This is a genomic window from Martinezella sp. CNPSo 3890, from assembly GCF_057784455.1.
Window position 1 is genome coordinate 171,552 of the sequence record NZ_JBXSOR010000012.1, and the last position, 40,671, is coordinate 212,222.

Here is a 40,671-nt window from a genome sequence, read left to right on the forward strand (position 1 = left end):
GACCTGGTAAGCGATGCCCTGTCGAAGGCGATCGCCAATACCGGTAAACAGAACTAAGGACGGAGTGTAGCAATGATCAGACTGCTTATCTTCGCCATTCTCGTTCTGGCTCTCGGCTATGGCTTTTCGTGGCTCGCGGATCGCCCCGGCGATCTCTCGCTGGTTTGGGAAGGGCAGCTTTACCAGACGAAACTGATCGTGGCCGCCGCGATCCTGATTGCGATCGTGGCCGCCGTCATGATCGTCTGGTGGTTCGTGCGGTTGATCTGGACTTCGCCCTATTCCGTTACTCGCTATTTCCGCGCCCGCAAGCGCGATCGCGGCTATCAAGCGTTGTCGACGGGCCTGATCGCCGCCGGTGCCGGCAATTCGCTGCTCGCCCGCAAGATGGCAGCCCGCAGCCGCGGCCTCATCCGCGCCGATCAGGAGCCGCTCATCAACCTGCTTGAAGCCCAGGCTGCCCTGATCGAAGGCAAGCATGACGAGGCTCGTCAGAAGTTCGAACAGATGGCCAATGATCCGGAAACGCGCGAGCTTGGCCTGCGCGGCCTCTATCTCGAGGCCAAGCGCCTCGGCGCCCATGAAGCGGCGCGGCAATATGCCGAAAAGGCCGCCGACCAGGCGCCCTACCTGCCATGGGCGGCGCAGGCGACGTTGGAATATCGCAGCCAGGCCGGCCGCTGGGATGATGCCATCAAGCTGCTGGACCAGCAGAAGGTCGCTCATGTCGTCGACAAGGCCACGGCCAACCGTCAACGCGCCGTGCTGCTGACGGCCCGCGCCAACGACAAGCTGGAGAGCGATCCGACAGGCGCGCGCGACGATGCTTTGGCGGCGTTGAAGCTTGTGGACGATTTCGTGCCCGCAGCGCTGATCGCGGCCAAGGCCTTGTTCCGTGAAGACAAGGTGCGCAAGGCTGCCTCCATCCTCGAGCAGGTCTGGAAGGCGCAGCCGCATCCCGAAGTCGGCAGGGCCTATGTGCGAGCTCGCAGTGGCGATTCCGTTCTTGACCGTTTGAAGCGCGCCGAGCGGCTGGAGGCGATCCGCCCGAACAATGTCGAAGCTCTGCTGTTGACCGCAAAGGCGGCGATGGATGCCGGCGATTTTGCCAAGGCTCGTGCCAAGGCAGAAGCAGCCGCAAGGATCGATGCGCGCGAAGGCGCTTTCCTGCTTCTTGCCGACATCGAAGAGGCCGAAACCGGTGATCAGGGCCGCATCCGCCACTGGATGGCGCAGGCGCTGCGCGCGCCACGCGATCCGGCCTGGGTTGCCGATGGCTTCGTCTCGGAAAAATGGCTGCCGCTGTCGCCGATCACGGGCCGTCTCGATGCCTTCGAATGGAAGGCGCCTTTCGGCCAGATCGATGGGCCGGTGGAAGAAGGCTCCACGGTGTCGGTCGATGCGGCGCTGAAATCGCTGCCGCCGGTGCGCGAGGCCGCCACCGCAACCACGGCGGCAAAGCCAAGTTCACCGAAAGTTGCATCGCCGGCCGCCGATACCTATGTCATGGAATTGGAACCTGCCGTGGCGAAACCCGCTTCAAGCCCCTCCGAGGCCGCGCCAAAGCCGGTGCAGCAGGGTGAGGAACCCCGGCCCTTCTTCGGTGGTGCGCCTGATGATCCGGGCGTGAAGGATCATAAGCTTGAACCGGAACCCAAGACGCGGCTCAAGCTGTTTTAGAGCAATTCCGGCAAAACTGCGCGGCGGTTTTACGTCCGGAATTGCGGGAAGATAAAAAAATAGAGCATGGTGCCCCAAGAACCCTGCTCGGCCCGTTTTGAGAATGGAGACGCATGTTCGAACGCTTTCAGGAATTCCTTCATAACCTGACCCAAGACCACCCCAGATCCGGCTTCGCACCCGACGACCCGCGTGTCGCGGTGGCGGCCCTGTGCATCCAGGTCATGGAGGCGGACGGCAAGATCGAGAACAGCGAAAAGAAACGGCTGCGCAAGCTCCTGAAGGACCAATATGGTCTCGATGGGCGCCAGCTCGACCAGCTGATCGCTGCCGGCGAGGAAGCGGAAAGCGAGGCGGTCGATTATTATCGTTTTACCTCGGATCTGAAGCGTCATCTCGACAGCACCCAGCGGCTCGAACTGCTCGGCATCCTCTGGGACATCGTCTATGCCGACGGCGAGCGCAGCGAGATGGAAGATCATGCAATCTGGCGGATCGCCGACCTCATGGGCATTTCCGATCGCGAGCGCATCATGAAGCGCCAGGAAGCAGCCGCACGCGCACCCGGCCCGAGGGTGGAGACAGGCAATGATGATTGAAGCGCCGAAGAGCGCCGGCCGCCCTATATTGATCGTCCTGCATCAGGAGCGCTCCAGCCCCGGCCGCGTCGGCCAGATGCTGCTGGAGAAAGGCTACGATCTCGATATCCGCCATCCGGTCCTCGGCGATCCCCTGCCCTCGACGCTCGAAGCACATGCTGGCGCCGTCATCTTCGGCGGCCCGATGAGCGCCAACGACCCGGATGACTTCATCAGGGCTGAGACCGACTGGCTGAAAGTACCGCTCAAGGAAAACCGCCCCTATCTCGGCATCTGCCTCGGGGCACAGCTGCTCGCCCGCCATCTCGGCGCCAAGGTGAAGCCGCGCGACGACGGCAAGACCGAAATAGGCTGGTATGCGCTGCAGCCGACGGAAAAAGGCCGGTTGCTGATGCGTTGGCCGCAAATGGTCTATCATTTCCATCGCGAAGGCTTCGAGCTGCCGCACGGCGCCGATCTGCTCGCGACAGCGGAGACCTATCCCAACCAGGCCTATCGCTATGGCGCCAATGCCTGGGGTCTGCAGTTTCATGCCGAGCTCACGCGCGCCATGATGCAGCGCTGGGTCGTGCATGGCGAGCATCGCTTCTGCATGCCGAACGCCCAGCAGGGCCGCGAGCATCTCGAAGGCCGCATGATCTTCGACGCCGCGCTGAAGGCCTGGCTATCGGAATTCCTCGATCTCGTCTTCGAGGGCAAGCAGGCAATGGTGGCCTAAAGGCCCTCGCCTGACGAAAGCACGCGATCGAATTCATCGATCGCGCTACGGATCGCAGACGCATATCGCTCCATCTTTTGTGCATCTTTCATGAGAATATCCCTGACGCCTCTCGGAATTTCGAGCTGGACGCCGGCCTGCCGCTTGCCGCGATTGCAGATATTGCCGGTGGAAGCTCCGGCAAGCGCCTCCCCTTTCACTCTCGCGGCCGCAGCAAAACCATTGAGCCCCAATGCTTCGACGATCCGGTCTCGAAGCGATGTGTCGAGACCGCCGATCCAGCTCGTCAGCGAATCATCCCGATCCGTTCGCCCATGAACGGCGACGACGATCGACGAACTGGCCACCAAGCCGTTTGCTATCGGTTCATCGAAATTTTCGGCGGTGATGTGCAGCTCATGATGAAGCCTCGCCGCATCGAGCCCTTCGAAACGATAAAGTGAGTACCTCTCATCGGCGATCGCCAGAGCGATCTCGGATGTGGCGGGCTCAATGAAACCGCCATGGGGAGCGATGACGGCGACATGCGATGATCGATCCTCGAGATGGATACGATAGCCGAAGCCCTCGATTTCATGCTCACGAAGCGCCGAAAACGAATTGTATCGATCCGGCTTCCTTGTCATCGCGCAATCCTCAAGCCGGCTGCGGCTCGCCGTCACGATCAGGCGCGTTCAGGCTGTCGATGCGGCGCAGCTGCGGGAAACCTGTGGCCCAAAGGATGGCGACGGTCAGCGTGCCAAGTCCTCCGATGACAACGGCGGGAATCGCACCGAAATAATGCGCCATGGTGCCGGCGCGGAATTCGCCGAGCTCGTTCGACGCACCGACGAAGACCATGTTGACGGCATTGACGCGGCCGCGCACGTGATCCGGAGTCCAGAGCGTAATCAGCGTTTCGCGGACATAGACGGAGATCAGGTCGGATGCGCCCATGATGGCCAGAGCTGTTATCGACAGCCACGGCGTATGCGAGATGCCGAAGATCAGGGTTCCCAAGCCGAACATGGCAACGCCGGCAAACATGCAGATACCGGCGCGATTGCGGATAGGATAGGTTGCCAGGAAGAGGCCCATGGCGATCGCGCCGAAGCTTGGCGCCGCGCGCAGCATGCCGAGACCCCAAGGCCCGAGCGTCAGGATATCGCGCGCATAGATGGGCATCAGCGCGACCGCGCCGCCGAGCAGCACGGCGAAAAGATCGAGCGAGACCGCACCGAGCACCACTTTTTCCGACCAGATGAAACGGAAACCGGCGAGCATTTCATTGAGGCTTCGCCGCTCATGCGCAACCCGCTGCTGCGGTTTCGGGATCAGAAAGGTCAGCACCGAGCCGGCCGCAAAGAAAAGCACGGCAACGGTATAGGCGACATTGGCACCGACGCCGTAAAGCAGGCCGCCGGCAACAGGACCGAGGATGGCGGCCGCATCCCACGACATCGAGTTCCAGGTGATCGCGTTCGTCAGGTCTTCGGGCGGGATCAGATTGGGCGCAAGCGACTGCATGGCAGGCGTCATGAAGGCGCGTTCTATGCCGAAGACCGTGAGGATCAGAAATACCGGCAGCGGCGCGAAGGTGCCAGATACGGTCAGGAACAGCAGGGCAGCCGCACAAAGGGTGCCGACGAAAATGCAGATCGCGGAAATCCGCCGCCTGTTGTAGCGGTCCGCAGCCGTGCCCGTCACCAGGATCAGCAGCAGCGACGGCAGGAACTGCACGAGGCCAATCAGACCGAGATAGATCGGTTGGCCGGTATGCTCATACATCTGCCAGCCGACGGAGACGCTGACGACCTGCGTGGCAAATGCTGTCAAAAACCGCGCGAAGAAGAAATAAATATAGGCAACGTGCCTGAAGGCGGCAAACCGGTCTCCGCTGACAGCGAACGACATGGAACGAGACTTTCCGACGTGGCCGCTAGCGCAAATGCCGGCCTTTTAAACATGATTCAACATGCTTCGGAGCATGGGACTTGCCCGTTTAGTCGCCAATGTCTACATGTCTGTCAACCGCGAATTGGAGACGGATATGCTCGCCTTATTTCAAACCATTGATCTGGCTTTGAATCTTTATACCTGGATCTTGATCGCCAGCGCCATCTTTTCCTGGCTCTATGCGTTCAACGTCATCAATTCGAGCAATCAATTCGTCAACTCCGTCGGCAACTTCCTTTATGCGGTTACCGAGCCGGCCCTACGCCCGATCCGCCGCATTCTGCCTGACCTCGGCGGCATCGATATCTCGCCGGTCATCCTGCTGCTCATCATCTTCTTCATCCGCTCGCTGATGTGGAATTCGATCGTCCCCATGTTCCTGCGGTGAGCAAAGCCTGGCAGACCTTTCCGGATCACGTCAGGCTTTCCGTGCGGCTCACGCCCAATGGCGGGCGTGATGCGATCGATGGGTTGGAAACGGGCGCCGACGGTGGATGCTATTTGAAGGCGCGCGTTTCGGCAGCACCCGAAAAAGGCAAGGCCAACAAGGCGCTGGTCGCCCTGCTTTCAAAAAGCCTCGGCATTCCCAAATCCACGCTTGCCCTTATCGGCGGCGACACCGCACGCAAAAAAATCCTCCGGATCGAGGGCGAACCGGAGGATTTAATAAAGAGGCTTTGCGCCGTAACCGAAGGCGGTTGATCAGATCAAGCCTTGGTGTTCTTGGCACGCTCGATGGCTTCGACGATGAGTTCGCCAGCTTCCTTCGAACCCTTCCAGCCGAAGATCTTGACCCATTTGCCGGGCTCCAGATCCTTGTAGTGCTCGAAGAAGTGCTCGATCTGCTTCAGCGTGATCTCGGGCAGGTCGGTATATTCCTTGACCTTGTCATAGCGCATAGTCAGCTTCGGCGCGGGAACGGCGATAATCTTCTCGTCCTTGCCGGAATTGTCTTCCATCATCAGCACGCCGATCGGGCGAACGTTGATGACGCAGCCCGGAACCAGCGGGCGGGTGTTGGCGATCAGCACGTCGATCGGGTCGCCGTCGTCGGAGAGCGTATGCGGAACGAAGCCGTAATTGCCCGGATAGGTCATCGGCGTGTAGAGGAAACGGTCGACGACCAGCGTGCCGGCCTCCTTGTCCATTTCATACTTGATCGGATGACCGCCGACCGGCACTTCAACAATGACGTTGACGTCTTCGGGCGGGTTCTTGCCAATGGAAATCGCGTCGATACGCATGCTTGTCCCCTAGATAAGGATGGTTGCCGCCAGCCAAATAATCGGTTTCATGCCGCAACGCAACAACGCATCGGGAAAGAGGCGGATTTACTGCATGATTCCTTAAATCGGGATCGATGCGCTACAGCGCCGCTCAAGGCCAGACGAAGCCGATCTTGCGCAGCTGCCTGTGATCGAAGGTTTCGATGCCCTCACAGAAATCCGCACCGCCCTGCCCGCGATAGAAGCGGTAGGCGTTCTCGTTTTCCTCGAGGCACCAGACGACCAGCCCCTTGCAGCCAAGCGACTTCAACAGCCTGCGCGCTTCGCCGAACAGCATGCGCCCGAGGCCGAGGCCCTGATATTGCGGACGCAGATAGAGTTCGTAGATCTCGCCTTCCTGGGGCAGTGCGCGGGCACGATTGAGGCCGAGCGTGGCATAGCCTGCGATCTCACCGGCGACATCCAGAACCAGCAGCGTCGCGGGGCCGCTGGTCGCCTTGCGCCACCAGGCTTCGCCACGACGCTCGATCATCTGGCCGAGGGCGCGATGCGGAATGATGCCGGCATAGGTGTACTGCCACGACTGGCGGTGCACCTCTGAAATGGCTCGGGCATCATGGGGTTCTGCCCGCCGAACATCAATCGACAACGTCTTCATAACGTCTACTCTGGTCTTACCGATGCGAATTAACCATCCTCATTCATAAAGATGGCAGACTTGCCCACAGGCTTTATCCGTGGATCGTCAACAAAAATTAACGGTTTTTTAACCTTTAGGACAAGGGCTCAAAAACCGAACATACAAATAAAAACCCCGGCATGAAGGCCGGGGTCGAATGCATTGCTCGGTTAGGATGATCAGGCCAGACGGGCCTTCTCGTAACGCTTGCGCTCGTTCGGATCGAGATACATCTTGCGGAGGCGGATCGACTTCGGCGTCACTTCCACCAGCTCATCGTCCTGGATCCAGGAAAGCGCGCGATCGAGCGTCATGCGGATCGGCGGCGTCAGCTTCACGGCTTCGTCCTTGCCGGCGGCGCGGATGTTGGTGAGCTTCTTGCCCTTCAGCACGTTGACTTCAAGGTCGTTGTCGCGCGAGTGGATGCCGATGATCATACCGGCATAGACCTTCTCGCCGGCGTCGATGATCATCGGGCCGCGGTCTTCCAGGTTGAACAAGGCGTAGGCCACGGCTTCGCCGGCTTCATTGGCGAGCAGCACGCCGTTCACGCGGCCGCCGATCTCACCCTTGTAAGGCTGGTAGTCGTGGAACAGGCGGTTCATGACGGCCGTGCCGCGCGTGTCGGTCAGGAGTTCCGACTGATAGCCGATGAGGCCGCGGGTCGGCGCCAGGAAGACGAGACGGACGCGATTGCCGCCAGAAGGACGCAGCTCGGACATTTCAGCCTTACGCTCGGACATCTTCTGCACGACGATGCCGGAATGCTCTTCATCGACGTCGATGACGACTTCTTCGATCGGCTCGAGCAGCTGGCCGTTTTCATCCTTATGCATGACGACGCGCGGGCGCGACACGGCAAGCTCGAAGCCTTCGCGGCGCATGGTTTCGATCAGAACTGCGAGCTGCAATTCGCCGCGGCCCGAAACGTAGAACGAATCCTTGCCTTCGGCTTCCTCAATCTTCAGCGCGACGTTGCCTTCTGCTTCCTTGAAGAGGCGATCGCGGATGACGCGCGAGGTGACCTTGTCGCCCTCGGTACCCGCATAGGGGCTATCGTTGACGATGAAGGACATGGTGACGGTCGGCGGGTCGATCGGCTGCGCGACCAGCGGCTCGCTGACCTGCGGGTCGCAGAAGGTGTCGGCAACCGTGCCCTTGGAAAGACCGGCGATGGCGACGATGTCGCCTGCCTGCGCTTCTTCGATCGGCTGACGCTCGATGCCACGGAAGGCGAGGATCTTGGAGATACGGCCGGTTTCGATGAGATTACCATCCGCACCCAGAACCTTGACAGCCTGGTTCGGCTTGATCGAGCCGGAGTGGATGCGGCCGGTGATGATGCGGCCGAGGAAGGGGTTGGCTTCCAGGATCGTGCCGATCATGCGGAACGGGCCTTCGCCGACGGTCGGCTCGGGAACGTGCTTGACAACGAGATCAAGAAGAGGGCCGAGGCCCTCTTCCTTCGGGCCATCAGGCGAATAGTTCATCCAGCCGTTACGGCCGGAACCGTAGAGGATCGGGAAATCGAGCTGTTCGTCGGTGGCGTCGAGATTGGCGAAGAGGTCGAAGACTTCGTTGATGACTTCGTCTGCCCGGGCATCCGGGCGGTCGATCTTGTTGATCGCAACGATCGGACGCAGGCCGACCTTGAGCGCCTTGCCGACGACGAACTTGGTCTGCGGCATCGGGCCTTCGGCAGCATCGACGAGAACGATCGCGCCGTCCACCATCGAGAGGATGCGCTCGACTTCACCGCCGAAGTCGGCGTGGCCGGGAGTGTCGACGATGTTGATGCGGGTATCCTTCCAGACGACTGAGGTCGCTTTGGCGAGAATGGTGATGCCGCGCTCCTTTTCCAGATCGTTCGAGTCCATGACGCGTTCGGCAACGCGCTGGTTCTCGCGGAACGAGCCGGATTGCTTCAGGAGCTCGTCGACGAGGGTGGTTTTCCCATGGTCAACGTGCGCGATGATCGCGATGTTGCGAAGTGCCATATGTCTTAATCTCTGAGGCTGGGGCGCAGTGTTTCAGTAACACGCCAATTGCATTTGGCGCGCTCATACCCTTTTTTTCGCGAATGCGAAAGGGGGGAGGCAAGAAAGGGGCTGAATGCCGGCTTTTCGTGCCTCACACATCAGTCTTACACGCTCAGACAGGCGCACTCTCTTCTACCACGTCGCCAGTTCAGATGCACGCAATCGCCTCGATCGGGATTTGCGCAATCCCGTCAGGCGGCATGTTTCAGTAAGAACGCATCATGATTGAGCAGGAAAGCCTTCAGGCGCTCGGGATAGTCGTGCGTCACTGCACCTCGCACGCTTTGCCGCGATGCCAGCTCTGTGCGCCATGCCTTGACACGCGGTAGGCCGTCAAAAACGCCAGTCGATGTGATGGTATCGAACACATCGAAGTAACGGAAGATCGGCGCAAAAACTGCATCGACGAGGCTGAATGCCTGTCCGGCAAAAAAGGGACCGTTTCCCAATTCCGCCTCGACACGAGCAAATTTATCGATCAGCGCCTTACGCTTGGCCTCATAGGTCCCTTCGTCCCTGGCTGTCTCGTACCCCCACAAATCTGAAAGAATGGAAGAACCGAATTCCATCCAGCCGCGATGGCGGGCACGCGCGAGCGGATCGGTCGGGTGAAGCCGAGCGCCGGGTTGGGTTTCCTCGAGATATTCGCAGATCACCGCGCTTTCGAATAAAGCCGTTTCCACTCCGTCCTCCTGCCGCACGATCAGCAACGGAACTTTGCCGAGCGGGGAAATAGCCAGAAACCAGTCGGGCTTTGCCGACAGGTCGACATAGCGGATCTCAAATGGCACGGCCTTTTCAGCAAGTGTGATGGCTGCTCGCTGGACGTAGGGGCAAAGGTAATGGCTGATAAGGACCAGTTTTGCGTCGGACACGATCAAATCTCCTGGGTCGAGTTCAAGATAGATGTAATTGCATCTATATCCAGGCTTGCCAGCCCGGTCAACATAGATGTAATTGCATCCATGTCCGATTGTTCAGATGTTACCCCTTTAAAGCCCTCCGCCGCAGTGATGCGAGCATGGGTACGCCTCATGCGCACCCAACAGATCGTCCTTGCGGCGATCGAGCAGGATTTGAAGTTAGCCGGCCTGCCGCCACTTGGCTGGTACGACGTTCTATGGGAGCTGACGCAGGCCACCGAAGGAAAGTTGCGCCCCTACGAGATCGAGGAGCGTACGCTCCTCGCCCAGCATAATCTCTCCCGCCTTCTCGACCGGATGGAAAAGGCCGGTCTTGTTCATCGCGAAATATTTTCCGAAGACGGCCGGGGCCGCTGGGTCGTTATCACCGAAGCAGGAAGCGCCATGCGCAGCCGCATGTGGGCAGTCTATGCCTCGGCACTTCAACGCCATGTGGGCAATAAGCTGGGCGATGCACAAGCCGGACAATTGGCTGAGCTGTTGGCTTTGCTTTCGGATAAATCCTGACCAACAGGCAAAACCGATCCAGACGAAACGCGGTCACATAAATCGGGGGTAAGCTGGCCTTCGGGCTACTGATATGCCAATTTCACTCCGCCCGAAAAACAACTGCCAGCTCGCCGAGGCACACATGTTTAAGATCCTGTATCAGGGCGATTTTTTTGCCGATTACTTCCAGATATATCTGCGCGACGAAGCCCATCCCGACCTACCGGATAATTACACGGATGAGTCGCTGGCGCGTCGCCTTACCGTCGCACCCTACGCAATCATCCTCCATACAGCGCGCAATATGACCGTGCCAGTCAGCGTCGAATGGCACGATCAACGCCCTGCTGCCGAGCTGGACGCTGAAAAGCATGTAGCCGAAGCCGAGTTCGACTGCCCCTCAGGCCAGCTCGTATTGGCCGGATTGACTGATTACGAACCAGACGCTCCCCGCCTTCCAGTAAAAGCGGGACCGCTCGGCGTGCGCGTTAGCATATTCGGCCTCGATACCCTTAGCGAAGACGGGCTCGACGGGGATGATTGCTATCTTGTGCGGCTTTGGCCCAAGGCTAATAACCGACGGCAGGGCTAGCTGGAGCATCCGGCATCCGAACGCTCGTGTCCGGCAGTTAAATCAGGCCGCCAGCCCCTTCTTCTTCAGCATCGCATCCGGGCTCGGCAGCTTGCCGCGGAAAGCCTTATAGGCATCTTCCGGATCGATCGAGCCACCGACGGAGTAGATGTTGCCTTTGAGTTTCGCAGCCATATCCGGATTGAAGGCATCGCCGGTTTCCTCGAAGGCGGCGAAGGCATCGGCATCGAGCACTTCCGACCACATGTAGGAATAGTAGCCGGCCGAATAGCCGTCGCCGGAAAACACATGCTGGAAATGGGGCGTCGCATGGCGCATGACGATGGATTTCGGCATGCCGATCTCCGCAAGCACCTGCGCTTGTACCGCCATCGGATCCTCAACGGCGCCGCGCGTGTGAAACGCCATATCGACCAGAGCCGAGGAGGTGAATTCCACCGTATTGAAACCGGCATTGAAAGTGCGGGCCGCCAGAACCTTGTCGAGCAGTGCCTGCGGGATCGGCGCGCCGGTCTCGTAGTGGACGGCATATTCCTTGAGGATGGCGGGCACAGTCAGCCAGTGTTCGTAGAGCTGCGATGGCAGTTCGACGAAATCGCGGGAAACCCCGGTGCCCGAAACGGAGGGATAGGTGACGTTGGACAGCATGCCGTGCAGGGCATGGCCGAACTCGTGGAACAGCGTGCGGGCATCGTCGAGCGACAGCAGCGCCGGCCGGCCTTCCGCCGGCTTGGCGAAGTTGCAGACATTATAGATGATCGGCAGCTCGCCGACATGGCCGTTCTTCAGCGGCAGATTATGCTGCGATTGAAATGAGCTCATCCAGGCGCCGGAGCGCTTCGAGCTGCGGGCGAAGTAATCGCCGAGAAAGAGGGCGACGAGCTTGTCGGAGCGGTCGCGGATCTCGAAGACGCGCACATCGGGGTGGTAGGCGGGAACGCCCTTCTGCTCGACAGCCTTGATGCCGAACAGGCGACCGGCAACATCGAAGCAGGCGGCAATGATCTTTTCGAGCTGCAGATAGGGCTTCAATTCGGTTTCGGAGAAATCGAACTTCCGGGTCCGGATCTTCTCGGCATAGTGCCGCCAATCCCAGGGCATGACCTCATGGTTGCGGCCTTCCTCAGCGATCAGCGCCGCAATATCCCTTTCTTCCTCTGCTGCGCGCGCGGCCGCCTTGCCCCAAACGGTCATCAGGAGATCGTTCACCGCATCAGGCGTCTTCGCCATGGTATTATCAAGCTTGAGTTCGGCGAAATTGGCATAGCCGAGCAGCTTCGCTTTCTCTGCTCTCAGTGCCAGAGTCTCGCGAATGATCTCACGATTGTCGGTTTTGCCGCCATTGGCGCCCCGCGCCACCCAGGCACTGAAGGCCTGCTCGCGCAGATCGCGGCGCTCGGAAGACGTCAGGAACGGCTCGATGATCGAGCGCGACAGGGTGACGGCATATTTGCCCTCCTCGCCGCGTTCGCGCGCAGCCGCTGCCATTGCCTCGCGCAGATAGTCGGGAAGACCGGCAAGATCGGCCTCTTCCGACAAAAGCAGCGCCCAGCTCTTTTCATCCGCCAGGACGTTCTGTCCGAATTGCGCGCCGAGGCCGGCAAGCTTCTCGTTGATGGCGGACAGGCGCTCCTGCTCAGGCTTCGGCAGCTTGGCACCGGCCTTGACGAAGCCCTTCCAGTGCCGCTCCAGCACGCGGGTTTCTTCCAGCGTCAGTCCGAGGGTTTCGCGGCTTTCCCAAAGCGCATCGAGACGGGCAAAAAGCGCCGCGTTCGTGCCGATCTTCGAATAATGCCGCGCCATCTTCGGCGCGATCTCACGCTCCAGCGCCTGGATGGTCTCGTTGGTATGAGCGCCGGCCTTGTTCCAGAACAGCGCGGAGATGCGCGAGAGCTCATCGCCGGCGATTTCGAGCGCGGTCACGGTATTGGTAAAGGTCGGCGCGTCGCTGTTGCCGGCGATCGCGTCGATCTCGGCCTCGTGCGACGCAAGCGCCGCATCGAAGGCGGGAGCAAAATCCGTATCCTTTACCGCATCGAAACGCGGCAGCCCCTGATGTCCGGTCCATTCGGTGAGCGCGGGATTGACGGCGGTAAGGGAAGACATGCGGGGCATCCTTTCGACAGACATCTGACCGAAGCACGATATAAGGCTAGCCCCGCCGAATTGGTATGGCGAGGGGCGAACAAATTGATGAGCGGGATCAGGCCTTGCGCCAGCCGAGCAGGCCGGGCGTGGCGTGCCACAGCGCCTGCACTGCAAAACCCATGAAAAGCACGCCGGAGCAGCGCACGATCAGCCGCTCATGCGCACGATAGAAACGCCGCACGGCACCCGCGCCGATGATGCTGATAAGAATGAGGTCGGCCGTTATGAAGCCGGCGAAGGAAACGATGAGTAGCAGCGGCAGCGCGCTGAAGGTCAATGCGCCGGCGGAGCCCGCGACAAGGGCCGTGAATGTCGCCAGCGCAACGGGATATCCCTTCGGATTGGTGACGCCGAAGATCAGGCCGCGACGGAACGGGCGGTCGACATTGACGAGCGCCTTGCCGTCACCTTTCGGCTTGGCGGTGACGGCACTCCAGCCGATCCAGGCGAGATAGAAGCCGCACAGCAAACCGAGCAGGTCGAAGACGAAGGTGCCGATGGTCTTGGCGCCGACGATGGCGACCAAGGCCAGCGTCGACCAGACGAGATCGCCGAGCAGATGGCCGCTGACGAAGAATGCACCCGCCTTGCGGCCCTGGCCGGCACCTATGCCGAGGAGTGCCAGAAAGGCAGGACCGGGAATAAGCACATAGAAAAGCGCGGCGAGGAAGGCGCCGACAACGAGCGATTGCGTCATGATGAGTGATCCCGCTGGTGATCGCGCGAGAGTAGCAATCTGTGGAAGCCGGTCAAGCAGCTGGCCGTTTTAAGTTCCAGGAAGCCGTTGTGTTCGTGGGATGAAATCAATAAGAACGTAGTGGGGCCCAAAAACAAAGAGCGTAGGTAGGGAAGCGCTTATGAACAGCAGGATTAATACGGATTCGCTCGCCTTTCTTGTGAGCGATTGCGCCCGACTGATCAGGGCGGCCTTCGAGCGACGCATTCTTGTCGCTGGGCTCGGGCTGACGGCGGGTGAAGCACGGACGCTGATGCAGGTCGCCGCCATCAATGGCAGCCGCCAACTCGACATCGCCTCCCGGATGGGGCTGGAGCCGATGACGGTCAGCGCCTTTTTGGACAAGCTGCAGGCACGCGGCTTGATCGAACGACAGCCGGACCCACTCGATCGCCGCGCCAAGCGGATCGTGCTTTCGGAATCTGCCGACGCGAAGCTTCGGCAGATCGACCGTGAAGTCTGCGAAGTCGAGCGCAATGCGACGCAGGGCTTCGGCGAGGATCTTCAAGTGCAACTGCATGATGCGCTCTGCGCTTTCCGCAGCAATCTTCAGAAGGCCGAAGCACCTGCAGAAGTCGAACGGGAATTGAGGCCGGTGGATTAATTCCAGGCCGCCATCCTGGAAAAAGGAAGCCCGCCTCCGGCGATCGGAAGCGGGCCATTTCTCATTTCATACCTTACTTCGACAGGTTGCGCTTGGCGAGCGTGCGCAGGCGCAGCGCGTTCAACTTGATGAAGCCGGCCGCATCCTTTTGGTCGTAGGCGCCCTGGTCGTCTTCGAAGGTGACCAGCTTGTCGGAATAAAGCGATTTCGGGCTTTCGCGGCCGATGACCATGACATTGCCCTTGTAGAGCTTCAGCGTCACTTCGCCTTCGACATGTTCCTGGCTCTTGTCGATGAGGGCCTGCAGCATCTCACGCTCCGGCGAGAACCAGAAGCCGTAATAGATCAGCTCGGCATAGCGCGGCATCAGCTCGTCCTTCAGGTGTGCGGCACCGCGATCGAGCGTGATGGATTCGATGGCGCGATGGGCCGCGAGCAGGATCGTGCCGCCGGGGGTCTCGTAGACGCCACGGGACTTCATGCCGACGAAACGGTTCTCGACGAGATCAAGACGGCCGATGCCGTTGTCGCGGCCATACTCGTTCAGCTTCGCAAGCAAGGTCGCCGGGCTCAGGCGCTCGCCATTGATCGAAACGGCATCACCCTTTTCGAAGCCGATCTTGATGATGGTGGCCTTGTCGGGAGCGGCTTCCGGCGAGATCGTGCGCATGTGCACATATTCCGGCGCTTCCTGCGCCGGGTTTTCCAGAACCTTGCCTTCGGACGAGGAGTGCAGAAGGTTGGCGTCGACGGAGAAAGGCGCTTCGCCCTTCTTGTCCTTGGCAACCGGAATCTGGTGCTTCTCGGCGAATTCGAGGAGGTCGGTACGGCTCTTGAACGACCAGTCGCGCCATGGCGCAATGATCTTGATATCCGGGTTCAGCGCATAGGCCGAAAGCTCGAAGCGAACCTGGTCATTGCCCTTGCCGGTCGCGCCGTGGGCGATGGCATCGGCGCCGGTCTTCCTGGCGATCTCGATCAGGTGCTTGGAGATCAGCGGACGGGCAATCGAGGTGCCGAGCAGGTAGACGCCTTCATAGACGGCATTGGCGCGGAACATCGGGAAGACGAAATCGCGCACGAATTCCTCGCGCACATCCTCGATATAGATTTCCTTGATGCCGAGCATTTCGGCCTTCTTGCGCGCCGGCTCCAGCTCTTCGCCCTGGCCGAGATCGGCGGTGAAGGTGACCACTTCGGCGCCGAGCTCCGTCTGCAGCCACTTCAGGATAATCGAGGTGTCGAGACCGCCGGAATAGGCGAGAACGACTTTCTTCACGTCTTTATGTGATGCCATGATGAGTTCCGTTTCGAGGCGGGCCAGGGGAAAGGCCCGCAAAGCTGTATCGCGGAACTTTTAGCGAGATTATCGTGCGGCGCAAGGGGAAGCGCGGCGGCGGGCATTGCCAATCGGCATGCGAGGACGACGGTTTCAGGATGTATGCTCTATTTCGTCTGGCATCGGCGTGAGCCCCGTTCTTATCGTCTCAGCCTGCCACCACATCGCGTCCTTCGGCATTCTCGCCCGGCGAAGAGGCTCCATTTCCGTAAAAATAAACCTTCTCCGATAAGCACTAGGGCTTTCCACCAAATAGACCGATTTCATTCTTTCCGAACCGAGAAACCACGGGCGCTTGAGAAAACGTAGGGGATTTTCCGTCCATTCCGGAGCTCGACCCAATTGCCATCTCCGGCAAAGATGCTCGGCGATGGCGCCCATGAGGGCATCGAACCTTTCGTCACCCGTCAACGGGACTTCGTCCTCAACACGCGCGCGTCGATCAGTAGCGGTACGATCACTATAGAAATCATCGAGAAAGCTTGCGAGATGAAAGCGAAACGCACTACCCGTCTCAAGGTGCGAGCGGACCGCCTCTGCCAGCGTTCCATGTCGGCTGCTCTCGGCTTGTGGCACTGTAATCATCCACCAGGCTCTGAATCTTGAGCTTCATTCGTGTCGAAACCACCGGTGTAACAATACCGGGAATATTAGGGTAACACTGCCTCATAAGATCGACAATCTTATCGAACGTGTCGATGCCGGTGATGGCCATCAGCGACAGCGCGTCGGAACTGTCGGTCAGTTTCTTCCCATCATCGTCGGCGCGATTGGCGAGGATCTTCATCGCAAGCAGATATTCCGGCGTCGGAGTAAAAATGCGCAGGCCGATAGCTGAGCTGTCTCGTGGGTAATCTCTAAACTGCAACAGGTTTGGCGCCGGATTGCCGCGCGGCGGCGCGAATTGTTTTGCGGCTTGGTTCAACCAGTCTGACGGAAGTTGCCTCCGCCGTGTGACAGCTTCGACGACGTCTCGCGCTTTGTCCTGGTGATTGAGATAAACGGCATCGACGTCTTCCGATGATTGTCGGATATCCGACGCCAGCACTAGGCAGGAGCCGCCATAGATAGCCATGTCGAGAATGATGCCTCGCTCTGCTGCCAGATTGCCGATGGCGTCGAACGCATCCTCTATCGTTGCCCTATCGAGCTGCTTATCACCGGCCATACCTGTCTCCATATCTACGTCAGTATAGATGCCGCCAATAGGCAATGAAAGCGTCGGTGCGCATGTCATTGCGTTGCAAGCAGGGGCTATGTGATGAATTGGCGATTTCGATTTGACACATCAAATTGAGGGATCATATCTGCCAGTATTCAAAAGACGCTCAAGGAGGGCGCCGCTCGTGACCGATATTCAAGACATTTTCAAGAAATCCAATGTTGCCGTCATCACCGGAGGTGCATCCGGCATCGGCTTTGCCGCAGCAAAACATTTCGCCTCGCTGGGCATGAGCGTCGTTATCGCCGACCTCGGGGGCGACCGACTGGCGGAGGCGAGCGCTGAACTCAAGATGAGTGCAGGCGAAGAGCATGTCATGGCCATCGAGACCGATGTCGCCAGCAAAGACGCGCTGGAAGCGCTGGAGCGCGCAGTCCTGCAGCGTTTCGGCCGCGTACATGTGTTGATGAACAATGCCGGCATCGGCCCGCAAACCTCTGTTTTCAGCGCCCAGGCAGAATGGGATGCGATTCTCGGCGTCAATCTGCTTGGCGTCATCAACGGCACGCGCGTCTTCGGGCCGGGCATGATCGCGCATGGGGAACCAGGCCTGATCATCAACACCGGCTCGAAACAGGGCATCACCACGCCACCCGGCAATCCCGCCTACAATGTCTCGAAGGCGGGCGTGAAGGTCTTTACCGAAGCGCTGCAGCACGAACTGCGCAATACGGAGGGCGCCAAGATTTCAGCCCATCTCCTTATTCCCGGCTTCGTCTTCACAGGCCTGACCAAAGGCGATCGCAGGGAAAAACCGGCAGGCGCCTGGACGCCGGAACAGACTGTCGAGTTCATGATGGAAAGCCTAAAACGCGGCGATTTCTATATTCTCTGCCCCGATAATGACGTCGCCCGGCCGGTCGATGAGCGCCGCATGCTTTGGGCCGCCGGCGATATCGTCGAGAACCGGCCGCCGCTGTCGCGCTGGCATCCGGACTATGCCGATCAATTCAGGGCCTTCCTCGAAAAGAAGGATTGATTTGCAATCCGCCGGAAGCCGGGTAAGAACAGACGGAACCCTACCCGGCTTTCGGAGCGCCCCGTGGACTTCATACCCAGCCTGCCGACCCTCCTCGCCTTTTCCGCAGCGAGCCTCCTGCTTGCCATGACGCCTGGTCCCGACATGACGCTGTCGATCAGCCGCGCTCTCGCACAGGGAAAGAAGGCGGCGCTGTTCGTCGTGCTCGGCACCACCCTCGGCGTCGTCGTCCATACCTGCTTGGTGGCTTTCGGCATTTCGGCGCTGATTACGGCTTCGCCCGTTGCCTTCACGGTGCTGAAGACTGGAGGCGCTGCCTATCTGCTGTGGCTGGCAATCCAGGCGATCCGTTTCGGTTCCAGCCTATCGGTCAAGAAGGTCGATACCATCGGCGGAACACCGCTTGCAAACATCTCCAACGGCTTTTGGGTCAACCTGCTGAACCCGAAGGTCATCATCTTCTTCATGACCTTTCTGCCGCAGTTCGTTACATCAGGCGATCCTGCCGTCACGCACAAGCTGCTCTTCCTCGGCTTCTTCTTCATCGTCATCGGCATGCCGGTGAATATGCTCGTCGTTCTTGCCGCGGACGGCCTGTCGTCCTGGCTGCAACGGAATCGCGGCGTAATGCGCGGCCTGGACTACACCTTCGCCAGCGTCTTCTCGATTTTCGCGGTGAAAATCTTCTTCACTCAGGCTCGTTGAGATCGGACCACTGCCCCGCAAACCGGCCGGCAATCCACCAGTAAACGGTGGCGCTGGCCATGCCCAGGAATGCGAAGCAGACCGCGACGGTGATCAGATTAAGGGTCTGCGGCCTTTCCATGCCGCCCGAAATCAGGACGGACGCGACTGCCGATAGGGTCGCGCCGAAAATTGCATAAGCATACCATCGTCGCATGCCGCGCCATTCGAGAATGGGGATAACCACCAGAGACGGCAGGATGCTGACGACCATCGCGACCTTGGTGAGCGCAATGGTCAGAACGAAGAGCTCGGGCGCCGCGGTCTCCGGCACGGTCCAGACGGCGGCGCAGGCGAGCACAAAGCCCATGAGAGCGCAAGCGGCGAGATAGCCCCACAAGAGGCGCATCGGCTTGCGCAGTCCAAGGAGCATCGATCTCAGTCCTCGCCGTGATTGGCGATCATCATGGCTTCGAAGGCCAATCGCTCCGTCTTGCGCATACGCTCGGATTCCGACTTCAGCTGACCGCAGGCGGCGAGAATATCGCGCCCGCGCGGCGTGCGGATCGGCGAGGCATAGCCGGCTGAATTGATGAAATCGGCGAACTTCTCGATCTGCTCCCAATCGGAACACTGATAGTTGGTGCCGGGCCACGGGTTGAAGGGGATCAGGTTGATCTTGGCTGGAATGCCCTTCAGCAGCTGGATCAGACCCTTCGCGTCTTCGAGGCTGTCGTTGACGCCCTTCAGCATCACATATTCGAAGGTGATGCGCCGTGCATTCGACAGGCCCGGATAGGCGCGGCAAGCGTCCATCAGTTCCTTCAGCGGATACTTCTTGTTGATCGGCACCAGCATGTCGCGCAGATCGTCGCGCACCGCATGCAGCGAGATCGCCAGCATAACGCCGATCTCTTCGCCGGTGCGATAGATTTCCGGCACGACGCCTGATGTGGAGAGCGTGATACGGCGCTTGGAGAGCGACAGGCCATCGCCGTCGGAGGCGATCAGCAGCGCCGTCTTGACGCTGTCGAAATTGTAGAGCGGCTCGCCCATGCCCATCATGACGATATTGCTGACCTTTCGGCCTTCGGCGGGCATGATCGTCCCTTGCGGCGCTTCGCGGTCCGGGAAATCGCCGAGCCGGTCGCGCGCCAGGAGCAGCTGCGACAGGATCTCTTCCGCCGTCAGATTGCGCACCAGGCGCTGCGTACCGGTATGACAGAAGGAACAGGTGAGCGAACAGCCGACCTGGCTGGAAATGCAGAGCGTGCCGCGGCCCTCTTCCGGAATATAGACGGTTTCCACCTCGACCGGCCGGCCAGCGCCGCGCGGCGGGAAGCGCAGCAGCCATTTCCGGGTGCCGTCATTGGAAACCTGCTCCTCGACGATCTCGGGACGCGCGATGGTGAAATGCGCCTTCAGCATTTCGCGCATGTCCTTCGACACATTGGCCATGGCGTCGAAATCGGAGACGCCGCGCACATAGATCCAGTTCCAAAGCTGGCTGACACGCATCTTGATCTGCTTGTCGGCAACGCCCTTTTCCTTGAGCGCCGCGCCCATCTCTTCGCGTGTCATGCCGATCAGCGACGGCTTCGGCGAAAGCTCGACGGGCTGCGATACCGGCATCGGCTTGAGCCTGGAGGGGGTTATGACATCGGTGGCGGACATAGGATCGTTCCAACGGTTCACATCGGCGATGCCGCAAAAGCTGACGAAAGCTGCGGATGCGGGCAAGGCACGGAAATCTGAAGATTCATACGGTGGCGGGGCAAGCAATCTGCCGCACACCTATCGTTGGCGCGGCCTTTAGCATTAATTTCCGCCCGCGTCATCCCTTTCCCTCAAAAGCAAGGGTTGGTCTTCAAAAACAAAAGGCCGGTCGGCTTGACCGGCCTTGCTCATTGCGATCGCGGCAGCAGGAAGATCACATTTGCGTGATCCTTCGGCCCTCGATCTTATTTGCAGTTTTCGATCTGCTTCAGCGCAGCCGTCACACCCTTCAATGAATAGGTATAGGAAGTGGCAGTACCCTTTTTCGAGGTCGCCGAAACCTTCAGCGAATGGCCTGACTTCAGCGCCGCGACCAGAGCCGGCTCCTGCGCGGCGTTTTCGACCCAGGCAGCCTTGTCCTTGGTGAACATCACGAAGGTCTTGTTGTCGATGGTGACGTTGACCTTGGAGTTCTCCTTGAGCGGATAGCCCATCATCGCCTGCGGTTCATAAGAGATGTTCTGGCCCGGACGCTGCGACACGATGAAGAAATTGTCGCCATGGTCAATGCCCGTCGGCGGCGCCTTGGCCGTCGGCACGGAAAGAACGTAACATACCTTACCGCCGGCGGACTGGTAGGAATAGGCACCCCAGGCGTCGAACTGCTGAATGCGCGTCGGAGCCGCCGGCGCTGCTGGCGCCGCTGCCTGCGTCTGCTTCTTGGTCTGCGCGGACGCTATGCCGGTTCCGGCCAGAACGAGCGAGAGGGCGATTGCGAAGCTTTTTACAAACATGGTTTCCTGCCGATTTCTTGCGGTCCAGAGCTCATGGCGATTCGTTTGACGCACGCCTGTGCTCGTGAGCTGCCTTATTTTGACTTTATTCAGGTTACCAAACCGTCAACGGAGCGCTGCCGCCACCGGCTCCGTGCCATTTCAATCCAGTTATCGCGCAAAGCTTGAAACGCATCAGAAGGAATTGGAAAACCCGGATGATGAAGTACCACCCTGCAGCTTCGATTTAAGACAGAAAGATTCGGGCAAGAATTTGACCTCGCTAAAATCAGGGAGGTCTCATAAATCTCTGGAAACCCGAGAGGATTCAGATCGGCTCCGCAAAACAAGCATCAGGCGGTCTTCATAGACTCGGGCTCGTTCTCTAGCGCGCGATCGGCGGCGTCGTAATGTTCCTGGCGGATATGGCCCCTGATCATGCTGAAGGCGAGCGTCAGCACCGCGACATCATCGGAAAAGCCGATGACGGCAAAGAAATCGGGGATAATATCGACCGGCATGACAAAATAGCCGAGCGCCGCCAGCAATATGCCGCGAACGCGGGTCGGCGTCTGCGGGTCGAGTGCGCAATAGAAGGCGGCCACGACGTCACGCGAGAACGGGATATGGCGAGCCGCCTTCCGCAAGGTCGGCCAGAATTTTCTGCGCACCGATTTCTCCTGCTCTTTTTGGGTCTCTTCGTCACCAGGCATCAGGATTTCCCCGTACTTGATGTCATCCATTCCATTCACCTCAATCGAGGCCCGTCGGCCGGGCCGTGTAAACATATGGTGATCGCCTGCCGTGATTCAATCGATCCGGCGCGCGGCCGCCTTCTCCATCGCCTTCGCCAGCTTGACGTCATGGTCGGTCAGGCCGCCGGCATCGTGTGTCGTCAGCTTCACCTCGACGCGGGAATAGACGTTGAACCATTCCGGATGGTGGTTGAATTTTTCGGCGGCAAGGGCGGCCTCCGTCATGAAGCCGAAGGCCTCGACGAAGTTGCGGAACTTGAAGGTCTTCGAAATCGAAAGGCCGTCATCCGCAAGCGCCCAGCCTCCAAGCTCCGCAAGATTTTCATCGATTGCCGCGCGGTCAAGTCTGTCGTATTTCATGACAAGTCACTCCTCTCTAAAGCAATTCTAGGAAAACTGCGTAGCGGTTTTTCCGTCCGGAATTGCGTAAAAGCAAAAGGATAGAGCGTTTTCGCATTTGGAAGAAAAGCGGAAAGCTCTGGCGGTTGAACGATAGCATGGATCGTCACAGGATACTTTTCGTCTGCGCCGGCAATATCTGCCGGTCGCCCCTCGCCGAAGGCATATTCAGGCATCTGGCAAGCAAGGCCGGCCGTGGCGGTGAATTCGACATCGATTCGGCCGGCACCGGCGGCTGGCATCAGGGAGAGCGCCCCGATCGCCGCTCGATCGCGGTTGCAGCTGGCCACGGAATCAATATCACAGACCAGCGCGCGCGGCGCATAGCGTCAGCCGATTTCGGCAAGTTCGACCTGATCCTGGCAATGGATCAAGACAATTTGAAGAACTTGCGCAAGTCGGCGCCTGCCGATGCGCTCGGCAAGCTGCATCTCTTCAATGCCCTGGCGCTCGGAAGCAACAAGGACATCCCCGATCCCTACTATGGCGACCGCGAGGATTTCGAAGCCGTCTATACCATGCTTTTGGCAGGCTGCAGCGCGCTGTTACCCAAAGCCGGGAAAGTGCTGCGGGGCTCGTGAAGCGGGAATATCTCTTCGGTGAGATAGGGACCGCCGCCGACCGATTCGCGCGAGGACAGAAGCACGAAGCGCCCGACCGTAAACGGAGCGGTGTAGAAATTGCCGCGGCCGGAGAGATAGTGCACCACGTCGTCGACCCGCGAGGACTTCAGCCTGGCGAGCGTCACATGCGGCGTGAACTTGCGGGGGTCCGGCTGCAGGCCGATGCGCTGGCAGATGCGCTCGATCTCGCCTTGCAGCGCGAACATATCCGGTGTCTGCGAGACCCCGGCCCAAACCGAATGCGGTTTCTTGGAGCCGAAGGAACCGATGCCCTCCAGCCGAAGCTGGAATTCAGGCCGATCTATCCGGTCCAGACGGTCGACGATCTCATCCGCAGTGCGGCCATCGACATCGCCGATGAAGCGCAAGGTGATGTGATAATTTTCAACGTCGATCCACCTGGCTCCCGGGAGACCACCGCGCAACAATGACAGGCTCATGGCCGCATTACGCGGAATTTCGAGGGCGGTAAAAAGTCTCGGCATGACGAGCACTCCCCGAATCTCTTGCAGGTATAGGTAGGGAATCACGCATTTGCAGTCGGTGCAAGCATCTATTTCGCACCTGCGTCAATCGTCCCTACAAAACTGATAACAGCCGGCAACATTTGCTCGACCATCACATCGACCCCCTTGGAGTTCGGATGCATCCCGTCCGAAAGCTGCAGATCGGCATGCGTGGCGACGCCGTCGAGGAAGAAAGGATAGAGCGCAAGCTGGTATTTGTCGGCCAGACGCTTGTAGATCGGGTTGAATTTATCGGCATAGTCCGGTCCCATGTTCGGCGGCGCCAGCATGCCGACGAGAAGCATCGGGATCTTTCTGTCCTTCAACCGTTCGATCATGGTCTCGAGGTTCTTTTCCGTCTGCTCCGGCGGAATGCCGCGCAGCGCATCGTTGGCGCCGAGTTCCAGGATCACGCCATCCGTGCCGTCCGGCACCGACCAGTCGATACGCGAAAGGCCGCCGGAGGTCGTATCTCCCGAAACACCGGCATCGGCAACCGCCACATCCAAACCCTTGGCCTTCAGCGCCGCCTCAAGCTTGGCGGGAAAGCCGTCGCCCGGCGGCAGCTGATAGCCCGCCATCAGGCTATCGCCGAAGCCGACCAGCTGAATGGTGCGTGCATCGGCGGCATGAACTACGCCAAACAAAAGACCGAAAGTGATGACAGCGAAGTGAAGCGCAGCAACTTTAAAACCCATGATCCATTTCCTAAATTCGCTGCTCGGGCCAAGTCGCGCCCGCCATTGTCTCTGATGTTCTCTGATATATAGGGCGTTCGCATTGGCAAAAACCATCATCGAGCTGAAGAAGGCGGATTTGACACTCGGCAATGCCGCCGCCTCCGTCCACGTGCTGAAGGGCATCGATCTCACCGTCATGGAGGGTGAGGCCGTCGGCATCGTCGGCCCCTCCGGCTCCGGCAAGTCCACGCTGCTGATGGTGCTGGCCGGCCTCGAAAAGCTCGACAGCGGCGAACTTCTGATCCGCGACACGCCGCTGCATAGCCTCAGCGAAGATCGCATCGCCGATTTCCGCGGACGCAATATCGGCATCGTCTTTCAGTCTTTCCATCTCATCGCCAACATGACGGCGCTCGAAAACGTCGCGGTGCCGCTGGAGCTCGCCAATGTCAGGGATGCTTTCGACATAGCCCGGCGCGAGCTGGAAGCGGTCGGCTTGGGCGAGAGGCTCAATCACTATCCCGGCCAGCTTTCGGGTGGCGAACAGCAGCGCGTCGCCATCGCCCGTGCGCTGGCGCCTTCGCCCGCCGTCCTGATTGCCGACGAACCGACGGGCAATCTCGACACCGATACCGGCCGGCAGATCGCCGACCTGCTCTTTGCCCAGCAGGCCGAGCGCGGCACGACCATGCTGCTCGTCACTCACGATCCGGCGCTTGCCGCCCGCTGCTCGCGCCAGATCCACGTCCGATCCGGCAAGATCGAGAGCGACAGCATGCGCACGCGCGCCAACCAGGCGGCGATGGCATGAGCGCGGCGGGACTGCGCCTGCCGCTTGCCTTCCGCCTTGCCATGCGCGAATTGCGCGGCGGCCTTGGCGGTTTCTACATCTTCCTCGCCTGCATCGCCCTCGGCACCGGTGCCATCGCCGCCGTCAATTCCGTTTCCCGCTCGATTACCGACGCGATCTCGACGCAGGGCCAGTCACTACTGGCGGGCGACGCCCGCTTCGAACTGCGCAACCGCGAGGCAACGCCGGAGGAATTCGCCTATCTCCAAAGCTTAGGGAAAGTTTCCCGTTCCACTGGCTTGCGCTCCATGTCGCGCCTGCCCGATGGTTCGGACCAGGCACTCGTCGAAGTCAAGGCGGTCGACGATGCCTATCCGCTCTACGGCAGATTCGAGGCGGAACCGGACCAGCCGCTCGCAACGCTGCTTGCAGCCAAGGATGGCACCTATGGCGCTGTTGTCGCTCCCCTGCTGCTCGAACGCCTGAACCTCAAGATCGGCGACGCTCTGCTGCTTGGAAACACCAAGCTGCGCATTACTGGCACCGTTGAAAGCGAGCCAGATGCGGTATCTGAAGGCTTTGGCTTCGCGCCGCGCCTGCTCACGAGCCGCAATGCCCTGATTGCTTCCGGCCTGATCACGACAGGCAGCCTGGTCGAACAGGCATACCGAATCCGCATGGACAATCCCGCGGCCGGCATCCGCAATCTCACCGAGCGCGCCAATGCCGCCTTCCCTCAGGCCGGCTGGTCGATCCGCAGCAGCGATCGCGCAGCACCCCAGCTTGCCGACAACGTCACCCGCTTCTCGCAGTTCCTGACGCTCGTCGGCCTCGCAGCGCTCATCGTCGGCGGCGTCGGCGTTGCCAATGCCGTGCGCACCTTCCTCGATTCCAAGCGCACGACCATCGCCACCTTCAAGTGCCTCGGCGCGCCGGCCTTCGTCGTCGTGCTGATCTATCTCATCCAGATCGCCGTGATTGCACTCGCCGGCATAGCAATTGGCCTCGTCCTCGGCGCTATCGCGCCGATGATCGCTTCGCAATTCATGGCGGAATTCCTGCCGATTTCAACCGCGCCGCGGCTCTATCCCGGTGCTCTGACGCTCGCCGCTCTCTTCGGCCTGCTGACGACACTGGCCTTTGCCATTCCGCCGCTCGGCCATGCCCGCGAAGTGCCGGCGACGGCGCTGTTTCGCGAGCAGGGCTTCGAAGCGCGACGCCTACCCGGCTGGCCCTATCTGCTGGCTACCGGCGTCCTAATGGCGGCACTTGCAGCCCTGGCGATCGTCACCGCCTATGACCGCTTCATCGCAGTCGTCTTCGTCGTCTCGATCGCTGGCGCTTTCGTCGTGCTGCGCCTGGTGGCAGCCCTCCTCTCCTGGCTTGCCCGCCGCAGCCCGCGCGTGCGCTCGCCCGCGCTACGCCTCGCGATCGGCAACATTCATCGGCCGGGCGCGCTCACCTCCTCCGTCGTGCTGTCGCTCGGCCTTGGGCTGGCGCTGCTGGTGACCTTGACACTGATCGACGGGAATATGCGCCGCGAGCTGATGGGGCGCATGAGCGAACAGGCGCCGAACTTCTTCTTCGTCGATATTCAGGGGCCGGAACTGGAAGGCTTCCGCAAGATCGTCCTCGACATCGACCCCAAGGGCAAGCTTGTCGAGGCGCCAATGCTCCGCGGCCGGATCGTCGCCTTCAACGGCGAGGATGTCACCAAAATGAAGGTGCCGGCCGCAGGCCAATGGGTGCTGCGCGGCGACCGCGGCATCACCTATGCCGATACAGTGCCGGAAAACGCCTCGGTCACGGAAGGCAAATGGTGGGACAAGGATTATAGCGGCGAACCGCTGGTCTCCTTTTCCGAAGAGGAAGGCAAGGCGCTCGGCCTGAAGCTCGGCGACAAGGTCACCGTCAACGTGCTTGGCCGCAACGTCACCGCCAGGATCGCCAGCTTCCGCAAGGTTCAATGGCAATCGCTGTCGATCAATTTCGTGATGATCTTCTCGCCCAACACCTTCAGGGGCGCTCCGCACGCCTGGCTCGCGACCCTGACCGACACTTCCGCCACCTCGGAACAGGAAGCGGCGATCCTGAGGAAAGTCACCAATACCTATCCGACCATCACAAGCGTCCGCGTCAAGGATGCGCTCGATGTCGTCAACACGCTCGTGGGACAGCTGGCGACGGCCATTCGTTCGGCCGCCTCTGTCGCACTCATCGCCTCGGTGCTGGTGCTGGCCGGTGCACTCGCGGCCGGCAACCGCGCCCGCACGCATGACGCCGTCATCCTCAAGACGCTCGGCGCGACGCGGGCAACATTGATCCGTGCCTTCAGCTACGAATATCTGATCCTGGGCGCCGCAACCGCCATCTTCGCGCTGATCGCCGGCTCCGCATCCGCCTGGTACATCGTCAGCCGTATCATGCGGCTCCCTTCTGCCTTCCTGCCCGATGTCGCTTTCTCCACGCTGGTTATCGCGCTGATTTTGACGGTCGGTATAGGCTTGATCGGTACTTGGCGGATTCTCGGGCAGAAAGCAGCGCCTGTTCTACGCGAACTCTGATTCGTTACGGAGACGAACCGGAAGCCGGCAAAACGGCTCGATATTACATCGATTTAACGCAGGCCCGACTGCTAGACCCTTGTGTATGAGGCCCGAAAGCCTCATATTCTGTGCAGGCATGCTGAGCTCCGCAGCGGCGCCTGGGCCTTGAAAGACCCGACACCGTAATCAAATCGGAGCTTGAAAGAGGAAAACATGGCTGACTTTCGCAATTACCAAAACCGGGCGCAGAGCGGTGCGCAATCCGGTGCGATGATAGACGAGGGCCTTCGAGCCTACATGCTCAAGGTCTATAACCTGATGGCGCTGGGTCTGGCGATCACGGGTGTTGCCGCCTATCTCTCCTTCTCGCTCGCTTTCGCAAACGGACAGATCACGGCCTTCGGCCAGGCGATCTATCTGAGCCCGCTGAAGTGGGTGGTCATTCTCGCCCCGCTGGCGATGGTCTTCTTCCTGAGCTTCAGGATCAACCGCATGAGCGTGGCCGCCGCGACGACGACCTTCTGGGTCTACGCCGCGCTGGTGGGCCTGTCGCTGTCGTCGATCTTCATCATCTACACCGGCCAGAGCGTCGTGCAGACCTTCTTCGTGACCGCCGCCTCCTTTGGCGCGCTGTCGCTCTACGGCTACACGGCCAAGCGTGACCTGTCGGCGATGGGTTCGTTCCTGATGATGGGTCTCTTCGGCCTGATCATTGCGACGCTCGTCAACATCTTCCTGGCTTCGTCCGCGCTGCAGTTCGCCATCTCCGTGATCGGCGTCCTGATCTTCGCAGGCCTCACCGCCTACGATACGCAGCGGATCAAGGAAATGTACTACGAAGCCGACGACGTGACCGTGGCCGGCCGCAAGGCGATCATGGGCGCCCTGTCGCTCTACCTCGACTTCATCAACCTGTTCATGTTCCTGCTGCAGTTCCTCGGTAACCGCCGTTAATTGCAGCATGAAATGAGACACGAAAAGGCGGCTTCGGCCGCCTTTTTTATTTGCCTGGGCACAAGCGCTGCGATTTTATGGCAACCGTCGCAAATTCGCAGATCAGGCAATAGAAACAATGTCCGTCAGCCTCCGCAGTGCAACCTTAGACGACCTTCCCCACATCACCGCCACCTACAGAGATGCCGTCCTGAACGGCACGGCAAGCTACGAAATCACGCCGCCGAACCAGGAGGAAATGGCGGCCAGGTTCGAGGCAATTCGTGACAAGGGCTATCCCTATCTGGTCGCCGAAGACGAGACCGGCGCATTCCTCGGCTATGCCTATGCCTCCGCGTTCCGCACGCGGCCGGCCTATCGCTGGATGGTGGAAGATTCGATCTATCTGGCGCCCGAGGCGCGCGGGCGCGGCATCGGCAGACTGCTGCTCCATGCCCTGGTGGAAAACTGCCAGACGCTCGGCTTCCGCCAGATGATCGCCGTCATCGGCGGCGCCCACCCCGCCTCCATCGCCGTACATCGCGCGGCAGGCTTTGCCGAAGTGGGGCTACTCAAGGGTACCGGCTACAAGCATGGCCGATGGCTGGATACCATGCTGATGCAGAAGGCGCTCGGGGACGGCGCGGAGAGCGATCCGGATCCATCGGTTTATCCGGGGACGCTGTTTGGGGGGTAGTGTCAGTATCGGCCCTATGAGTCCGCGGAGCCTGTGATACCCCCCTCTGTCACTTCGTGACATCTCCCCCACAAAGGGCAGGGCTATCGCATATGGAGGCGGACGAGCACCATAAGCTCCTTCTCCCCTTGGGGAGAAGGTGGCCCGAAGGGTCGGATGAGGGGGTTATCGATTTGAATTCATGGATTTTTGTGGTCTTGGCGGGCACCCCCTCATCCGCCTGGCGGCACCTTCTCCCCGCTAGGGAGAAGGGGACGGCGGCGATCTCCCGCTCATATGCGATAGCCCTGCCACAAGGGGGGGATAGCTGGGAGTTTGCCGCTCGCCTATCGCAGACAATAAGGCGTGATTTCGGCAGACTCGATGTACCATGAGGCGAAGAGGCTGCTCCAAATTACCAATCTCCCCCTTGTGGGGGAGATGTCCCGATAGGGACAGAGGGGGTGTGGCACTATCAGCCAGCACACAGCCAATGACGAGAAACTACTTCTCCACCAGCTTCAGCTGCTTGTCGAAAACCTTCAACACTTGGCTCAGCTCATGACCGCGTTTCAAGATCATGCCGTTGGTATTGACGACTGAGAAGGCGCCCTGCTTGGCTGAAAGCTTCGGATTCTTTTCGATGCGGAAGAGCGGCATTTCGCCGGAGCGTTTGAAGACGGAGAAAACCGCCTTGTCCTTCAAATGGTCGATGGCGTAGTCGCGCCACTCGCCCTCGCCGACCATGCGGCCATAGATCCAGAGAATCGCATCCAGCTCCCGGCGATGAAAGGTCACCGGCAGCGGGTCCTTGCTCTGTTTGTATTCTCTGAGATCAACGACGACGGATGAATTGGTATCGACGGAACGGCTTTCACCGTGTCTCAAATCCGGCTGATCAGTCATCAATCCCCCAGGGGCTATCTCATGACAGGAGAATGACAGTTTGCCTCAGCCGCATCAAATTGCAAGACGGCTGACGGCTCACAATTTCTTTCCCGGCTGTGAAAGCACCTCGTCAACGCCGCATTTCAGACAAAACGACGCCCAATTTACAGGAAGTATAGGCAGCCGTTTGGCGCCGCCGCGTCAAACAGCCCGGCCGGGGCGCATCGATTAAACCCCAGCCCCGAATGCGTCCTCGCCGGGCACCCCCTTTTTGGCGCCAGCCAAAATAGGGACCCCTTTTAGCATCAGCTCAAAATGGAAGACCTCCGGCAAAGCTGGAAAAATCGTTCAGCCGTCCGAGCCTACCGTCAGAACAGTCGCCCCGAGAATGGCAGCCGGATCGCCTGAAGATGTCGACGACTGCAGCAGAATCGCAAGGCCTCGCCGGCCAGCCTTATCCAGCACGGTAGACGGCAGCACTAGGCTCATGGCCTTGCCGTCCCACATGCCGACTGTTTCGACATCGGATACCGCGTGCATATAGGCAATCTGCTGGCCGGTATTTTCGCCGCCCTTCGGTGCCACCATCTGTTCCTTATCGAAATAGACGGCAACGACATTCGCCTTGCCCTGCCCAGCGCCGATCTTGATCTCGAGCTCGTCGCCCTTCATGGCGGCATTCACCGGAACCGTCAGCCCCTCGCCAAGACGCTGAAAATCATCAAGTTTGACGTTGATGGCATCGAGATCGGCACCGTTCATGTGATCCCTGCCATTGACGATCGCCTGCGGCGTATAGACGCCGCTGCGCCCCATCGTGCGGGCATAGGCATATTGGCGCGCCGTATTGTCCTTGGATGCCATCGTGTCGTTCCAGCCGAGATAGTTCCAGTAATCGACGTGATAGGCGAGCGCCACGACATTGCCCTGGCGGATCAGCTTACGGAAGGCAGCATCGGCGGGAGGACAGGAAGCGCAACCCTGCGAGGTGAAGAGTTCGACGACGCCCTTGATCTTCGGAGCCTCCTGCGCATGCAGCGAACTTGCGAGCCCAATGCCTGCCAGAAGTGGAGCCAAAAATCGAAGGCGCATTCTATCTTACCTCTGCATCCAATCTCGAGCGCCGTCTGCCTACACGGGCTCTGCAAAACTCGCGCTTCTTGGGGCGACCAGGCCACATCAAGCCCGAAAAATCTGAAACAAGAGATAATAGTTTAACGCGATGACGCAAAGTCACGATGGGGTGAGGCCGGAGTGAGCAGAAGTCTCGCAGTACACATCACCGTGAAAAACAAGAGGCCGCCGGAAGAGTTTTCCGGCGGCCTCCCATAACAGCGTTTAATGCCTATCAGGCAGCGAGATCGCGCAGAACGGTTTGCAGGATGCCGCCGTTGTTGACGTAGATGACCTCATCCAGCGTATCGATACGGCAGATGATCGGAACATCCTTCACCGAACCGTCGCCATAGGTGATCTTGGCGATCTTGCGCTCGCGCGGCTTGATGTTCTCCAGGCCTTCGATCGTCACGAGTTCGTCGCCCTTCAGGCCGAGGCTTGCCCAGGTGGTGCCTTCCTCGAAGACGAACGGGATGACGCCCATGCCGACGAGGTTCGAACGGTGGATGCGCTCGAAGGACTGGGCGATGACGGCGCGCACGCCGAGCAGGTTCGTGCCCTTGGCAGCCCAGTCGCGCGAAGAGCCGTTGCCGTATTCGACGCCTGCGAAGATGACGAGCGGAACGCCCTCGGCCTTGTACTGCATGGCCGCATCGTAAATCGACGTCTCTTCCTTGGACGGATAATGGATGGTGTAGCCACCTTCCTTGCCGTTCGGGCCGAGCATGTGGTTGCGGATGCGGATGTTGGCAAACGTGCCGCGCATCATGACTTCATGGTTACCGCGGCGCGTGCCGTACTGGTTGAAGTCGGCAACGCCGACGCCATGACCGAGGAGGTAGGAACCGGCCGGCGAGGCCGCCTTGATCGAACCGGCCGGAGAAATATGGTCGGTGGTGATCTTGTCGCCGAAGAGGCCGAGAACGCGCGCGCCCTTGATGTCGGAAACGCCGGCGCCCTTCTTGCCCATGCCCACGAAGTAGGGCGGGTTCTGCACGTAGGTCGAATTGTCGTCCCACGCATAGGTCTGGCCCGGAGGAACCTGCACGGCCTGCCAGTTGGCGTCGCCCTTGAAGACGTCGGCATACTTGGTTTCATAAAGCTCGCGGGTGACGTACTTCTGGATGAACTCCTGAACCTCGTGCGAGGTCGGCCAGATGTCCTTCAGATAGACCGGCTTGCCGTTCTGGTCTTCGCCGATCGGCTCCTTCGTCAGGTCGAGCTGCACCGAGCCTGCGAGCGCGTAGGCGACGACGAGCGGCGGCGAAGCGAGATAGTTCGCCTGGACGTCGGGCGAGATGCGGCCTTCGAAGTTGCGGTTACCGGAGAGGACACCGGCAACGATCAGGCCCTTGTCGTTGATCGTCTTCGAGATCGGCGCCGGCAGCGGGCCGGAATTGCCGATGCAGGTGGTGCAGCCGAAGCCGACCAGGTTGAAGCCGAGCTTGTCGAGATCGGCCTGCAGGCCGGACTTGGCGAGATATTCGCCGACGACCTGAGATCCAGGAGCCAGCGAGGTCTTGACCCACGGCTTGCTCTTCAGGCCCTTGGCAACGGCGTTACGGGCCAGAAGGCCAGCAGCGATCAGCACCGACGGGTTGGAGGTATTGGTGCAGGAGGTGATGGCAGCGATGGCAACGTCGCCATGGCCGATGTCGAAATCCGTACCTTCGACCGCATAGCGGTTGGAGAGCTGGCCCGGCTTCTTGTATTCGGTTTCGAGCGAGGTTGCGAAGCCGGAAGCGATGTTTTCCAGCGCGATGCGGCCTTCCGGACGCTTCGGACCGGCCATCGACGGCACGACGTCGCCGAGGTCGAGTTCCAGCGTGTCGGTGAAAACGAGATCGGAACCGTCATTGTCGCGCCACATGCCTTGGGCCTTGGAATAGGCTTCGACGAGTGCGATGCGGTCCTTGGCGCGGCCGGACATGTTGAGGTAGTTCAGCGTTTCCTTGTCGACCGGGAAGAAACCGCAGGTCGCGCCATATTCCGGACCCATGTTGCCGATGGTGGCGCGGTCGGCGAGCGGCATGTTGTCGAGGCCGGGGCCGAAGAATTCGACGAACTTGGAAACGACACCCTTCTTGCGCAGCATCTGCACGACGGTCAGCACGAGGTCGGTCGCGGTAACGCCTTCCTTGAGCTTGCCGGTGAGCTTGAAGCCGATGACTTCAGGCAGCAGCATGGAGACCGGCTGGCCGAGCATGGCGGCTTCAGCTTCGATACCGCCGACACCCCAGCCGAGAACGCCGAGGCCGTTGATCATGGTCGTGTGCGAATCGGTGCCAACGCAGGTGTCGGGATAAGCGATGGTTTCGCCGTCCTCTTCCTTGGTCCAGACGGTCTGGCCGAGATATTCGAGGTTCACCTGGTGACAGATGCCGGTGCCCGGAGGAACGACGCGGAAGTTCTTGAATGCCTGCTGGCCCCACTTCAGAAAACGGTAACGCTCGCCGTTGCGCTGGTATTCCAGCTCGACGTTCTTGGCAAAAGCCTGCGGCGTGCCGAATTCGTCGACGATGACGGAGTGGTCGATGACGAGGTCGACGGGAACGAGCGGGTTGATCTTTTCCGGATCGCCGCCAAGCGAAACCATCGCGTCGCGCATGGCAGCAAGGTCGACAACGGCCGGAACGCCGGTGAAGTCCTGCATCAGCACGCGCGCCGGGCGATAGGCGATTTCGTTCTCGACGGTGCCCTTGTTGGTCAGCCATTCGGCGACGGCAAGGATATGCTCCTTGGTGACCGACTGCCCGTCTTCAAAACGCAGCAGGTTTTCCAAAAGCACCTTCATGGAGTAAGGCAGCTTGGAAACGCCGGGCAGACCATTGGCTTCAGCCTTGGGAAGGCTGAAATACACATAGTCTTTCCCGCCCACGGTCAGCGTGGAACGACAATTGAAACTGTCAAGAGATTTAGACACGAGATACCCCGTTTCTGATAGCCAACACAGTCGTGCGAACGCCTATGCACTTTATGCACATCAGGATGCGGGTACGGCCATTTCCGCTGTCCGCACGTAAGGTTTAAAACCTTAAGTTCGGCGCAAGGATTGAATTCACGCCGACCGCTGGCGTGGTTGCAGGTCTTATAGATAATTTCGTAAAGACTTGCCAGAGTGACAAAGCGCAATTTTGGACAATTTTTTGCGCGTTGCAGCAGTGAAAACGGGGAAAGCCTGAGCGAATGCATCTAAGCGCTGAAAATCTGGCGGCAAGGCGGGGCGAAGACCTGATTTTCTTGAATGTTTCCTTCAACTTGGCGGATGGAGATGCACTCGTTTTAACTGGCCGTAATGGGTCGGGAAAATCGACGCTTCTGCGCGTTGTGGCAGGCCTTCTGAGGCCGGAAAAAGGCACTATCACATTTACCGGAAATGACGGCGAATCGGGCCGGCCGGCCGGTGAAGCCAGCCACTATCTCGGCCACCGCAATGCGATGAAATCCGAACTCACCGTGGCCGAAAACCTGACCTTCTGGAAAACCTTCCTCGGCGATATGCCAGGCGGCTCCAGCCTGGACGTCGAGGAAGCTGCTGACGCCGTCGGGCTTGCCGGCATCACCCATCTCCCCTTCGGCTATCTCTCCGCCGGCCAGCAGCGGCGAATCGCTTTCGCCAAACTTTTGGTCGCCCACCGCCCGATCTGGATTCTCGACGAACCGACGGCAGCACTGGACAGCTCCGCCGACCGGCTCTTCGCCGATCTGATAACAGCCCATCGGAAGAGCGGCGGCATCGTTCTTGCGGCAACGCACCAGCCGCTCGGCTTGGAGAATGTGCAGGAGATGCGGATGACGGGGTTTGCAGCGGCGAGTGAGGGGGTGTGGGGATGAAACCGATGGGACTGAACTTGCCGAACCTTCGTCACCCCCCTCTGTCACTTCGTGACATCTCCCCCACAAGGGGGGAGATTGTTGGGAGTTTGCGGCATCTGCTTAGAAAACCGTTGAACTCCGTCTCTGCGGATTCGATGTTCGATGAGGGCACGCCCGCGCCGCAAGTTACCGATCTCCCCCCTTGTGGGGGAGATGTCCCGATAGGGACAGAGGGGGGTATCATGCTCCATACTCGGTGCCATCTATGACCGCCCTCTTCCTCCGCGACCTCAGACTTTCGGTGCGCGCCGGCGGCGGGGCGTTGATCGGCATCCTCTTCTTCCTCACCGTCGTCGCCGTCATCCCCTTCGGCGTCGGGCCTGACCTCAAACTTCTCTCGCGCATCGGCCCGGCCATCGTCTGGATCGGCGCGCTGCTCGCAAGCCTGCTCGGCCTCGACCGGCTGTTCCAGGCCGAGCGCGACGACGGTTCGCTCGATCTGCTCGTCATGCAGGAAACACCGCTGGTATTGACGGTCTTCATCAAATGCGCGGCACATTGGGTGGCGACAGGCCTGCCGCTCGTCATCGCCTCGCCGCTGCTCGGCCTCTTTATGAATATGAACGAGACGGCAATCGGGGCGACGGCGCTGACGCTGCTCGTCGGCTCGCCAGCGATCACCTTCATCGGCGCCGTCGGTGCCGCCGTCGCCGTGGCGCTGCCGCGCGGCGGGCTGCTTGTCTCCATTCTGGTGCTGCCGCTCACCATTCCCGTGCTGATCTTCGGCGTCAGCGCCACCTATGCCGCCGTCGAAGGACCGCAGCCTTTCCTGCCGCCCTTCCTGATCCTGATCGCGCTCACCTTGTTCTTCGCCGTCCTCGGCCCGGCCGCTGCTGCTCTTGCCCTGCGGAACACGACTGATTGATCGCAATAAGATACTGTTTCGTCCATCCGGGACAATACGGTCGATTGCCGGAAATGCCATATCGGGTTAAACAAGCCGCATGAGCGATATCACTGCGATCAGCCGATTTTCCGACCTCGCCAACCCCACGCGGTTCCTGGCTTTCTCGGCGCGTCTCATTCCCTGGCTGGCCGCCTTCTCGGCCGTGCTCTTCGCGATCGGCCTCTATCTGTCCTTTACGACCGAGGGCGATTATCAGCAGGGCGATACGGTCCGCATCATGTATATTCACGTTCCGGCCGCCTGGCTGTCGATGATGTGCTATACAATCATGAGCATGTCGGCGATCGGCACGCTGGTCTGGCGCCATCCGCTCGCCGATGTCGCCGGCAAGACGGCGGCCCCGCTCGGCGCCGCCTTCACGCTGATCGCGCTGGTCACCGGTTCGCTCTGGGGCAAGCCGATGTGGGGCACCTATTGGGTCTGGGATGCACGCCTGACCTCGGTCTTCATCCTCTTCCTGATGTATCTCGGCCTGATCGCGCTGAACCGCGCCATGGACGATCCATCAAAAGCTGCCCGCGTCGCCTCGATCCTGACACTGGTCGGCTTCATCAATATCCCGATTATCAAGTTCTCCGTGGACTGGTGGAACACACTGCATCAGTCGGAAAGCATCATGCGCATGGATGGCCCGGCCATCGCCGCGGAATTCCTCTGGCCGCTCTTCACCATGGCGCTCGCCTTCACGCTGCTGTTCTTCACGCTGCACCTGATGGCGATCCGCAACGAAATCTGGCGCCGCCGCATCGCCACGCAGCGCCGCATGGCCGCGCGCATGGCAGGCCGGGAGGGCTAGAATGACGCATCCCTTCTATGTCTTCGGCTCCTATGGCTTTGCGGCGGTCGTCGTGCTCGCTCTTATCGCTTGGATATGGATCGATGGACGCCTACGACGCCGAGAGCTCGCCGCATTGGAAGCCTCCGGCCTCCGCCGCCGCTCGCAGCGCGCGGCCGAAAGCGAGACGAAATGACCGCGGATGCCGATAACAAGGATCAGCCGAAATCGAGCGGCACCGCACGCTATCTGCTGGCGCTCATTCCGCTGATCGTCTTTGCCTGCATCGCATTCGCCGTCGGCAAGGTCATGTATGACCAGGAAGTGCACGGCACTGACATCTCGGCCATCCCTTCGGCCCTGATCGGTACCAAGGCGCCGAAGCTCGCGCTTGCACCTCTCGAAGGCTCCAACCTGCCGGCGCTCACCGATGACGCCATCAAGGGCAAGCTGACGCTCGTCAACGTCTTCGCCTCCTGGTGCATTCCCTGCCGAGATGAGCATCCGGTGCTGAAGGAGCTCGCCAAGGGCGGTCAGCTCAACATCGTGGCCATCAATTATAAGGATACGAGCGAGAACGCCCTTCGCTTCCTCGGCGAACTCGGCAACCCTTATAACGCCATCGGTATCGACCCGAACGGCTCCGCCGCCATCGACTGGGGCGTCTACGGCATTCCGGAATCCTACCTCGTCTCCTCAGACGGCACGATCCTCTACAAGCAGGTCGGCCCGTTCACGCCGACAAGTTTGAAAGAAGGGCTTTATCCGGCGATAGCCAAGGCGCAGGGGAAACCGGCGTCTTAAACGTCTAGCGGCTTCACCGCCCGCCCTCGTGGTTCGCCCCCTTCGACAAGCTCAGGGTGCTTCCGCACCTCACCATGAGGGCTAATCTCCCTGGTTATCCAGAGATCACCCAGATCACAGGGCGGCTAGGCTGGCGGCCAATCCCCGCGAAAACCACTCCACCTCATGGTGAGGTGCCCTATTGCCGAAGCATAGCGCAGGCAATAGGGCCTCGAACCACGAGGTGGCCACAGGACCAGCTTTAAAACTCTCTTAAATCCCGCCCTGCCACGTCTTCACCGCCTCGACCGGCCAGACCAGCATCAGCACGTTGAGCGTCAGATTATCGCGGATCAAATAACCGGTAAGCAGCTCGAAGAAGATGGCGATGGCGACCGTCACCAGCACCGGCGCGCGCCAGGCGAACAGGAAGCCGACCACCATGAACACGGCATCCATCGACGAGTTGAGGATGCTGTCGCCGACATAGTCGAGCGAGATCGTCGCGGCGCGATAGCGGTTGATGATGATCGGGGAATTTTCCAGGATCTCCCAGCCGGATTCGATCAGCATGGCAACGAAGAGCCGCATCGACAGCGGCTTGCCGCGCATGATCAGATGCGTGAGACCGAAGAAGAGGAAACCGTGGATGATGTGCGACGGCGTATACCAGTCGGCGATGTGCTGCGAATTGCCGCTGGATTTCACCACCGGCTCGAAAAGCTTCACGTAGCCGCAGGTGCAGATCGGCACACGGCCCATCATGTATTCGGTGACGATCTGCACGAGCAGAACGACAGCGCAGGCGATGAACCAGAAGCTCTGTTGCCGATAGCGGCTTTGGGCGTCGATGGCTTCGCTCATTTACCGTTTTCCACCGGCGGCTCGACCGTGTGCTTCATGATGAGCGGCATCTGCGACAGGGTGAAGAGGATGGTGATCGGCATCGTTCCCCAGACCTTGAAGTTCACCCAGAGATTATCCGCCGCCTTGGTGTCCGGAAGATAAAGCCAGTTCGAGCCGCGCCAGACGACTTCGTTGAGCACGGCAAGAACGAAGAAGAAGATACCCCAGCGCAGCGTCAACTTGCGCCAGCCCTCGGCATCCAGCTGGAAGGCGGCATTGAAGACATAGCCGAGTAGCGACTTACCGAAAGCAAGGCCGCCGAGCAGCACGACACCGAACAGCGCATTGACGATGGTCGGCTTCATCTTGATGAAGGTCTCGTTCTGAAGGTAGATGCCGAGCGCGCCGAAAATCAGCACCACGATGCCGGAGACGAAGGGCATCAGCGGCAGATGGCCGAGCATGACCTTCGAAACGATGAGCGAGATCACCGTCGCTGCCATGAACAGGCCGGTGGCGACGAAGAGCGGGCCGCCGAGCGCCGCCAGCTGCGGAAAATGCTGCGCCAGCCACTCGCCGCGCAGATTGCCGAAGAAGAACACCAGCAAAGGCCCGAGTTCCAGCACCAGCTTCAGCATCGGATGATGCCTGTCGGCGGCACTTGGGGTGAGATCGCTGTCGCTGGTCGTCATTGCGGCACTTTCCCTGTCATCAAACTTGTTCTTGTCATTCATTGGCTGTTTACAGCCCCCGTACCGGCAATGGCATGAGCAAAATCCTCGGCTTCGAACGGCTCGAGATCGTCTACACCTTCGCCGACGCCGATGAAATAGACCGGCAGCTTATGCTTGGCCGAGATGGCAACAAGGATGCCGCCGCGCGCCGTGCCGTCGAGCTTGGTCATGATTAGCCCGTTCACACCGGCAACATTGCGGAAGATTTCCACCTGGTTCAAGGCGTTCTGGCCGGTGGTCGCATCCAGCGTCTGCAGAACCGTATGCGGCGCATCTGGATCGAGCTTGCCGAGGACGCGCACGATCTTTTCGAGCTCCGCCATCAGCTCCGCCTTGTTCTGCAGGCGTCCGGCGGTATCGATGATCAGCACATCGCTCTTGTTGGCCTTGGCCTGCTGAAAGGCATCGAAGGCGAGGCCTGCAGCGTCTGCGCCGAGCTTGGTGCCGATGAAGTCCGATTTCGTGCGCTCAGCCCAGATCTTCAATTGCTCGATCGCAGCGGCGCGGAACGTATCGCCGGCAGCCAGCGTGACCTTCAGCCCTGCACCGGAGAGCTTTGCGGCCAGCTTGCCGATCGTCGTCGTCTTACCGGTACCGTTGACGCCGACGACGAGGATCACATGTGGCTTGTGGCTGAGATCGAGCTGCAACGGCTTGGCAACCGGCTTCAGCACCTTGGCGATTTCCTGCGCCATGATGCGACCGACATCTTCGCCCGTCACATCCTTGCCGTAGCGTTCGGAGGCCAGCGTATCCGTGACACGCATCGCCGTTTCAACGCCGAGATCGGCCTGGATCAGCAGATCCTCCAGATCCTGCAGCGTCTGATCGTCGAGCTTGCGCTTGGTAAAGAGAGCCGCGATCTGGCCGGTCAGCTGCGACGAGGTGCGCGCAAGCCCGGCGCGCAGGCGCTGGAACCAGGAAAGTTTCTGTCTTGGGGCTTCGGGGGTGGGAGCTGGCGCGGAAGCGGCGGTGGAGAAGCCCTTGGGGAGGATTGGGGCTTCGACCGAGGGTTCGCTGGTTTCGGATGAGGGTTCCGGGGAGGCCTCGGTTTCTATGCTTTCCGACGAAGATTTCGAGTTCGTCGGAACCTCCTCACCCCCCTCTGTCCTGTCGGACATCTCCCCCACAAGGGGGGAGATTGGTTCGTTGGGGCGCTCTTCCGAAATTACATTCGCTTCAGGATCGGCAGGTTGCTCCGGTTCGATCGTCTGAAGATCGTCGTGCTGTTCTTCCGACTCGGATTCGAGGGAACGGGCAGCCTCAGCCGCCTCAATCTCTTTCGCGTCAGACGCATCTGCCTGGCTTTCAGCCTGTTGCTCCTGCTCGGCCGGCGCGGCATCCTCCAACCGATCTCCCCCCTTGTGGGGGAGATGTCCCGAAGGGACAGAGGGGGGTGGCGCCGGCTCGGCAGGTTCGGAAGCCGGCGAAACATCTACAGCAGGCGCTTCCTGCTCGACAACAGGCACCTCAACCTTCTGAGAACCCTCCGCAGGCGTCTGCTCCTCAGCCGGCTTCTCACGGCCGAAGGTGAAGACTTTTTTGATGAAACCGAGCGCCATGAAGTGTCCGTTGAAGCATTAAGCCGCGTCGGCGGCCAGAAGTTGCATGTCGAGATGCTTGCCATTGTGGCCGGTGATTGCGACCTGCACAAGGTCGCGCGGGCAAAGGCCAGGAGCGGCGACAAGCGTGAAGTTTTCCGTATGCGCCAACCCGCCATTCTCCACAAGCAGCCATTGCCGCGTGCCGACCATCTT

Annotated in this window: 44 protein-coding genes and 1 pseudogene (1 of these 45 cut by a window edge); 21 read left to right on the forward strand and 24 right to left on the reverse strand. The window is 60.1% G+C overall.

Going from position 1 to position 40,671, the window contains the following annotated elements; all coding sequences use genetic code 11:
- The 4 genes from AC13RC_RS24465 to AC13RC_RS24480 all read left to right on the forward strand — a co-directional run.
- Window positions 1-57, forward strand: the 3' end of a protein-coding gene (locus tag AC13RC_RS24465; protein ID WP_488558690.1) for a COG4223 family protein. 1,224 nt of this gene lie to the left of the window's left edge; only the last 57 of its 1,281 coding nucleotides appear in the window; its start codon lies beyond the left edge, outside the window; its stop codon occupies window positions 55-57.
- Window positions 58-72: 15 nt separating this feature from the next.
- Entirely contained in the window at window positions 73-1,680 is a 1,608-nt protein-coding gene (locus AC13RC_RS24470; RefSeq protein ID WP_488558691.1) for a heme biosynthesis HemY N-terminal domain-containing protein, read from the forward strand.
- A gap of 113 nt (window positions 1,681-1,793) precedes the next feature.
- Window positions 1,794-2,279, forward strand: a complete 486-nt coding sequence (locus tag AC13RC_RS24475) for a tellurite resistance TerB family protein (protein WP_069613367.1) — start codon at window positions 1,794-1,796, stop codon at window positions 2,277-2,279.
- Complete coding sequence (locus AC13RC_RS24480) at window positions 2,272-2,997, forward strand: glutamine amidotransferase (RefSeq protein ID WP_152094813.1); 726 nt, start codon at window positions 2,272-2,274, stop codon at window positions 2,995-2,997. Before AC13RC_RS24475 ends, AC13RC_RS24480 begins: the two co-directional genes overlap by 8 nt.
- Here the strand turns inward: AC13RC_RS24480 and AC13RC_RS24485 are convergent.
- A complete protein-coding gene (locus AC13RC_RS24485; protein ID WP_145636068.1) occupies window positions 2,994-3,623 on the reverse strand; it encodes a poly-gamma-glutamate hydrolase family protein in 630 nt (209 codons plus the stop codon). The genes AC13RC_RS24480 and AC13RC_RS24485 overlap by 4 nt on opposite strands.
- 10 nt (window positions 3,624-3,633) lie before the next feature.
- Entirely contained in the window at window positions 3,634-4,890 is a 1,257-nt protein-coding gene (locus tag AC13RC_RS24490; RefSeq protein WP_152095807.1) for an MFS transporter, read from the reverse strand.
- A 106-nt stretch (window positions 4,891-4,996) separates the two neighbouring features.
- Between AC13RC_RS24490 and AC13RC_RS24495 the strand changes: the two genes are divergently transcribed.
- Window positions 4,997-5,320 (forward strand): YggT family protein, encoded by a 324-nt coding sequence (locus tag AC13RC_RS24495; RefSeq protein WP_113330717.1) that lies wholly within the window; start codon window positions 4,997-4,999, stop codon window positions 5,318-5,320.
- Window positions 5,317-5,634, forward strand: a complete 318-nt coding sequence (locus tag AC13RC_RS24500) for a DUF167 domain-containing protein (RefSeq protein WP_488558692.1) — start codon at window positions 5,317-5,319, stop codon at window positions 5,632-5,634. The genes AC13RC_RS24495 and AC13RC_RS24500 overlap by 4 nt, the downstream gene beginning before the upstream one ends.
- A gap of 5 nt (window positions 5,635-5,639) precedes the next feature.
- Here AC13RC_RS24500 and ppa read toward each other — a convergent pair whose 3' ends face one another.
- From ppa to AC13RC_RS24520, 4 genes are all read right to left on the reverse strand, one after another.
- Window positions 5,640-6,176 (reverse strand): inorganic diphosphatase, encoded by a 537-nt coding sequence (gene ppa / locus AC13RC_RS24505; protein ID WP_069613363.1) that lies wholly within the window; start codon window positions 6,174-6,176, stop codon window positions 5,640-5,642.
- A gap of 133 nt (window positions 6,177-6,309) precedes the next feature.
- On the reverse strand, window positions 6,310-6,816 hold the full coding sequence (locus tag AC13RC_RS24510; RefSeq protein ID WP_069613362.1) for a GNAT family N-acetyltransferase: 507 nt from the start codon (window positions 6,814-6,816) through the stop codon (window positions 6,310-6,312).
- 200 nt (window positions 6,817-7,016) lie between these two features.
- Window positions 7,017-8,834 carry a translational GTPase TypA gene (gene typA / locus AC13RC_RS24515; RefSeq protein ID WP_069613361.1) on the reverse strand — a complete coding sequence of 606 codons (1,818 nt, stop codon included), beginning with the start codon at window positions 8,832-8,834 and terminating at the stop codon, window positions 7,017-7,019.
- Between the two features lie 233 nt (window positions 8,835-9,067).
- Window positions 9,068-9,751, reverse strand: coding sequence for a glutathione S-transferase family protein (locus AC13RC_RS24520; RefSeq protein ID WP_488558693.1), 684 nt, complete (start codon window positions 9,749-9,751; stop codon window positions 9,068-9,070).
- A 90-nt stretch (window positions 9,752-9,841) separates the two neighbouring features.
- On the opposite strand from AC13RC_RS24520, the gene AC13RC_RS24525 reads away from it, so the two are divergent.
- Window positions 9,842-10,306, forward strand: coding sequence for a MarR family winged helix-turn-helix transcriptional regulator (locus AC13RC_RS24525; RefSeq protein WP_488558709.1), 465 nt, complete (start codon window positions 9,842-9,844; stop codon window positions 10,304-10,306).
- Between the two features lie 124 nt (window positions 10,307-10,430).
- The gene (locus AC13RC_RS24530) at window positions 10,431-10,880 is read left to right on the forward strand and encodes a hypothetical protein (RefSeq protein WP_488558694.1); all 450 of its coding nucleotides are present in this window, start codon (window positions 10,431-10,433) and stop codon (window positions 10,878-10,880) included.
- Between the two features lie 42 nt (window positions 10,881-10,922).
- On the opposite strand, the gene AC13RC_RS24535 is transcribed toward AC13RC_RS24530, so the two are convergent.
- Window positions 10,923-12,986 carry a M3 family metallopeptidase gene (locus AC13RC_RS24535; RefSeq protein WP_488558695.1) on the reverse strand — a complete coding sequence of 688 codons (2,064 nt, stop codon included), beginning with the start codon at window positions 12,984-12,986 and terminating at the stop codon, window positions 10,923-10,925.
- 97 nt (window positions 12,987-13,083) lie between these two features.
- On the reverse strand, window positions 13,084-13,725 hold the full coding sequence (locus AC13RC_RS24540) for a LysE family translocator (RefSeq protein WP_488494256.1): 642 nt from the start codon (window positions 13,723-13,725) through the stop codon (window positions 13,084-13,086).
- Between the two features lie 160 nt (window positions 13,726-13,885).
- Between AC13RC_RS24540 and AC13RC_RS24545 the strand changes: the two genes are divergently transcribed.
- On the forward strand, window positions 13,886-14,368 hold the full coding sequence (locus tag AC13RC_RS24545) for a MarR family winged helix-turn-helix transcriptional regulator (protein WP_113330724.1): 483 nt from the start codon (window positions 13,886-13,888) through the stop codon (window positions 14,366-14,368).
- Between the two features lie 73 nt (window positions 14,369-14,441).
- Here the strand turns inward: AC13RC_RS24545 and AC13RC_RS24550 are convergent, their stop codons facing one another.
- Window positions 14,442-15,665 carry an argininosuccinate synthase gene (locus AC13RC_RS24550; protein ID WP_069613430.1) on the reverse strand — a complete coding sequence of 408 codons (1,224 nt, stop codon included), beginning with the start codon at window positions 15,663-15,665 and terminating at the stop codon, window positions 14,442-14,444.
- A gap of 556 nt (window positions 15,666-16,221) precedes the next feature.
- Window positions 16,222-16,920, reverse strand: a complete 699-nt coding sequence (locus AC13RC_RS24555; protein WP_488558696.1) for a hypothetical protein — start codon at window positions 16,918-16,920, stop codon at window positions 16,222-16,224.
- 133 nt (window positions 16,921-17,053) lie between these two features.
- Here AC13RC_RS24555 and AC13RC_RS24560 point away from each other — a divergent pair, with 133 nt between their 5' ends.
- On the forward strand, window positions 17,054-17,908 hold the full coding sequence (locus AC13RC_RS24560) for an SDR family NAD(P)-dependent oxidoreductase (RefSeq protein WP_488558697.1): 855 nt from the start codon (window positions 17,054-17,056) through the stop codon (window positions 17,906-17,908).
- A gap of 63 nt (window positions 17,909-17,971) precedes the next feature.
- The gene (locus AC13RC_RS24565; RefSeq protein ID WP_113330727.1) at window positions 17,972-18,613 is read left to right on the forward strand and encodes a LysE family translocator; all 642 of its coding nucleotides are present in this window, start codon (window positions 17,972-17,974) and stop codon (window positions 18,611-18,613) included.
- Here the strand turns inward: AC13RC_RS24565 and AC13RC_RS24570 are convergent.
- From AC13RC_RS24570 to AC13RC_RS24590, 5 genes are all read right to left on the reverse strand, one after another.
- Complete coding sequence (locus AC13RC_RS24570; RefSeq protein WP_488558698.1) at window positions 18,597-19,025, reverse strand: hypothetical protein; 429 nt, start codon at window positions 19,023-19,025, stop codon at window positions 18,597-18,599. The two genes, AC13RC_RS24565 and AC13RC_RS24570, sit on opposite strands and share 17 nt — an antisense overlap.
- Before the next feature lie 5 nt (window positions 19,026-19,030).
- The gene (rlmN, locus tag AC13RC_RS24575; protein WP_113330729.1) at window positions 19,031-20,266 is read right to left on the reverse strand and encodes a dual-specificity RNA methyltransferase RlmN; all 1,236 of its coding nucleotides are present in this window, start codon (window positions 20,264-20,266) and stop codon (window positions 19,031-19,033) included.
- Window positions 20,267-20,553: 287 nt separating this feature from the next.
- Window positions 20,554-21,102, reverse strand: coding sequence for an invasion associated locus B family protein (locus tag AC13RC_RS24580; protein ID WP_069613351.1), 549 nt, complete (start codon window positions 21,100-21,102; stop codon window positions 20,554-20,556).
- A 332-nt stretch (window positions 21,103-21,434) separates the two neighbouring features.
- Entirely contained in the window at window positions 21,435-21,824 is a 390-nt protein-coding gene (locus tag AC13RC_RS24585) for a YkvA family protein (protein ID WP_113330730.1), read from the reverse strand.
- A 66-nt stretch (window positions 21,825-21,890) separates the two neighbouring features.
- Window positions 21,891-22,196, reverse strand: coding sequence for a 4a-hydroxytetrahydrobiopterin dehydratase (locus AC13RC_RS24590; protein ID WP_113354340.1), 306 nt, complete (start codon window positions 22,194-22,196; stop codon window positions 21,891-21,893).
- 137 nt (window positions 22,197-22,333) lie between these two features.
- Between AC13RC_RS24590 and AC13RC_RS24595 the strand changes: the two genes are divergently transcribed.
- Complete coding sequence (locus AC13RC_RS24595) at window positions 22,334-22,816, forward strand: low molecular weight protein-tyrosine-phosphatase (protein WP_113354341.1); 483 nt, start codon at window positions 22,334-22,336, stop codon at window positions 22,814-22,816.
- Here AC13RC_RS24595 and thpR read toward each other — a convergent pair.
- Entirely contained in the window at window positions 22,747-23,343 is a 597-nt protein-coding gene (gene thpR / locus AC13RC_RS24600; RefSeq protein WP_069613347.1) for an RNA 2',3'-cyclic phosphodiesterase, read from the reverse strand. The genes AC13RC_RS24595 and thpR overlap by 70 nt on opposite strands.
- A 68-nt stretch (window positions 23,344-23,411) precedes the next feature.
- A complete protein-coding gene (locus AC13RC_RS24605) occupies window positions 23,412-24,062 on the reverse strand; it encodes an arylesterase (RefSeq protein WP_488558699.1) in 651 nt (216 codons plus the stop codon).
- 82 nt (window positions 24,063-24,144) lie between these two features.
- Here AC13RC_RS24605 and AC13RC_RS24610 point away from each other — a divergent pair, with 82 nt between their 5' ends.
- From AC13RC_RS24610 to AC13RC_RS24625, 4 genes are all read left to right on the forward strand, one after another.
- Window positions 24,145-24,855 carry an ABC transporter ATP-binding protein gene (locus tag AC13RC_RS24610; RefSeq protein WP_152095799.1) on the forward strand — a complete coding sequence of 237 codons (711 nt, stop codon included), beginning with the start codon at window positions 24,145-24,147 and terminating at the stop codon, window positions 24,853-24,855.
- Complete coding sequence (locus tag AC13RC_RS24615) at window positions 24,852-27,398, forward strand: ABC transporter permease (RefSeq protein WP_488558700.1); 2,547 nt, start codon at window positions 24,852-24,854, stop codon at window positions 27,396-27,398. The genes AC13RC_RS24610 and AC13RC_RS24615 overlap by 4 nt, the downstream gene beginning before the upstream one ends.
- Before the next feature lie 195 nt (window positions 27,399-27,593).
- Complete coding sequence (locus AC13RC_RS24620; protein ID WP_113330736.1) at window positions 27,594-28,334, forward strand: Bax inhibitor-1/YccA family protein; 741 nt, start codon at window positions 27,594-27,596, stop codon at window positions 28,332-28,334.
- Window positions 28,335-28,452: 118 nt separating this feature from the next.
- A complete protein-coding gene (locus AC13RC_RS24625) occupies window positions 28,453-29,010 on the forward strand; it encodes a GNAT family N-acetyltransferase (RefSeq protein WP_488558701.1) in 558 nt (185 codons plus the stop codon).
- A gap of 483 nt (window positions 29,011-29,493) precedes the next feature.
- Here the strand turns inward: AC13RC_RS24625 and AC13RC_RS24630 are convergent, their stop codons facing one another.
- From AC13RC_RS24630 to acnA, 3 genes are all read right to left on the reverse strand, one after another.
- Complete coding sequence (locus AC13RC_RS24630) at window positions 29,494-29,895, reverse strand: DUF2794 domain-containing protein (protein WP_145636030.1); 402 nt, start codon at window positions 29,893-29,895, stop codon at window positions 29,494-29,496.
- Between the two features lie 330 nt (window positions 29,896-30,225).
- Entirely contained in the window at window positions 30,226-30,969 is a 744-nt protein-coding gene (locus AC13RC_RS24635; RefSeq protein ID WP_113354347.1) for a DUF1223 domain-containing protein, read from the reverse strand.
- A 256-nt stretch (window positions 30,970-31,225) separates the two neighbouring features.
- Window positions 31,226-33,916, reverse strand: coding sequence for an aconitate hydratase AcnA (gene acnA, locus AC13RC_RS24640; protein WP_113354348.1), 2,691 nt, complete (start codon window positions 33,914-33,916; stop codon window positions 31,226-31,228).
- Window positions 33,917-34,179: 263 nt separating this feature from the next.
- On the opposite strand from acnA, the gene ccmA reads away from it, so the two are divergent.
- The 5 genes from ccmA to AC13RC_RS24665 all read left to right on the forward strand — a co-directional run bounded on the left by ccmA (window position 34,180) and on the right by AC13RC_RS24665 (window position 37,355).
- Window positions 34,180-34,827: a heme ABC exporter ATP-binding protein CcmA gene (gene ccmA / locus AC13RC_RS24645; RefSeq protein WP_488558702.1), complete on the forward strand. Its 648-nt coding sequence runs from the start codon at window positions 34,180-34,182 to the stop codon at window positions 34,825-34,827.
- Between the two features lie 247 nt (window positions 34,828-35,074).
- The gene (gene ccmB / locus AC13RC_RS24650) at window positions 35,075-35,734 is read left to right on the forward strand and encodes a heme exporter protein CcmB (RefSeq protein WP_113354350.1); all 660 of its coding nucleotides are present in this window, start codon (window positions 35,075-35,077) and stop codon (window positions 35,732-35,734) included.
- A 79-nt stretch (window positions 35,735-35,813) separates the two neighbouring features.
- On the forward strand, window positions 35,814-36,572 hold the full coding sequence (locus AC13RC_RS24655) for a heme ABC transporter permease (protein WP_488558703.1): 759 nt from the start codon (window positions 35,814-35,816) through the stop codon (window positions 36,570-36,572).
- Between the two features lies 1 nt (window position 36,573).
- Entirely contained in the window at window positions 36,574-36,747 is a 174-nt protein-coding gene (gene ccmD, locus AC13RC_RS24660; protein WP_145322009.1) for a heme exporter protein CcmD, read from the forward strand.
- Window positions 36,744-37,355: a DsbE family thiol:disulfide interchange protein gene (locus AC13RC_RS24665; protein WP_488558704.1), complete on the forward strand. Its 612-nt coding sequence runs from the start codon at window positions 36,744-36,746 to the stop codon at window positions 37,353-37,355. Before ccmD ends, AC13RC_RS24665 begins: the two co-directional genes overlap by 4 nt.
- Window positions 37,356-37,607: 252 nt before the next feature.
- Here AC13RC_RS24665 and AC13RC_RS24670 read toward each other — a convergent pair whose 3' ends face one another.
- The 4 genes and pseudogenes from AC13RC_RS24670 to AC13RC_RS24685 all read right to left on the reverse strand — a co-directional run.
- Window positions 37,608-38,198, reverse strand: coding sequence for a DUF2585 domain-containing protein (locus AC13RC_RS24670; RefSeq protein WP_285176689.1), 591 nt, complete (start codon window positions 38,196-38,198; stop codon window positions 37,608-37,610).
- Complete coding sequence (locus tag AC13RC_RS24675; protein WP_113354354.1) at window positions 38,195-38,914, reverse strand: septation protein A; 720 nt, start codon at window positions 38,912-38,914, stop codon at window positions 38,195-38,197. Before AC13RC_RS24675 ends, AC13RC_RS24670 begins: the two co-directional genes overlap by 4 nt.
- On the reverse strand, window positions 38,911-40,476 hold the full coding sequence (ftsY, locus tag AC13RC_RS24680; RefSeq protein WP_488558705.1) for a signal recognition particle-docking protein FtsY: 1,566 nt from the start codon (window positions 40,474-40,476) through the stop codon (window positions 38,911-38,913). The genes AC13RC_RS24675 and ftsY overlap by 4 nt, the downstream gene beginning before the upstream one ends.
- An 18-nt stretch (window positions 40,477-40,494) precedes the next feature.
- A pseudogene (locus tag AC13RC_RS24685) lies at window positions 40,495-40,671 on the reverse strand (tRNA (N(6)-L-threonylcarbamoyladenosine(37)-C(2))-methylthiotransferase MtaB); the annotation flags it as partial.

Excerpts from the sequence above, each read along its gene's own strand:
- AC13RC_RS24635 (WP_113354347.1), bottom strand. The coding sequence starts at position 30,969 with ATGCGCCTTCGATTTTTGGCTCCACTTCTGGCAGGCATTGGGCTCGCA.
- AC13RC_RS24630 (WP_145636030.1), bottom strand. The coding sequence starts at position 29,895 with ATGACTGATCAGCCGGATTTGAGACACGGTGAAAGCCGTTCCGTCGAT.
- AC13RC_RS24590 (WP_113354340.1), bottom strand. The coding sequence starts at position 22,196 with ATGAAATACGACAGACTTGACCGCGCGGCAATCGATGAAAATCTTGCG.
- ccmA (WP_488558702.1), top strand. The coding sequence starts at position 34,180 with ATGCATCTAAGCGCTGAAAATCTGGCGGCAAGGCGGGGCGAAGACCTG.
- AC13RC_RS24665 (WP_488558704.1), top strand. The coding sequence starts at position 36,744 with ATGACCGCGGATGCCGATAACAAGGATCAGCCGAAATCGAGCGGCACC.
- AC13RC_RS24615 (WP_488558700.1), top strand. The coding sequence starts at position 24,852 with ATGAGCGCGGCGGGACTGCGCCTGCCGCTTGCCTTCCGCCTTGCCATG.
- AC13RC_RS24475 (WP_069613367.1), top strand. The coding sequence starts at position 1,794 with ATGTTCGAACGCTTTCAGGAATTCCTTCATAACCTGACCCAAGACCAC.
- AC13RC_RS24540 (WP_488494256.1), bottom strand. The coding sequence starts at position 13,725 with ATGACGCAATCGCTCGTTGTCGGCGCCTTCCTCGCCGCGCTTTTCTAT.
- AC13RC_RS24580 (WP_069613351.1), bottom strand. The coding sequence starts at position 21,102 with ATGTTTGTAAAAAGCTTCGCAATCGCCCTCTCGCTCGTTCTGGCCGGA.
- typA (WP_069613361.1), bottom strand. The coding sequence starts at position 8,834 with ATGGCACTTCGCAACATCGCGATCATCGCGCACGTTGACCATGGGAAA.
- AC13RC_RS24485 (WP_145636068.1), bottom strand. The coding sequence starts at position 3,623 with ATGACAAGGAAGCCGGATCGATACAATTCGTTTTCGGCGCTTCGTGAG.
- AC13RC_RS24535 (WP_488558695.1), bottom strand. The coding sequence starts at position 12,986 with ATGTCTTCCCTTACCGCCGTCAATCCCGCGCTCACCGAATGGACCGGA.
- AC13RC_RS24570 (WP_488558698.1), bottom strand. The coding sequence starts at position 19,025 with ATGCTCCTTGGACTGCGCAAGCCGATGCGCCTCTTGTGGGGCTATCTC.
- AC13RC_RS24495 (WP_113330717.1), top strand. The coding sequence starts at position 4,997 with ATGTCTGTCAACCGCGAATTGGAGACGGATATGCTCGCCTTATTTCAA.
- thpR (WP_069613347.1), bottom strand. The coding sequence starts at position 23,343 with ATGCCGAGACTTTTTACCGCCCTCGAAATTCCGCGTAATGCGGCCATG.
- AC13RC_RS24525 (WP_488558709.1), top strand. The coding sequence starts at position 9,842 with ATGTCCGATTGTTCAGATGTTACCCCTTTAAAGCCCTCCGCCGCAGTG.
- AC13RC_RS24470 (WP_488558691.1), top strand. The coding sequence starts at position 73 with ATGATCAGACTGCTTATCTTCGCCATTCTCGTTCTGGCTCTCGGCTAT.
- ccmD (WP_145322009.1), top strand. The coding sequence starts at position 36,574 with ATGACGCATCCCTTCTATGTCTTCGGCTCCTATGGCTTTGCGGCGGTC.
- AC13RC_RS24480 (WP_152094813.1), top strand. The coding sequence starts at position 2,272 with ATGATTGAAGCGCCGAAGAGCGCCGGCCGCCCTATATTGATCGTCCTG.
- ppa (WP_069613363.1), bottom strand. The coding sequence starts at position 6,176 with ATGCGTATCGACGCGATTTCCATTGGCAAGAACCCGCCCGAAGACGTC.
- AC13RC_RS24605 (WP_488558699.1), bottom strand. The coding sequence starts at position 24,062 with ATGGGTTTTAAAGTTGCTGCGCTTCACTTCGCTGTCATCACTTTCGGT.
- AC13RC_RS24655 (WP_488558703.1), top strand. The coding sequence starts at position 35,814 with ATGAGCGATATCACTGCGATCAGCCGATTTTCCGACCTCGCCAACCCC.
- AC13RC_RS24530 (WP_488558694.1), top strand. The coding sequence starts at position 10,431 with ATGTTTAAGATCCTGTATCAGGGCGATTTTTTTGCCGATTACTTCCAG.
- AC13RC_RS24550 (WP_069613430.1), bottom strand. The coding sequence starts at position 15,665 with ATGGCATCACATAAAGACGTGAAGAAAGTCGTTCTCGCCTATTCCGGC.
- AC13RC_RS24595 (WP_113354341.1), top strand. The coding sequence starts at position 22,334 with ATGGATCGTCACAGGATACTTTTCGTCTGCGCCGGCAATATCTGCCGG.
- AC13RC_RS24545 (WP_113330724.1), top strand. The coding sequence starts at position 13,886 with ATGAACAGCAGGATTAATACGGATTCGCTCGCCTTTCTTGTGAGCGAT.
- AC13RC_RS24585 (WP_113330730.1), bottom strand. The coding sequence starts at position 21,824 with ATGGATGACATCAAGTACGGGGAAATCCTGATGCCTGGTGACGAAGAG.
- AC13RC_RS24510 (WP_069613362.1), bottom strand. The coding sequence starts at position 6,816 with ATGAAGACGTTGTCGATTGATGTTCGGCGGGCAGAACCCCATGATGCC.
- AC13RC_RS24670 (WP_285176689.1), bottom strand. The coding sequence starts at position 38,198 with ATGAGCGAAGCCATCGACGCCCAAAGCCGCTATCGGCAACAGAGCTTC.
- ftsY (WP_488558705.1), bottom strand. The coding sequence starts at position 40,476 with ATGGCGCTCGGTTTCATCAAAAAAGTCTTCACCTTCGGCCGTGAGAAG.
- rlmN (WP_113330729.1), bottom strand. The coding sequence starts at position 20,266 with ATGTCCGCCACCGATGTCATAACCCCCTCCAGGCTCAAGCCGATGCCG.
- AC13RC_RS24675 (WP_113354354.1), bottom strand. The coding sequence starts at position 38,914 with ATGAATGACAAGAACAAGTTTGATGACAGGGAAAGTGCCGCAATGACG.
- ccmB (WP_113354350.1), top strand. The coding sequence starts at position 35,075 with ATGACCGCCCTCTTCCTCCGCGACCTCAGACTTTCGGTGCGCGCCGGC.
- AC13RC_RS24490 (WP_152095807.1), bottom strand. The coding sequence starts at position 4,890 with ATGTCGTTCGCTGTCAGCGGAGACCGGTTTGCCGCCTTCAGGCACGTT.
- AC13RC_RS24620 (WP_113330736.1), top strand. The coding sequence starts at position 27,594 with ATGGCTGACTTTCGCAATTACCAAAACCGGGCGCAGAGCGGTGCGCAA.
- AC13RC_RS24625 (WP_488558701.1), top strand. The coding sequence starts at position 28,453 with ATGTCCGTCAGCCTCCGCAGTGCAACCTTAGACGACCTTCCCCACATC.